Consider the following 41487-nt stretch of genomic DNA (forward strand, 5'->3'; position numbering starts at 1 on the left):
CGCCGCTGCCCGGCGGCCTCTTCGGCGTCGGCGGCGGGGCCAATGCGGCTCCCGCAGGCGTGCCTGCCTTCACCTCGCCGCGCTGACGCCAGGACCGCGCGCGGCCCGGCCCTGCTGCGGCGCAAAAGCCGCGTTGCCAGAAGCGCATTCATGGGTTACCCCTGCCAGGACTATTGCCTTGTTGGGAGATGCGCCATGGCTTCCGAGCCCCACGTCGACGGTACCGCGCCGATGGATTATGCCGAGCACGAAAAGACCTATGAGCTTTTCGTCGGCCTGACCAAATGGGGCAGCGTCGCCGTCGTCCTCGTGCTGATCCTGATGGCTTATTTCCTTCTGTGATGTCCTGAGAGCGTCCGTCTGAGGGGGGCATCGGCCGCGCTCCTACCGTTCCGCGCCCCCCGGCGCGCCCGCGCAAGACGGGTCACCGGAGGACTATTTGATGCGCATTGCAGTCCCTAAGGAGATCGATGCCGCGGAGCCGCGCGTCAGCGCGACACCCGACACGGTCAAACGGCTGATCGCGCTCGGGGCGGAGCTCGTCGTCGAGCCCGGGGCGGGCCTTGAATCGGGCATCACCGATGCCGACTACGAGGCCGCCGGCGCGAGGCTCGCCAAGGACGCGGTGCAAGGTGCCGATGTCGTGCTCAAGGTGCGCCGGCCGACCGCGGCCGAGCTCTCGGGCTACAAGTCCGGCGCGGTGGTGCTGGCCACCATGGACCCCCACGGCAACGACCAGGCGCTCGCCGACATGGCCAGGGCCGGCATCGCCAGCTTCGCCATGGAACTGATGCCGCGCATCACGCGCGCCCAGGTCATGGACGTTCTGTCGTCGCAGGCCAATCTTGCCGGCTACCGGGCCGTGATCGACGGCTCGGCCGAGTTCGGCCGGGCGCTGCCGATGATGATGACCGCCGCCGGCACGGTTCCGGCGGCACGCATCTTCGTCATGGGCGCCGGCGTCGCCGGCCTGCAGGCGATCGCGACCGCAAGGCGCCTCGGCGCGGTGGTCACCGCCACCGACGTGCGGCCGGCCGCCAAGGAGCAGGTCGAAAGCCTCGGCGCCAAATTCGTCGCGGTCATGGACGACGAGTTCAGGCAGGCCGAGACGGCGGCGGGCTATGCCAAGCCGATGTCGGCCGAATACCAGGCCAAGCAAGCCGCGCTCGTCGCCGAGCACATTGCCAAGCAGGACATCGTGATCACCACGGCGCTGATCCCGGGCCGGCCCGCGCCGCGCCTCGTCAGCGCGGCCATGGTCGCCTCGATGCGGCCGGGCTCGATCATCGTCGACCTTGCGGTCGAACGCGGCGGCAACGTCGAAGGCGCCAAGGCCGGGTCTGTCGTCACCACGGCGAACGGCGTCAAGATCGTCGGCCATCTCAACGTGCCGGGCCGGCTCGCGGCGACCTCGTCCGCGCTCTACGCGAAGAACCTCTTCGCGTTCCTTGAGATCATGATCGACAAGGAGACCAAGTCGCTGGTCGTGCCCTGGGAGGACGAACTGGTGAAGGCGACGCTGCTGACCCGCGACGGCGCCATCGTGCATCCGAGCTTCCAGGCCGCGGCCCCCGCGACGGGGGCAACGGCGCCGGCCGCGGCGCCCGCCGCCACGGCCGACGAGCCGACAAAAACCAGCAACGCCTGAGGGTGCATCAATGGCCAATCTTTCTCCGGATCAGGCCCTGGATAGGGCGCGCGCGGCAGCCGAGGTTGCCCGCACCGCAGCCGAGCAGGCGCGCATCGCGGCCGAACAGGCCACCGCCGTCGCCGACCAGTTCGCCACCGCCGCGGGCGCCGCGGCCCATGCGGCGAGCGGCGGGGCGATCGACCCGACCATGTTCCGCTTCGCCATCTTCGTGCTGGCGGTGTTCGTCGGCTACTACGTCGTCTGGTCGGTGACGCCGGCCCTGCACACTCCCCTGATGTCGGTCACCAACGCGATCTCGTCGGTCATCGTGGTCGGCGCATTGCTCGCCGTCGGCGTGTCCTGGATGGAGACCGGCTCATTCCTCGCGCGCCTCTTCGGCTTCTTCGGCCTGATCCTCGCGGCGATCAACATCTTCGGCGGCTTCCTCGTCACGCAGCGCATGCTCGCGATGTACAAGACGAAAGACAAGCCAGCGGCAAAGAAGGGCTGAGGGGGATCCAATGTCAGCCAATCTTGCAGCGCTTCTCTATCTCCTGTCCGGCGTCCTGTTCATCCTGAGCTTGCGCGGCCTGTCGAGCCCCGAGAGCTCGCGCCAGGGCAACATGTTCGGCATGACCGGCATGGCGATCGCGATCCTGACGACGCTCGCCTCGCATCCGCCGTCCAGCGTCGGCTCCTGGATCCTGGTCCTGCTCGGTCTCGGCATCGGCGGCGGCATCGGCGCGGTGATCGCCCGGCGCGTGCCGATGACCTCGATGCCGCAGCTCGTCGCCGCGTTCCACTCGGGCGTCGGCTTGGCCGCCGTCTTCGTCGCCGCGGCCGCGCTCTATGCGCCGACCGCCTTCGATCTCGGCCAGCGCGGTGCCATCAAGGGCGCCTCGCTGTTCGAGATGGTGCTCGGCGTCGCCATCGGCGCCATCACGCTGACCGGCTCGATCATCGCCTTCCTGAAGCTGGACGGGCGGATGAGCGGCAAGCCGATCATCCTGCCGCAGCGCCACCTGCTCAACATCGCGATCGCCGCGGCGATCGTGATCCTGATGGTCGTGTTCATCCGCACCGAGAGCCATTTCGCCTTCTGGCTCATCGTGCTCCTGTCCTTCGTCATCGGCGTGACCCTGATCATCCCGATCGGCGGCGCGGACATGCCGGTGGTCGTGTCCATGCTCAACTCCTATTCGGGCTGGGCGGCCGCGGGCATCGGCTTCACGCTGGGCAATACCGCGCTGATCATCACCGGTGCGCTGGTCGGCTCGTCCGGCGCGATCCTGTCCTACATCATGTGCAAGGCGATGAACCGCTCGTTCATCTCGGTCATTCTCGGCGGCTTCGGCGGCGAGACGGCCGCGGCGGGCGGCGCGGTCGAAACCCGCCCGGTCAAGCAGGGCTCGGCCGACGATGCGGCCTTCATCATGAAGAACGCCTCGAAGGTGATCATCGTGCCGGGCTATGGCATGGCGGTGGCCCAGGCGCAGCACGCCCTGCGCGAAATGGCCGACCTCCTGAAGCAGGCCGGGGTCGAGGTGAAATACGCCATCCATCCGGTCGCCGGCCGCATGCCCGGGCACATGAACGTGCTGCTGGCCGAGGCCAATGTGCCCTATGACGAGGTCTTCGAGCTCGAGGACATCAATTCGGAGTTCGCCCAGGCCGATGTCGCGTTCGTCATCGGCGCCAATGACGTGACCAATCCGGCCGCGAAGACCGACAAGACCTCGCCCATCTACGGCATGCCGATCCTCGACGTCGAAAAGGCCGGCACCGTGCTGTTCATCAAGCGCGGCATGGGATCGGGCTATGCGGGCGTCGAGAACGAGCTGTTCTTCAAGGACAACACCATGATGCTGTTCGCCGACGCCAAGAAGATGGTCGAGAACATCGTCAAGGCGCTCGCCCATTGAGGCAGGCGCGTCATTCCGGATAGAGTTGCGGACGGGGCCTTCGGGCCCCGTTTCGCTGTCTCCGGAGGCTGCCATGCTGTTCATGGTCATCGAGCGCTTCGCCGATCAGGACGCCGTGCCGGCCTATCGCCGGGCGCGCGATGCCGGCCGGTCGCTGCCGGAAGGGCTGACCTATGTCGACAGCTGGGTGGAGCCGAATTTCGGCCGCTGCTTCCAGCTCATGCGATGCGACGACCTGCGCCTCTTGCAGCAATGGGTGCTGAACTGGCGCGGCACGGGCGTCAGCTTCGAGATCGTGCCGGTGGTCGGCAGCAAGGAGACGGGCGCGGTGATCGCGCCGTTCCTCGACGCGCCGGCGCGGGAATGAGGGGTCTTTGATGAGCCTCATCCTGCGCCCCTATGAGCCGGGCGACCGGCGCGCCGCCATCGGGCTGATCCATCAGCTCAACGTGTTCGAGGATGCGATCTCGGGCGATCGCGCGAAGGACCATGCCGCGGCCGAGGCCTGCCTCGACCTCGACCTGCGCCGTGCGGCGGAGCAGGGCGGCGCTGTGGTCCTGGCGCTCGACTGCCGGGAGGCGGTCGGCATGATGGCCTTCTTCATCGATCGCAAGGAGCCCTATCTCAGCGCCGAGATCGGCAAGGTCGGACACATCGCCGAGCTCGTCGTCGACGAGCGCCATCGCGGCCAGGGCATCGGCACGGCCCTGCTGGAGGAGGCCGAGCGGCTTGCCCGGCTGCACGCGGTCAGCCGGCTCAGGATCGGCGTCATTGCCGGCAATGGGGTCGCCCGCCGCGCCTATGAGCGTTTCGGCTTCCGCGCCGCCGCGATCGAGCTGACCAAGGAGGTCGGGCGCTAGCTCGGAAGCGCCGGGATCCGGCCAGTGCGGCAAAAAAGTGCGTGCGACGACATGGTCCGGAAACAGCCGGCTCGCAGTCTCGGCGCATGAAGTGGCTCGGTATCGTCGCCGTCCTCGGCATCATCGGCTATCTCGTGCTTTGCGCCGCCATGTGGGGCCTGCAGCGACGGTTGCTCTATTTTCCCGACACGACCGGGGTCAGTCCGCGCGAGGTCGGGCTGGTCGCCGAGGTCGTCGAGGCGCGGGCCGAGGATGGCGCGCCGGTGCGCATGTGGTGGATGCCGCCGCAGGCCGGACGGCCGGTGGTCATCCACATGCATGGCAATGGCGGCAACCTGTCCTATTGGGCGCCGGTCTTCCGCGACCTGACGGCGGCGGGCTATGGCGTCATGGCCCTGTCCTATCGCGGCTATGCGGGCTCGCCGGGCCGGCCGAGCGAGGCTGGCCTGATCGCCGATGCCCGGGCGGCCTACGACGCGGTGCGCGAGCGTGCGCCGGAGGCGCGCATCGTGCTCCTCGGCGAGTCGCTCGGCTCGGGCGTGGCGACGGCGCTGGCCGCCGAGCGGCCGGTTGCCGGCCTCGTCCTGAGCGCCCCCTTCACCGCCATCGCGGACCGCGCCGCGGAGATCTTTCCGTTCCTGCCGGTGCGCCTCCTGATCGCCGACGGCTTCCTCTCGCGGGAGCGTATCGGCCGAGTGCGCGCGCCCGTGCTGATCGTGCACGGCAGCGCCGACATGACCGTGCCGATCGGCCATGGCGAGCGACTGTTCCAGCAGGCCGCCGAGCCGAAGCGCTTCGTCCGCATCGTCGGCGGCGGCCACAACGACCTCTGGTCGCGCGGCAGCCGGGAGGCGGTATTGGGTTTCGTCGGCGAGATCGCGCGATAAGGCGCGGGGCAGGCTGTGCGTGCCGGCGCGCGCCAGGGCCGGCACGCTGGCCGGCTTCAGGCCACCGGGCTTAGTTGAACAGGCGGTAGCTCTGTCCCGAACGGCCGCCGAGCCGGGCGAAGGCATCGCGGGCGGCGGGATTGTTCTCCTCGATGCTGAGCGCCTTGGTATAGGAGCCGAGCGCCCGCTCGGTGTCGCCGGCTGCCTCCAGCGCCTTGCCGCGGGCAACCCAGAGATCGGCGGAACGCGGATTGAACTGGACCGCCTCGTTGAAATCGTTGAGGGCGGCCTGGTTGTCGCCGAGCGCCTGGTAGCTCAGGCCGCGTCCGAAATAGGGTTCGGGGTTGTTCGGCGCGAGGCCGAGGGCGGTCGTGAAGTCCTCCACCGCCTGGCGGTGATTACCCTGGCTTGCATAGACGAGCGCGCGGTTGTGGTAGGCCTGCGGGTTCGAGCCCTGGATCTGGATTGCCCGGTTGTAGTCGGCGAGCGCCTCGGCCGAGCGGCCCTGGGCGCGGTAGATGTTGCCGCGGCCGACATAGGCGGCGGCATAGTTGCCGTCGGCCTGGATCGCCCTGTTGTAGTCGGCGAGGGCGAGGTCGGTGCGCCCGGTCTGGCGGTAGAGGAGGGCCCGGTTGGACAGGGCCTGGACATAGTTGCCGTCGAGCTGAATGGCGCGGGAAAAGTCGGAGAGCGCCTCGGACTGTCGGCCGGTGCGCGCGAGCACGGTGCCGCGCATGTTGTAGGCCTGCGGGTCATTGGGGTTGCGGGCCACCACGTCCGACAGGGAGGAGAGGTTGGCGGTCGAGCCGATATATTGCGAATCGGCATCGTCGCCGCCGGTCACCGAGCCCACGCCGCCGGTGGTTCCGCAGGCGGCGAGCGCCACGCTGCCGGCGACCAGGGCCGCGCACCTGATCATCCGGATGGTCGAGGTGGCGGAGCCTGTCATCCCTATCATCCCCTTCGAATCGCGGTCGGCACGCCCTTTATCAGGCTATGACCGGCGTGTTGTCTTGCCGCAACCCAGGTTCGGTTCCGGCGCCTGCGCCTGATGGCGGACCGCCGAGGTTGGAAACGAACCGGCATTCGCGATGCGGATCGAACTTCACGTCGCCGACAATCTACGCGTCCACATGCCACGGGAAGCGAAAGCCGTGCGCCCGAAATGAACACGGCCCGCACGAAGGTTTCGTTGCGGGCCTGTCAAAATTACGGCATCGGCTTGTAAAAGGTGTCAGCGGGCGCCGACCTTGGCCTTGACAGGCTTGGCCGGGATCAGGCCTTCACGCTGGGCGCGCTTGCGGGCCAGCTTGCGGGCGCGGCGCACGGCCTCGGCCTTCTCACGTGCCTTCTTCTCCGACGGCTTCTCGTAGTGGCCGCGCAGCTTCATTTCCCGGAAGATGCCTTCGCGCTGCATCTTCTTCTTCAAAGCCTTGAGCGCCTGATCGACATTGTTGTCGCGAACGAGAACCTGCACGCCGGTGTTCCTTCAAACCTGACTGATAGGGCGGTTGGCACGACAGGAATTGCCGCGCAACGTTGCCGCTGCTCGAGAGAGACAGGCCGATATCAGAATCAAGCGGCCTTGTCCATGTCAAAACCGCCTGATTTGCTGACTTCGCGGCGTCTTTTCCGCTGCGGGGGAGGGCGCGCGGAGGGGGCCTCGCTGACCCGTCGCGTCACGTCCCGGCCCAACTGCAGGTTTGCGTCCGGGCCGGGCAAGCGCTATATCGCGAAGTGATTTCCCGATCCTGCGATCGTTATGAGGCAGCCGCCTCGGCCCAGGCCCCCCGGCCAGGGCACGGGATCGGTCAGCCCGCGATCGACGAAGAACGAGGCTTGCCATGACCCAGTTGCTGATGCCCAAGGCCACCGCCGTGTGGCTCGTCGACAATACCGCCCTGTCCTTTGACCAGATTGCCGCCTTCTGCACGCTGCACCCGCTCGAGGTGAAGGCGATCGCCGACGGCGAGGCCGCCCAAGGCATCAAGGGCGCCGACCCGATCATTACCGGCCAGCTCACCCGCGAGGAGATCGCCAAGGCCGAGAAGGATCCGGCCTACCGGCTGAAGCTCGCGCCGCCGAAGGTCAAGCTGCCCGAGGTCAAGGGCAAGAAGGGGCCGCGCTATACCCCGGTGTCGCGCCGCCAGGACCGACCGAACGCCATCCTCTGGCTGGTGCGCAACCATCCGGAGCTGAAGGATGCCGCCGTGATGCGCCTCGTCGGCACCACCAAGCCGACGATCGCGGCGATCCGCGACCGCACGCACTGGAACTCTCAGACGCTGACGCCGATGGATCCGGTGACGCTCGGCCTGTGCTCGCAGATCGATCTCGATTTCGAGGTCAACCGCGCCGCCAAGGAGCGCGGGCCGGTCGAGACGGTCGCCGAGCAGACCCTGCTGCCGGCTGATCAGACCACCCAGGCGCCGCCCAAATACGATCCGTTCGAGCGTCCCGAAGCGCCGAAGCGCGAGGAGCGCTACGACGCCGCCAAGGTCTTCGCCAATCTGAAGCCGACGCGCGAGGAGGATGCCGACGAGGAGTGAGCCTGGTCCGGTGGAGGGCGGCAACCGCACCCTTCCCGCCGGGCTCGCGACGTTGTACGCCGGGGGCGCCCCGCGCCCGGCGGGGCCGTCCCGATTCGCCTTGCCGGAGATGAATGATGTCCGATACGCCCCGCTCGCCCGTCAGCCTCGACGGTCTCGACCTTGCCGCTCTCCTCGCGAGCCGCGTCTGCCATGACGTGATCTCGCCGGTCGGCGCCATCGTCAACGGGCTGGAGCTGATGGAGGATGGGGCCGACGAGGCGACGGCCGAGCTCGCGCTCGACCTGATCCGCAAGAGCGCCAAGACCGCCTCGGCGCGGCTGCAGTTCTGCCGCATCGCCTTCGGTGCGGCCGGGTCGGCCGGCTCGGCCATCGACACGCGCGACGCGCAGGCGGTGGCGGCCAATTTTTTCAATGACGACCGCACCAGCGTCGACTGGCAGGTGCCGGCGGCCTATCTGCCGAAGAACCGGGTGAAGCTGCTCCTGAACCTGTTGATGCTGGGCGCCGCAGCGATCCCGCGCGGCGGCGTGATCCGGGTCGAGACGATCGGCGAAGGCGACGGGACCGGCTTCCTCGTCACCGTCACCGGCCTCAATGCGCGCATCCCGCCGCATGCCGTCGAGCTCGTCGCGGGCATTCCCGGCAACGAGCAGGGCACGATCGACGCCCACGCCATCCAGCCCTATTATACCGGCCTGCTCGCCCGCGCCGCGGGCGTCTCGGTGACCATCGAGAAGGTCGACGACAAGGTCGTCCTACGCGGCGCCTGAGGCGGCCGGCCCGGCCGTTTTCCAGCGCCGGCAAGGCTTTCAAAAATAAGTTGTTTCGCTCGCAGAACGAGCAATCCGCAGGGGTTCAACTTCAACAAGATTTAACCCTTTTGCCCGACATTTGGTCACCGGGGGGATCGTGTCGTCGATCCGCTAGTTTCCTTTTGTTCGGGCGCGTCGACATGGATGACCTGCTGCGTGAATTCCTGACCGAGACTTCGGAAAGTCTCGATGTCGTCGATGTCGAGCTCGTCCGCTTCGAGCAGGACCCCAACAACGCCAGCATTCTCGGCAATATCTTCCGACTGGTTCACACCATCAAGGGCACCTGCGGCTTCCTCGGCCTGCCGCGCCTCGAGGCGCTGGCGCATGCCGCCGAGACGCTGATGGGCAAATATCGCGACGGCTCGCCGGTCACCGGCGACGGCGTCACGCTGATCCTGTTCACCATCGACCGGCTGAAGGAGATCCTTGCGGAACTCGAAGGCATCGGCAGCGAACCCGACGGCGACGACGGCGACCTGATCACCCAGCTCGAGGCGACCTCGGCTGCGGCAGGCGTCGCACCTGTCGTCGAGGAGACGCCGAAAGTGACCGTCGGCATGCTGGCGCCCCAGACCCTGGAGCGGCCACTGCGTCCGGGCGAAGTGTCGCTCGACGAGCTGGAGCGCGCGTTCCGCGAAACCGCGACCGAGGTCGTCGCCGCCCCGGTGCCGCCTCCGGCGCCGGCCGCCCCGGCCGCCGAGGCTCCGGCCAAGCCGGCCAAGGCCGACGGACGCAAGGCGGCTGCCCGCAATCCCAGCGCCGGCGGCGAGGACGAGGACAAGGCCGAGGCGCTCAAGGGCGGCCAGACTCTGCGGGTCAATGTCGACACCCTCGAACAGCTGATGACCATGGTCTCCGAGCTGGTGCTGACCCGCAACCAGCTGCTGGAGATCGTTCGCCGGCACGAGGATTCCGAATTCAAGGTGCCGCTGCAGCGCCTGTCCAACGTGACGGCCGAGCTGCAGGACGGCGTCATGAAGACGCGCATGCAGCCGATCGGCAATGCCTGGCAGAAGCTGCCGCGCATCGTCCGCGACCTCGGCAACGAGCTCAACAAGCAGATCGAGCTCGAAATGCACGGCGCCGAGACCGAGCTCGACCGGCAGGTCCTCGATCTGATCAAGGACCCGCTCACCCATATGGTGCGCAATTCGGCCGATCACGGCCTGGAGAGCACGGAGGAGCGACGCCTGGCCGGCAAGTCCGAAAAGGGCACGATCCGGCTTGCCGCCTATCATGAGGGCGGCCATATCGTCATTGCCATCGCCGATGACGGGCGCGGCCTCAACACCGAGCGGATCAAGAAGAAGGCGCTGTCGAGCGGCATCACCACCGAAGCCGAGCTGGACAAGCTCACCGAAGCGCAGATCCACAAATTCATCTTCGCGCCCGGCTTCTCCACCGCCGCCGCCGTCACCTCGGTTTCCGGCCGTGGCGTCGGCATGGACGTGGTGCGCACCAATATCGACCAGATCGGCGGCACGATCGATCTGAAGTCGGTCCAGGGCGAAGGCACCACCGTCACCATCAAGATCCCGCTGACGCTCGCCATCGTCTCGGCACTGATCGTGGAAAGCGCGGGCGACCGCTTCGCCATCCCGCAGCTCTCGGTGATCGAACTGGTGCGCGCGCAGCAGAATTCCGAGCATCGCATCGAGCGCATCAAGGACACGCCGGTGCTCCGGCTGCGCAACAAGCTCCTGCCGCTGATCCACCTCAAGCAGCTGCTCGGCATCCAGGACGGCCAGCCGCTCAACGAGGAGAACGGCTTCATCGTCGTCACCCAGGTCGGCAGCCAGACCTTCGGCATCGTCGTGGACCAGGTCTTCCACACCGAGGAGATCGTGGTGAAGCCGATGTCGACCAAGCTCCGGCATATCGGCATGTTCTCCGGCACGACCATCCTCGGCGACGGCTCGGTGATCATGATCATCGATCCGAACGGCATCGCCGCGGCGCTCGGCAGCGACGTCTCCGCCTCGGCCGATCAGGAGGAAGGCGACAGCCGCCGCGCCGGCGAGGCCAAGCTCATTTCCATGCTGGTGTTCCGGGCTGGCACGCCGGAGCCGAAGGCGGTGCCGCTGTCGCTGGTGACCCGGCTCGAGGAGGTCGGCGTCGACAAGATCGAAACCTCGCACGGCCGCCATCTCGTCCAGTATCGCGGCGCGCTGATGCCGCTGATCCCGGTCAACGGCACCGTCCAGGTGCGGGCGGAAGGCGCCCAGCCGCTGCTGGTCTTTTCCGATGCCGGACGCTCGATGGGCCTCGTGGTCGACGAGATCGTCGACATCGTCGAGGACGCGCTCGACATCCAGGTCGCCTCAGACGTGCCGGGCCTGCTCGGCTCGGCGGTCATCAAGGGGCAGGCGACCGAGATCCTCGATATCGGCCACTATCTGCCGCTCGCCTTCGAGGACTGGTTCAAGCGCAAGGAAATGCGCGTGGAGGCGCTGACCAAGCGCCTGCTGTTCGTCGACGACTCGCCGTTCTTCCGCAACATGCTCACTCCGGTGCTGAAGGCCGCCGGCTATGACGTCACCACCGCGGCGGCCGGCGCCGAGGCGCTGGAGCTGATGAAGCGCGGCCAGTACGACGTCGTCGTCTCGGATATCGAGATGCCCGAGATGAACGGCTTCGAGTTCGCCGAGGCGCTGCGCGCCGATCCGCGCTTCCGCGAGATCCCGATCATCGCGCTCTCGTCGATGACCAATCCGGCGTCGATCGAGCGCGCCCGGCTCGCCGGCTTCCACGACTATGTCGCCAAGTTCGACCGGCAGGGCCTGATCGCGGCCCTGAAGGAAACGGCTTTCGACTACGCCCACGCCGCCTGAAGGACCTGACCCGTGCAGACCACCACGACCGATGACGTCACCGAATATGTGACCGTGCTGATCGGCGGCCAGCTGTTCGGCCTGCCGATCTCGCGGGTGCAGGACGTGTTCATGCCCGACCGCATCACCCGCGTGCCGCTGGCGAGCCCGGAGATCGCCGGGGTCCTGAACCTGCGCGGCCGCATCGTCACGGCCATCGACATGCGCGTGCGCCTCGGCATGGCGCAGGTGGGCGAGGCCCGGCCGCCGATGGCGGTCGGCATCGAATCCAAGGGCGAAAGCTACGGTCTCCTGATCGACACGGTCGGCGAGGTGCTGAAGCTCTCGCCCGACAGCCGCGAGCAGAACCCGATCAATCTCGACGCGCGCTGGACGCGCGTTTCGGCCGGCGTGCACCGGCTCGACGGCCAGCTCATGGTCATTCTCGACGTCGACGCCGTGCTCGCCACGGGTGGCGAGGCCCTGGCGGCCTAACCTTCAACAGTCAGGATCCCGTGTGATGAAAACCTGTCTCGTGGTCGACGATAGCTCCGTCATCCGCAAGGTCGCCCGCCGCATCCTGGAGGGGCTCGGCTTCACCATCGAGGAGGCCGAGGACGGCCAGAAGGCACTTGAGGTCTGCCGGCGCGCCATGCCCGGCGCGATCCTGCTCGACTGGAACATGCCGGTCATGGACGGCTACGAGTTCCTGCGCGAGCTGCGCAAGCTGCCCGGCGGCGGCGAGCCGAAAGTGGTGTTCTGCACCACCGAGAACGACGTCGCCCACATTGCGCGCGCCATGCATGCGGGTGCCGACGAATACATCATGAAGCCGTTCGACAAGGACATCGTCGAGGCGAAGTTCGCCGAGGTCGGCCTGATCTGAGCCTCGCCCGGCGCGGCGATCGGCCTGCGTCCTCCAATTCCCTCCAGCGCGAGTGGCTGTGCATGAGTTTCGCGTCCACGACCGGCGCGCCGGCGGCAGGCGCCGCGGCCCAGGCCGAACCGATCAAGGTCATGCTGGTCGACGATGCCGTGGTCGTGCGCGGGCTGGTCGGGCGCTGGATATCGGACGAGCCGGACATGACGCTGGTCGCTGCCCATCGCTCGGCGCGCGAGGCGGTGGCCGACATCACGCGGCAGGATCCTGACGTGGTGGTGCTCGACATCGAGATGCCCGATATGGACGGCCTGACCGCGCTGCCGTTGATGATCGCGGCAAAGCGCGACCTGGTCGTCGTCATGGCCTCGACGCTGACCCGCCGCAGCGCCGAGATCTCGCTGAAATGCCTGTCGCTGGGCGCTGCCGACTATGTGCCGAAACCGGAATCGAATGCCGGCGTCACCACCTCGCCGGCCTTTCGGCGCGAGCTGATCGACAAGATCCGTGCGCTCGGTCGCCGGCACCGGCTGCCGGCGCGGGCGAGCGCGACGGCCGCGAGGGCGCAGACCGCGGCGGCGCCGGCGCGCGTCGCTGCGCCGTCGATCGTGCCTCACGCCCATGCGCCGCATGCGTTCAAGACGCGGGCCTTCCAGGCCATGCTGCCCAAGGTGCTGGTGATCGGCGCCTCGACCGGCGGCCCGCAGGCGCTGACCACGGTGCTGCGCGGCCTCCAGCCCATTCTCGAGCGCGTGCCGGTGCTGATCACCCAGCACATGCCGCCGACCTTCACCACCATCCTCGCCGAGCACACGGCCAAGGCCACCGGCCGGCCGGCGACCGAAGCGAAGGACGGTGAGCCGGTGCAGGCCGGCCACATCTACGTCGCTCCCGGCGGCCGCCACATGCTGGTCAAGCGTGTCGGCGCGACGCCGGCGATCCAGCTCGACGACGGGCCGCCGATCAATTTCTGCAAGCCGGCCGTCGACCCGCTGTTCAAGTCGGCGGCGCAGGTCTGGGGCGGCGCGGTGCTCGCCTGCGTGCTGACCGGCATGGGTTCGGACGGCTCGCACGGCGCCGGCGACGTCGTGGCGGCCGGCGGCAATGTGATCGCCCAGGACGAGGCCTCCTCCGTCGTCTGGGGCATGCCCGGGGCGGTCGCCATGGCCGGCCACGCCGCCGCCGTGCTGCCGGTCGACCAGATCGCAGCCAAGATTGTACGCCTGTTCTCAGGAGACCGGTCGTGACACCGCTCGACTACGACTATCTGCGCGGCTTCCTGAAAACCCGCTCCGGGCTCATGCTGTCCAACGACAAGCAATATCTGATCGAGAGCCGGCTGATGCCGATCGCGCGCAAGGAGGGTCTTGCCGGCATCAGCGAGATCGTCCTGAAGCTCAAGGCGCCGGGTTCCGAGCGGCTCGCCGCCAAGGTCACCGAGGCGATGACCACGAACGAGAGCTTCTTCTTCCGCGACAAGACACCGTTCGACCATTTCCGCGACGTGATGATGCCGGCGCTGCTCGCGGCACGCGCGGCGAAGCGGCATATCCGCATCTGGTGCGCGGCCGCCTCGACCGGGCAGGAGCCCTATTCGCTGGCCATGATGCTGAAGGAGATGGGGCCAGCGGTCGCCGGATGGCGCATCGAGATCATCGGCACCGACCTGTCGAACGAGGTCCTGGAGCGCGCCCGGGCCGGCGTCTACACCCAGTTCGAGGTGCAGCGCGGCCTGCCGATCCAGATGCTGCTCAAATATTTCACGCAGAACGGCGACCAATGGACCATCGCGCCGGAGATCCGCGCGATGGTGCAGTACCGGCCGCTCAACCTGCTCAACGATTTTTCCGCCCTCGGCCAGTTCGACATCATCTACTGCCGCAACGTGCTGATCTATTTCGACCAGCCGACCAAGGTCGGCGTGCTCAACCGGGCAGCCAGGCAGACGGCGCCGGACGGCTATCTCCTGCTCGGCGCGGCGGAAACGGTGGTCGGGCTGACCGACGCCTACAAGCCGGTCGCCGACCGGCGCGGGCTCTATGTCCCGGCCGGCGCCGCCTCGGCGCCGCGCCCGGCCGCGGCCGCGCCGGCACGGGTCATGGCGGTATCGGGCGCGCTCGCGCCGCGTACCGGGCTCGCCTGACGCCGCCCGCGCGCAGCCTGCGCTGCGCATGGCTCGTAAGCCTTGTCCGCAGCCGCAGCTCCGGCTACCGAACGGCGATGATCACCGACCCGACCTTCTATGCCGCGGCCGTGCCGGCCGTGACGCTCTACGGCTTGTCCAAGGGCGGCTTTTCCGGTGTCGCCATCCTGTCGATGCCGCTGCTGTCGCTGGTGATCGCGCCGACCACCGCGGCGGCCATCGTCCTGCCGGTGCTCATGGTTCAGGACGTCGTGACCGTCTGGAGCTATCGCAAGACCTGGGACGGCAAGGTCCTGGCCTATCTCGCGCCCGGCGCGCTGGCCGGAATCGCCACCGGCTATGCCTTCGCCTCGGTCGTCTCCGAGCCGGTCATCCGCATCATCGTCGGGCTGATCGCGGTGATCTTCTGCCTCGAGCGCTGGCTGCGGCCGGCCGCCATGATACCGGCCGTGCGGCCGAACAATGCGCTGTCGGCGACCGTGCTCGGCTGGATCTCCGGCTATACCAGCTTCGTGATCCATGTCGGCGGCCCGCCGTTCAACATGTATGCCATGCCGCGCGGGCTCAGCCGCGACGTCTTCGTCGGCACCGCGGCCCTGTTCTTCGCGGCGGTCAATCTCGTCAAGGTGGCGCCGTTCATTGCCCTCGGCCAGATGACGACGGCCAATCTCGGCACGGCGCTGGCGCTGTTTCCGGTGGCCATCCTCTCCAACATGGCCGGCATCTGGCTGGTCAGGCGCATGCCGACCGGGGCCTTCTACGCGCTGATCTACGCCCTGACCTTCGTCGTCGGGGCGGTGCTGCTCATCGGCGGCATCGGCGCGCTTCTTTAAACGAAACAGGCAAGGCAAGCGGGTGAGCTGGTCGCCGGCGCTGGCGCCCGGCTCCGCTCGGGCGACACGGCCGTCCGGGAGCTTCGCCCGGCCGCGCTGGCCCAGCCCGTGCCGCCCGAGGGGCGGGCAATAAAAAACGGGCCGCCCGAAGGCGGCCCGTTCGTCACGATCTTCGCGAGAAGATCGATGGCTTATCAGTAGCGAGCAACCACAGCGCCCGGGCCGGTCGAGAACAGGTAGTTCACGCCGATCTTGAAGAGGTGGGCGTTGTTCTGGGTGCGGAAGCGGTAGTTGAAGCCGTCCGAGCCCAGAGCGTTGACGGTCTGGTTGCCGAAGCTAACGTAGTTGTACTCAGCCTTGACGGTCCAGTTCTGGTAAGCGGCGTACTCGATACCACCACCGATGGTCCAGCCGACGTTCGACGAACGCGAACCCGAGAGGGTCAGCGGGCCGCACGGAGCAACCGAGCAGGTGTCGGTGACGCGGGCGCTGCCGCCGCCGAGGGCGAGACCGCCCTTGACGTAGAACAGGGTGCGGTCGACGGTGAAACCGGCGCGGGCCGTGATCAGGCCGTAGACGGCGTCGTTGATCTTGCCGACGGTGTCGAGGCCCGGCGAGGTCGGGTCAGCGCGGCGCGAACCGCCGAGATAGCCGACTTCACCTTCAACACCGACCAGGAAGTTCGGGGTGATCTGGTAGTTGTAGCCGAGGGTCAGACCGCCCAGGAAGTTGGTCTTGTTGACGCCCCAGGGGCCCGGCGTGTTGTAGCCGTCGAGGTCGTTGAAGCGGCCCTGGCGCGAGCTGACGCCGAGATAGCCACCGACGTAGAAGCCGGTCCACGAGAACACCGGGGAGACGATCGCGGCCGGGACTTCGACGCGACGAACGCCGAGGTCGGCGGCCTGGGCGCCGGAAGCGAGAGCGGCGAGGGCGGCACCCGCGAGAAGAAACTTCTTCATGAGGTTCATTTCCTTGGTTGACTTCGCCACCCCGCTTTGACGGTTCGGCGCATTTGACGATTTTCCAGGCACGCCCGGCCGGTGGGAGGACCAAGCCGATACATGTCTACTCATCACGGCCGACCTCTATCGGACGATCGTGAGAAATCAACTAACAAGAAGGACGGAGAGCCGCCTTCCCCATCTAGTTTGAATTGTTTGTAGGGTGCTGTGTCTGAAGCACAACACCTGTCATGAGGCCGTTAGAATATTGCTAACGATAATTGCGGTTCGTTTGAAATGTTGTTGCCTGGCTAACGGATTCGAAACCATCCCAGGACGGCTGAAATCCATGCGATTCCCGGCCGTGGCGGCCTTACTCCAGCGTGTTTTCGGAAGCTCTCCTCAGCCGGCGCGTGTAGGTCTTGCCAGGCGATCGCGATGGCCCGCCGGGCCTGCCGTCAGTAGCCCTGGAGATCACGCCGGGCTAGGCTTGGCCGGCAAAGGACGAGGGTTGAGAAGGGCCCGGTGGAATGAGCGTCTACGATACCGATCTGGAAAAGCGCGCGGCGAACTATCAGCCCCTGACGCCGCTGTCCTTCCTCGAACGCGCAGCGCGCGTCTTTCCCGATCATTGCGCGATCATCCACGGCGGCCTGCGGCGGAGCTATGCGGAATTCTACGCGCGCTCGCGCCGCCTCGCCTCGGCGCTCGCCAAGGCGGGTGTCGGCAAGGGCGACACCGTAGCCGTGCTGCTCGCCAATACGCCGGCCATGCTCGAATGCCACTACGGGGTGCCGATGGCGGGCGCGGTTCTGAACACGCTGAACACCCGGCTCGATGCGCCGATCATCGCCTTCTCGCTCGATCACGGCGAGGCCAAGGTCTTCATCGTCGACCGCGAATTTTCAGCGCTCGCCCGCGAGGCCCTCGCTCAGGCCAGCGTCAAGCCGCTGGTGATCGACTATGACGATCCCGAATATGACGGCGCCGGCGCGGCGGTCGGCACGACCGGCTACGAGGCCTTCCTCGCCGGCGGCGAGGAGGATTTCGACTGGACGCGGCCCGGCGACGAATGGGACGCGATCGCGCTCAACTATACATCCGGCACCACCGGCAATCCGAAGGGGGTCGTCTATCACCACCGCGGTGCCTACCTCCTGGCGCTGGGCAATGTCGTCACCTGCGGCATGGCCAAGCATCCCGTCTATCTGTGGACATTGCCCATGTTCCACTGCAACGGCTGGTGCTTTCCCTGGTCGATCTCGGCGGTGGCCGGCACGCATGTCTGCCTGCGCTGGGTGCGCGCCAAGGCCATGTACGATGCCATCGCCGATCACGGCGTCACCCATCTGTGCGGGGCGCCGATCGTCATGAGCCTGCTGCTCAATGCGCCCGAGGCCGAGAAGCGGGCCCTCGATCACGGCGTCTCGTTCTTCACGGCGGCCGCCCCGCCGCCGGAGGCGGTGCTGGCGGCCATGCAGGCCGCGGGCTTCGAGGTGACCCATCTCTACGGCCTGACCGAAACCTACGGGCCGGCGGTCATCAATGACTGGCATCGCGACTGGGACGGACTGGCCAGCGCCGAATATGCCGCGCTCAAGGCGCGCCAGGGCGTGCCCTATACGGTGCTCGACGACCTCACCGTGATGGATCCGGAGACCATGCAGCGCGTGCCCGCCGACGGGCAGACGCTGGGCGAGGTGATGTTCCGCGGCAATGTGGTGATGAAGGGCTACCTGAAGAACCGTGCCGCCTCGGACGAGGCCTTCGCCGGCGGCTGGTTTCATTCGGGCGATCTCGGCGTGCTCTATCCCGATGGCTACATCCAGCTGAAGGACCGGTCGAAGGACATCATCATTTCGGGCGGCGAAAACATTTCCTCGATCGAGGTCGAGGATGCGCTGTTCAAGCATCCGGCAGTGCAGGCGGCGGCGGTGGTGGCGAGGCCCGACGCCAAATGGGGCGAGACGCCCTGTGCCTTCGTCGAGCTGAAGCCTGGCAGGAGCGCCACCGAAGCCGACATCATCGCCTGGTGCCGGCAACATCTCGCCGCCTTCAAGTGCCCGCGCACGGTCGTCTTTGCGGAGCTGCCGAAGACCTCGACCGGCAAGATCCAGAAGTTCCGCCTGCGCGAGATGGCGCGGGCGCTCTGAGCCCAGGCGTCCTGTCACTCCACTCTTGCGTCGGGCCGGGGCTCGGCCACAATGCGGGCCGGCGAGAGCGCCGGCGCGAGACCGGCAGGGCAGGGGAGAGCGGCATGGATGCCGATGTGATCGTCGTCGGCGCGGGGCTTGCCGGCCTCGTCGCGACGGCCGAGCTGGCGGCGGCCGGCCGCAAGGTGATCCTGATCGACCAGGAGGGCGAGCAGAATCTCGGCGGCCAGGCCTTCTGGTCGTTCGGCGGCCTGTTCTTCGTCGACAGCCCCGAGCAGCGGCGCATGGGCATCAGGGACACGTTCGACCTTGCCTGGCAGGACTGGCAGGGCTCGGCGGGCTTCGACCGGCCGGAGGACGACTGGGCCCGGCGCTGGGCCGAGGCCTATGTGCATTTCGCCCACGAGGAGAAGCGCGCCTGGCTGCACGCCCAGGGCATGCGCTGGTTTCCGCTGGTCGGCTGGGCCGAGCGCGGCGGCGGGCTCGCCACCGGCCACGGCAATTCCGTGCCGCGCTTCCATGTCACCTGGGGGACCGGTCCGGGCGTGCTCGCGCCGTTCATCGCCAAGGTCCGGGCCGCGGCGGCGAGCGGCCAGGTGCAGCTGAAGTTCCGCCACCGGGTCGACGGGCTGACCCGGTCGGGTGGCGTCATCGACGGGGTCGAAGGCGAGATCCTGGAGCCGAGCACGGTTGCCCGCGGCGAAGCGAGCTCGCGCGTCGCCACCGGCACGTTCGCGCTGAAGGCGCAGGCCGTGCTGGTCGCTTCGGGCGGCATCGGCGGCAATTTCGACCTGGTGCGGCAGAACTGGCCGGCGCGGCTCGGCACGCCGCCGGATTTCCTGGTCTCGGGCGTGCCGGCCCATGTCGACGGCCGCATGCAGCTGATCACCGAAGGCGCCGGCGGCCGGATCGTGAACCGCGACCGCATGTGGCACTATGTCGAGGGGGTGCGGAACTGGAACCCGATCTGGCCGAGCCACGGCATCCGCATCCTGCCCGGCCCGTCCTCGATCTGGCTCGATGCGACCGGACGGCGCCTGCCGGCACCGAACTTCCCCGGCTTCGACACGCTGGCAAGCCTCGAGCACATCATGAAGACGGGCCACGGCTACAGCTGGTTCGTGCTGTCGCGCGCGATCATCAAGAAGGAATTCGCGCTGTCGGGCTCCGAGCAGAATCCCGACCTCACCAACAAGAGCATCACCGGCATCCTCTCGCGGCTCGGCAAGGGTCTGCCGCCGCCGGTCCAGGCCTTCATGGACAAAGGCGCCGACTTCATCGTCGACACCGACGTCAAGGCGCTCGGCCGGCGCATGAACGCGCTGGTCGGCACCTCGCTGATCGACCCGGAGGCGCTGGAGCGGGAGATCGTCGCGCGTGACCGGGAGATCGAAAATCCGTTCTCCAAGGACGCCCAGGTGATCGCCATCCGCGGCGCGCGCAACTATCGCGGCGACAAGCTGATGCGCACCGCGCCGCCGCACCGCATCCTCGATCCGGCCAAGGGCCCGCTGATCGCGGTGAAGCTGAACATTCTCACGCGCAAGACGCTGGGCGGCTTGCAGACCGATCTCGACGGCCGCGTGCTCGGCGCCGGCGGCGCGCCGCTCGGCAATGTCTATTCGGCCGGCGAGGTCGCGGGCTTCGGCGGCGGCGGCGTGCACGGCTACCGGTCGCTGGAGGGCACCTTCCTCGGCGGCTGCATCTTTTCCGGTCGGACCGCGGGCCGCGCCATGGCCAAGGCCGTGGCCTGAGGGAGGCGACGATGCCCGGCATACACGACTTCTGGCTGTTCGTTCTGGCCGGCCTGATGCTCAACATCACGCCCGGGCCGGACATGGCGCTGGTGATGGGCCGCAGCATCGGCCACGGCCGGCGGGCGGGCGCGGCGGCCGCGCTCGGGGTCGGCGCCGGCGCGCTCGTTCATATCGCGGCGGCGGCCCTCGGCCTCTCGGTCGTGCTTTCGACCTCGGCGCTCGCCTTTGCCATCGTCAAATGGGTGGGCGTCGCCTATCTCGTCTTCGTCGGCCTGAAGCTCCTGCTGTCGCGGCGGGCTGCGCCGCTGGCGGTCGCCGATGCGCCCGCCGCCCTGCCACTGCGCCAGGTCTTCATGCAGGGCTTCTGGACCAATGTCCTCAACCCGAAGGTCGCGCTGTTCTTCCTCGCCTTCCTGCCGCAGTTCATCGACCAGGACGCGCCGGCCAGGCCGCTCGCCTTCCTGGCGCTGGGCCTGGTTTTCAATGTGACGGGGACGGCCTGGAACCTGATCGTCGCCTGGGCCGCCGGCGCCATGGCGCGCTCGCGCCACATCAGCGCGGTCAAGGCCTGGCTCGACCGCGCGCTCGGCGCGTTGTTCCTGGCGCTGGGGGCCAGGCTGGCCGTCACCAGCCAGCCGTGAGCCGGATCAGGGCCGGTGGCCCCGCGGCGGCCGCTCAGAGGCCGTCGAAGAGAGCCGTCGACAGGTAGCGTTCGGCAAAGCTCGGAATGACCACGACAATGGTCTTGCCGGCGCTGTCCGGGCGCTTGCCGATCTCCACGGCCGCCTGCAGCGCGGCGCCCGAGGAAATGCCGACCGGTATGCCCTCGGTGCGCGCGAGCTCGCGGGCGAGCGCGAAGGCCTGGTCGTTGCTGACGGTCACCACCTCGTCGATGACGCTGCGGTCGAGAATGTCGGGAACGAAGCCTGCGCCAATGCCCTGGATCTTGTGCGGGCCGGGATTGCCGCCGGAGAGGACCGGCGAATCCGTCGGCTCGACCGCGACGATCCGGACGCTCGGCTTGCGCGATTTCAGCACCTGGCCGACGCCGGTGATGGTGCCGCCGGTGCCGACGCCCGACACGAAGATATCGACGGCGCCCTCGGTATCGTTCCAGACCTCCTCGGCGGTGGTGCGGCGATGGATGTCGGGATTGGCCGGGTTCTTGAACTGCTGCGGAATGATCGCGTGCGGGTTCTCGGCGGCGAGCTCCTCGGCCTTGGCGATGGCGCCCTTCATGCCCTTCGGGCCCTCGGTCAGGACGAGCTCGGCGCCCAGCAGGGCGAGCATCTTGCGCCGCTCGATCGACATGGTCTCCGGCATGACGAGGATCAGCTTGATGCCGCGCGCGGCGGCGGCAAAGGCGAGCGCGATGCCGGTATTGCCGGAGGTCGGCTCGATCAGCACCGTCTGCGGCGTGAGCTTGCCGGAGGCGGCGAGCGCATCGAGCATGGCGACGCCGATGCGGTCCTTGACGCTGGCGATCGGGTTGAAGAATTCGAGCTTGGCGAGCAGCGTCGCGTTGACGCCATGGGCCTTGGCGAACCGGTCGATGCGCACCAGCGGGGTATCGCCGATCGTGTCGGTGATCGAGGCATAGACACGGCCGCGGCCGGGCTTGCGGGTCTTGGCGGAGGAGGCGTGATCGGACATGACGGCACCCAAGCTGAAACGGGAGCGCGGATCATGCCGACGGCGACAGGAATTTTCTACCGCAAAGCGCGACGCGTCCCGAAATAAGAGAAGATCTTTCTCGTCTCGCAAGGGAAGGGGAAAACCCTTCTCAAGCACGGTCGCGACGGAGAACGCGGCGACCGCCCGGTCTCCGAGGCCGCTACAGGATCATCTGTGTTTGTGTCACCAGCGCGACCAGCTTGCCGTCCTCGCGCTCGATGCGGGTCTGCCAGACCTGTGTCCGGTTGCCGCGGTGGACGGCCGAGGTGGTGCCGGTCACGGTGGTGCCGGCCTTGGCCGCGGAGACGAAATTGGTCTTGCTTTCGAGCGTGGTCGTGCCCTTGGCCCCCTCGGGCAGATTGAGCACGGTGGAAGCGGCTCCCAGCGTGTCCGCGAAGGCCATGATCGCGCCGCCGTGGATGGCATTGCCGGCGGTGCACAGGTCCTCGCGGATGAAGAGTCTGGCGACGACGCGTTCAGGGCCGGCCTCGACATAGTCGATGCCGAGCAGATGGGCGAAGGGCAGCGGAAAGGCTCTGAGCTTGTCGAGGGCGGTCATCGCATGATCCTGCCAGCGTCGGGGATCTGGCGAGAGTGGCGGGCGCGCGGCGCTCCGGTCAAGACCAGGCTTTGGAGCGTGGCTCCACGTGCCGGCGGCCGTTCGCGGCCGCGTAGACGAGGATTTTGCGGACGCGGCCTATTTCGGGGCGAAGACGACCTCGACCGGGCTGTTCGGCATGCGGCTGGCGCTGCGCGGCCCGCCGCTCGGCGCGAAGGCCGGGTGCCATGCCCTCAGCCGTGCATTGGACATCCATTCCAGCTCAAGCTGGCTTTCGGGCGCATAGACCGTGAACCGCACGAGCGCGTTGGCGGTCGAAAGGCAGGTTCCCGCCCTGCCGGCCTCGAGAACGGTGGCCTGCGTTTCCTTGGACCAGCCGTAGGCACCGCCTTGCGGGCATTCCCGCACCTCCACGTGATGCCGGCCGTCCGGGGATGGGAGATCCACGAGGACACGGTTCGGTCCGCCACCGAACGCGGTCAACATCAGGACAACGGGCAGACACCACAGCGAAGCTGTCGTTCTCGGCCGGGCCGGGGCGCCAGGTTCCGTGTTCATCGTCGGAAGTCTCCTGTGTCGTGCGGGCGGTCGCGGGACATGGCTGGTCGCAGGCGTCGACGGCGGTCGTCCTCGTCGGGTGCGGTGGCGAAAAACAAAGAACCCCGCTCGGTTTCCCGGCGGGGCCTCCGTCACCTGGCGGCATTTCATCCGTGCTCGCTCGGTGGATGTCGATGGTATGGCAGAAGGGGATGACGGCGGTGTGACGCGGCGCGGGCCTGGGCCGCGCCGGCGGGTCAGGCCGGAATGCGCTCTTCCATGTCCGAGGGCTCGCGCAGCACATAGCCGCGGCCCCAGACCGTCTCGATGTAGTTCTTGCCGTCCGACGCATTGGCAAGCTTCTTGCGCAGCTTGCAGATGAACACGTCGATGATCTTCAGCTCCGGCTCGTCCATGCCGCCATAGAGATGGTTGAGGAACATCTCCTTGGTCAGCGTCGTGCCCTTGCGCAGCGAGAGGAGCTCCAGCATCTGGTACTCCTTGCCGGTCAGATGCACCCGCTGGCCGCTGACCTCGACCGTCTTCTGGTCGAGGTTGACCAGGAGGTCGCCGGTCGTGATGACCGACTGGGCGTGGCCCTTCGAGCGGCGCACGATGGCGTGGATGCGGGCGACCAGCTCGTCCTTGTGGAACGGCTTGGTCAGGTAGTCGTCGGCGCCGAAACCGAGGCCGCGCACCTTGTCCTCGATGCCGGCGAGGCCGGAGAGGATCAGGATCGGCGTCTTGACCTTGGCGACACGCAGCGACTTCAGAACCTCGTAGCCCGACATGTCGGGCAAGTTGAGGTCGAGAAGAATGATGTCGTAGTCGTACAACTTGCCGAGATCGATGCCCTCTTCACCGAGATCGGTCGTGTAAACGTTGAAACTCTCGGACTTGAGCATCAATTCGATGCTCTTCGCAGTGGCGCTGTCATCTTCGATCAACAGAACGCGCATGCTTATCCCCTTCCGCTGGCCCCTGACCGTCCGTTTCGTCGTGTCCGACGAAACAGCCGTTCGGCATAGCGATCCCGATCCTCCACCGCCGCGCGGAGGGCTGGAGGGATCCGTCCCCGTTCACTGATTCGACGCTACGTCTCAATGGTTAACAAACTGTGATTCGCCGGGGCAAGAGTCCTCGCAAAAGATTTTTGCGACTCACTCCAACCCACTGCCGAATCGACCATTTCCGTCGCGTCGTCGGTGTCCTGGACCTGCCGTGCCGCGACCTGGGTCCGTGCGGGGGCGATCCGCCCGGACCGTTAACGGCCGCGGTTGCCATTAATTGGCTGACAACGATCATTAACGGGCCGGGTTAAGGAAGGGTTACGCCGGCGGGCGGAATCCGGGCGTGATCTGGCTTTACTTGGGAATACGATCCGCCGCTGCGGGTAAACGCAGCAGCGGAAAGCCAAGGCGGGCGCGGCGGCGACCCGGTTCGGGCGGCCGGGGCCGGGGAAGGGGCCGGTTGTGCCGCGCTGGGCAATTTCTACCGATGATATGGTTAAGGCATGGTAAACGCCGCCATCTGCCGTGGCGGGGAACGGCGGGCGGCGAGCGGTTTCGCCCGGCGCACCCAGGCAAAATCTGCCGGGTTCCGTTAACGGTCCGTTCAAATTAACGCTTCGTTGACCAATTCGCCGCAAGGCTCGGGATTAGTCCTAATGCCATGGGTTTTGATCGCGCTCGCGCGCGACAGGCGACCGGCGGCGGACGCTTCCATGCCTGAACGGACATGCCGACATGCGCGCGCTCGCCGACCAGATCTCCGACATCGACGGGGTCGCCATCTATGGCCGGGTGTCCGGCGTGCGCGGCCTCATGGTGGAGGTGGCGGGTCCCGTCCACGTCATGTCGGTCGGCGCGCGCGTGACGATCGAGACCGGCGGCCGGCCGATCCCCTGCGAGGTCGTCGGGTTCAACGGCGACCAGGCCCTGCTCATGCCCTTTGCCGGCCTGGAGGGCGTCAGGCGCGGCTGCAAGGCGCAGGTCTCGCTGGCGCCGGCGGCGACCCGGCCGAGCGCCGGCTGGCTCGGACGCGTGGTGAATGCGCTCGGCGAGCCGATCGACGGCAAGGGGCCGCTGCCCCAAGGCGGCGATCCCATGCCGTTCCGCGCCAATCCGCCGGCCGCCCATGCGCGGAGGCGCGTCGGCAAGCCGCTCGATCTCGGCATTCGCGCGCTGAACACGTTCCTGACCTGCTGCCGCGGCCAGCGCATGGGCATCTTCGCCGGATCGGGCGTCGGCAAGTCTGTGCTGCTGTCGATGATCGCCCGCAATGTCGACGCCGACGTCTCGGTGATCGGCCTCATCGGCGAGCGCGGCCGCGAGGTGCAGGAATTCCTGCAGGAGGATCTCGGTGAGGAGGGGCTGGCGCGCTCGGTCGTGGTGGTCGCGACCTCGGACGAGCCGGCCCTGATGCGCAAGCAGGCGGCCTATCTCACCCTGTCGATCGCCGAATATTTCCGCGACCTCGACCAGCAGGTCATGCTGATGATGGATTCGGTGACGCGCTTTGCCATGGCGCAGCGCGAGATCGGCCTGTCCGCCGGCGAGCCGCCGACCGCCAAGGGCTATACGCCGACGGTCTTCTCGGAACTGCCGCGGCTGCTGGAACGGGCCGGCCCGGGGGCGGGCGAGGGCGCGATCACCGCGATCTTCACGGTGCTGGTCGACGGCGACGATCACAACGAGCCGGTGGCCGACGCGGTGCGCGGCATTCTGGACGGCCATATCGTCATGGAGCGGGCCATCGCCGAACGCGGCCGCTATCCGGCGATCAACGTGCTGAAGAGCGTCTCGCGCACCATGCCGCGCTCGGCCGACCCGGCCTACTGGCCGGTGATCCAGCGGGCCAAGCGGATCCTGTCGACCTATGGCGACATGGAGGAGCTGATCCGGCTCGGCGCCTACCGGCAGGGCTCGTCGGCGGAGGTGGACGAGGCGATCCGCCTGCAGCCGGCGCTCGAGGCTTTCCTCGCCCAGGGCAAGGACGAGGTGAGCGGCCTGGCCCGCGGCTATGCCGAGCTTGCCGCGATCCTCGAGGAACCGGCGGCCGATGCCGGCTGAGCCCGCAAACCTTGCGAAGGCGGATCATCGGCGCCGGCTATCCGCCTCTGCATCAATACATTTTCAAGTTTTGCGGAAACGGAATCTCAACCTCAACGATGCTAGACAGAGTGTGATGAGGACGTGGGCATTCCCTCCGAGAATGCCGATTGCGCCTGCATTTCGTGTGGTTGAGATGCGGGCGGTGAAGACTTCTGGGAGTGTGTGTCGATGAAGTCGCGAGATACTCTGATCCGCCTGAAGCGCTTTCAGGTTGATGAGAAACGTCGGCAGGTCGCGCAGATCGAAATGATGATTGCCGAGTTCGAGCGGATGGCCGGCGAACTCGATCGCGAGATCCTGACGGAACAGAACCGGGCGAACATCCATGATCCCGCCCATTACGCCTACCCGACCTATGCCAAGGCCGCGAGCCAGCGCCGCGACAACCTGCTGGGCTCGGCCAACGAGCTGAGGGGCCAGCTCGACGATGCCAAGGGCCAGCTCGCCGAAGCCTTCGAGGACCTGAAGAAGGTCGAGATCCTCGACGAGCGCGAAAGCGCGCGCGACCGGGCGGCGGAGGCCGCGCGCGAACAGGCCGAGATGGATCGGATCGGGTTGTCCCGTCGGGGATCCTATATCGGCGCCTGAGCCGCACCTTTCGTTCCGACGCCTGAAAGGCGCATGGTCGATGCCATGCGCCTTTTTGCATGGCAAGGGCCGCTCAGTCCGGTGGACGGCGCCGGGTCACCCCGATGCGCCAGGCGCCGGGACCGCCGTCGACGGTGACAAGGTTCCAGGCGGCCGGTTCCATCCGCCCGGCCGCCACCGCCGCCGAGGCCGACGGGACGCCGTGGACCGGGATCGGTCCGTCGGGTCCGTCGAGCGTCACCGCCGAACCGATATGGGTATGGCCGTGCAGGACGAGTTCGGCACCGCTCGCCTTCAGCACGGCGGCGAGGGCCCGGTGGTCGGTGAGCTGCTTCTGCCAGCCGGCGGCGAAGGGCGGGTGGTGGATCATCAGGACGCGGGCGAGGCCCTCCTCGCGCAGGGCGTCGAGCGTCTCGGCGAGATCGGCGAGCTGGCGACGGCCGAGCGTGCCGGTGGCCAGGAACGGCGGCTTGGGCACGCCGCTGTTGACGCCGACCAGCGCGACGCGGCCGCGCCGGCGCACGAAGGGAAAGGCCTCGTCCAGCGAGCGCGGCGGCGGCTCGTGGTCGCCGGCGAACCAGGGCGCCCAGAACCGGGTGATCAGGGGCAGCGTCGCCCGCATATAGGCGTCGTGATTGCCGGGCACGAAGCTCACCCGGTCGGGCGGTCCGAGCCGTTCGAGGAGCGCACGGGCCTGCGGATATTCGCCGGCGAGGCCGAGATTGATGAGATCGCCGGTCACGGCGACATGGTCGCAGGCGCTCGCCGCTATATCGGCGATCAGCCGTTCGAGCACGGCGGGACGGTGATGCGCGGCCCGGCCGCGCCGCCAGTTGAGATAGCCGGTGATCCGCTTGCCGGCGAGCTCGCGCATGGCGGGCTGCGGCAGCGGGCCGATATGCAGGTCGGACAGGTGGGCGAGGCGGAACATCCGCCCGGCTTAGCCCAGAAGCGCCCGCGGCGCGAATGCGACCCGTTCGTCAGCGGGCGCCGCCTGCGCGCCCCCCGCGGCGTCAAGCATTGCCGAGCAGGATGCCGGTGATCAGCACCAGCGTGCCGCCGAGGACGATTTGGAACACCGCCTTCAGGAATGGCGTATCCATGTAGCGCCAGCGGATCCAGGCAATCGCCCAGAGCTCGACCAGCACGATGGCGACGGCGATCGAGGTGGCGATCCAGAAGGCGTTCGGCCAGCCGTTCGGGATGAGATAGGGGAGGGCGTGGCCGAGGCCGCCGACCGCGGTCATGATGCCGCAGGCCCAGCCGCGAATGATCGGCGAGCCGCGGCCGGTGATCTTGCCGTCATCCGACAGGGCTTCGGTCAGCCCCATGGAAATGCCGGCGCCGACCGCTGCGGCGAGCGCGACCAGGAAGGTCGCGGCATTGTTGTGGGTGGCGAAGGCGGCGGCGAAGACTGGTGCAAGCGTCGAGACCGAACCGTCCATCAAGCCAGCCAGGCCCGGCTGGACATAGGTCATGACGAAGCGCTTGTGGGCGGTCTCGTCCTCGCTGCGGCGCGCGTCGGGCGTCAGATGCGTCTCGACCAGCCGGTGCGCGAGGCCCTGATGGCTCGTCTCCTCGTCGGCCAGCTCGGTCAGGAGCTGGCGGATCGAGACGTCGCGAGCGTTCGAGGCCGCCTGGCGGTAGAAGGCCGACGCTTCGGCCTCCATGCTCTCGGCCTCCGCGCGGATCCGCTCGATGCCGCGGTTGCAGATCAGCCAGAGCGGCTTGCGCTTGAGGAAGCCGGTCACGTCCTGGCGCCGCACCAGCGTCAGATGCTCGCCGAATTTCGCGCGATGGAGGGCATAGAGCCGGTCGCGATGGCCGGCCTCCTCGGCGGCCATGTCCCGGAACACCTTGGCCGTCGCGGGATAGTCGGCCTCCAGATGTCGGGCGAAGTCGCGATAGATCCGCCCGTCCTCTTCCTCATTGGCGATGGCCAGCGCCAGGACCTGCGCCTCGGTCAGATCGGACAGCGGAACCATGAAATCCTCGCATGCGTCGTGAGCGGCATCAGATTAGAATAATTCTAATTTGATTGCCAGTGCGCTGACGCGGCGAAGGGCAAAGAAAAGGGCGCCCGCGAGCTTGAACTCAGCGGGCGCCCGGCCACAACCTTAGCCAGAGGGGAGGTTGGCTTCAGTCGCGGGAATAGATGCCGAGTGCGGCGGCGGTCTGACCGTCACGGATCTCGATGGACGGCTGCCAGCGGAACCCGTTGCGGCGCGAGAACAGCGTCGAGAGCAGAGCGATCAGCATGGGAAACTCCCAAAGGTTCGAGGTTGGCCGCAGTTCCTGCCGGGCAGGTTCGTTTTGCAGCGCAACATGGCCGTTAGATAGGAGTGTCCCGGCGGCTTTGTTACCCTTTGTATTAGCTATCAGCCATGCATTTCTGATTAGCCTCGTTCATGTTTCCGCAACATCCAATCGGTTTCGTTGATGAGATGGGCATTCCATGATTCTGGCCGACCCGAAGCGGCGCTCGCCGCTGACACCGCTCCTGCATCTCTACTGGCGTTTTGCCCGCGGCATGACGCTCGGGGTGCGCGCCTGCGTCATCGACGGCGAGCGGCGCGTGCTGCTCGTCAGGCATTCCTACATGCCCGGCTGGTATTTTCCCGGCGGCGGCGTCGAGGTCGGCCAGACCATGACGGACGCGCTGGCGATGGAGCTGCGCGAGGAGGCCAATGTCGAGCTGACCGGCCCGGCCGTCCTGTTCGGCGTCTACCTCAATGCCCGCATTTCCAAGCGTGATCATGTCGCGCTCTACAAGGTCGAGGCCTGGCGGCAACCGAGCCCGCCGGTACCGAATGCCGAGATCGTCGCGCACGGCTTCTTCGCGCTCGACGCGCTGCCCGAGGACACGACGCGCGGCACGCGCGAAAGGCTCGCCGAGATCTTCGACGGCCAGGCGGCGACGGCGACCTGGTAGCGGCAGCAGGCCGCCGCGACATCCGCAAGATTTGTCAAAAACGCCCGTGATAGCGTCCCGCACACACTGAAACGGGGACGCGGCGATGCGCGCGGATCGAAACTGGACGGCCTATGGCGATCGGCTCACGCGGGTCATCGACCATATCCACGCCCATCTCGACGACGAGATCGATCTCGACAGACTGGCCGAGGTCGCCTGCCTGTCGCCGCATCACTGGCACCGGATCTATCACGCGGTGCACGGCGAGACGATCGCCCAGACCGTCAAGCGGCTGCGCCTGCACCGGGCCGCGGGCCTGCTCGCCAACAGCAGCCTGCCGGTCGCGACCGTCGCGGAGCGCTCCGGCTATCCCAACCTGCAGTCCTTCACGCGCATCTTCGGCGCCGCCTACGGCATGCCGCCGGCACAATACCGCCGGCAGGGCGCGCACACCCATTTCGTCCGATCCATCACCGAGGTTACCGCCATGTACGACGTCACCATCACCACCGTGCAGCCGCTCGAGGCCGTCTCGGTCAGCCATACCGGGTCCTACATGGCGATCGGCCAGGCCTTCGACCGGCTTTACGGCTGGCTCGGCATGCGCCATCTCATCGGTCCGAGGATGCGCATGCTGGCCGTCTATTTCGACGACCCCTCCGCGGTCCCCGAGGCGAAGCTGCGGTCGAAGGCCTGCATCGTCCTGGGGCGCGCGGTGACGGTGGAGCCGCCGGTCGAGCTTACCGAGATCGCCGGCGGTACCTATGCGGTGCTGCGTCACAAGGGGCCCTATGCCACCATGAAGGCGGCCTATCAGTGGCTCTATGGCGACTGGCTGCTGACCTCCGGCCGCGAGCCTGCGGATGCGCCCTGTTTCGAGGACTATCTCAACAATCCCCGCGACACCGCGCCTGCCGAACTGATGACCGACATCTATCTTCCGCTGAAAGGCGCGCCGTGACGCGACCGGCGAAAGGGCGCCGGCGCCTTGCCCGTGCCGTCGCCGGCGCGCCGCCGGAGGACGCGGCGGACCGCCGGCGCGGCGGCCGATCAAGCCCTTGAGTCCCTGCGGCCTTTTGGATGCGTGGCCACTGTCCGGGCGGGGCGGATGTCGGGATCACGATCCTAGTGACGACCCGCGCGCATCATGCTATGCGCGCCCTATGACATGTCAGGCAAAGGTTCTTGTGTCGCGACGACGACGGTCGGTGTGAAGCCCGCCGCCGAAACCTTTTGTTCGTCCTCGCGCCCACGAGCCTGAGCTGATGCCCGACTTGTCCCTCGATCTCCATCCGGAAACCCTTGCCGACGCGCCCGCCATCGAGCGGCTGCACGAGCGCGCCTTCGGACCCGGCCGTTTCGCCCGCACCGCGTTCCGCCTGCGGGAAGGCGTGCCGCCGCTCTCCGAACTCTGCTTCACCGCGCGTGTCGGCACGCTGCTGGTCGGCTCCATCCGCCTGTCGCCCATCATCATCGGCCGCGACGTCGCGGCCGTGCTGCTCGGCCCGATCACCATCGACCCGGCCTTCCAGAGCCGCGGCATCGGCGCGGCGCTGATGACGCGTTCGCTCGACACCGCGGCCGCGAAAGGGCACCGGCTGGTCGTGCTGGTCGGCGACGCACCCTACTACAAGCGCTTCGGCTTCTCGGTGGTGCCACCGGGCCGCCTCACGCTGCCGGGTCCGGTCGATCCCGGCCGGCTGCTGTTCCGGGAACTGGCGGCTGGCGCCTTCGAGGGCGTCCGGGGTCCGGTCCGAGGCCTGCAGTCCGCGGCGCCCTGAGCGGGCGCTGCGCCCGCACCTTCAGCCTCGTGCGCCAGGCGATCCTCGACCCAGGTCTAGCGCCCCTCGCGGGCCCAGACGAGAGTCAGCGCGCCGAGCAGCAGAATGAGACCGAGCACGCCGGCAAAGGCCGGGAGGATGCCGATGCCGCGCACGACCGAGGCGTCGCGCTGGCGGATGCCGAGCCAGTCCTCGCCGCGCAGCGCATTGGCCGAGCGGGTCGGGACGATGCGCGGCATGGTGAGGCTGCCGTTCTCCGAAATGCGCCACAGGCCGCCGCCGGTCGCCCGCACCAGCGGCTCGAGCACCTGCAGGGTCGAGGTGACATCGGTGAATTCCCGCGGATTGGCCGGCCCGACATTGACGAGACGCGTCAGCGTGCCGGCCTGGGCGCGCCAGAGGCCGAGCTCGGTCACCTCCACCTGGCCGCGCCAGAGACCGGGCTCGGCCGCCTGCATGGCAACCGTCTGGCTGCGTCCGGACGGCGTCGTCAGCGTCACCTCGGCCGGGGCTTCGGCCATGGTCTGCAGCTCGACGGCCAACTGGCGGCCGCGCACGGCGAGCCTGAGGCTCTCCTCTTCCAGTTCCGGCTCGCGCATCAGCCAGTGCGACAGCCGGCGCAGCAGCTCCAGATGCGGCCCGCCGCCCTCGTAGCCGCGCGCCCACAACCAGATGTGGTCGGAGAGGAGTAGCGCGACGCGGCCCTCGCCCTGGCGCTGCAGCATGAGGACCGGCCGGTTGTCGGGGCCGTCCATGACGGTGGTCGAGCCCTGGCCGGGCGTGCGGCTCTCGATCAGCCGGAACCAGCGGCTCCATTGCGGCGTGCCTTCGGTGGTCGAGCCGGGCAGGGCCCGGGTCACCGGGTGGCGCCGGCCGAGCTCGGAGACGCGGGCGTGGAACGGGCGCTCCATGACGTCGCCGGTCGGTGCCGCCGGCAGAATGGTCTCCAGCGGCGTGTCGTTGATCGAGGCGGAGGTCGCGTGCTCGGGGCCGGCGGCCACCAGCAGCGCGCCGCCATTGCGCACGTAGCGCGCGATGTTCTCGAAATAGATCAGCGGCAGCACGCCCTGCTGGGCGTAGCGGTCGAAGATGATCAGGTCGAATTCGCGGATCTTGATCTGGAACAGCTCGCGCGTCGGGAACGCGATCAGCGACAGCTCGTTGATCGGCGTGCCGTCCTGCTTTTCCGGCGGACGGAGAATGGTGAAATGGACGAGGTCGACGCCGGCGTCCGATTTCAGGAGATTGCGCCATGTGCGCTCGCCCGCATGCGGCTCGCCGGAGACCAGCAGCACGCGCAGCTTTTCGCGGATGCCGTCGATGATGACGACGGCGCGGTTGTTGATGGCGGTCAGCTCGTTGTCGAGTCCGTCCACCTCGATCTCCACGATATTGGCGCCGGCATGGGTGACCGGCACCTGAACCATGGTGGTGGCGCCGGTCGTCACCGTGCGCCGCTCGATGGTTTCGCCGTCGCGCTTGACGGTGACGGCCGCCTCCGCCGCCCGCCCGCCGGTGCCGTTGTCCTCGATGCGGAAGCCGACCGTCTGCGTCTGGCCGACAATGCCGAAGCGCGGCGTCTGGGTCAGCACGACGCGGCGGTCGCGGTCGGTCGAGCGGCCGGTGATCAGGGCATGGACGGGTGCCTGGAAGCCGATCGCCGCGGCCTGTCCGGGAACGTCGTGTACCTGGCCGTCGGTGATCAGGATGGCACCGCCGATCCGCTCGGCGGGCACGTCGGAGACGAGGCCGCGCAGGGCCTCGAACAGGTGCGTGCCGTCGGTCTGCCCGTCCGAGGCTCCGGCATCGACATAGCGCACCTCGAAACCAGGAGACCGGCCGAAGCTGCGCTCGATCGCCGCCTTGGCTTCGTCGGTCATGCGCGTGCGGTCGGCGAGCGACTGGCTGGCCGACCGGTCGAGCACGACGGCGACGACCGTCTTCAGGGGATCGCGGTCTTCCTGCGTGAAGACCGGATTGGCAAGCGCGAGCAGGGCCAGCGCCATGGCGCCGATGCGCCACCAGGCGCCGCGGGTGCGCGAGACGAGGAGCAGCAGCGACAGCACGACCACGGCGATGGCGGCGGCCGCGAGGGCGAGGAGCGGGACGAGCGGCGACCAGACGAGACCGAAGCTCATGGCTCAGTTCCCCAGCCGCTCGAGCAGCGCGGGCACATGGACCTGGTCGGTCTTGTAGTTGCCGGTCAGCGCATACATGACGAGGTTGACGCCGAAGCGATAGGCGAGCTCGCGCTGGCGCGCCTCGCCCTGGATCGGCAGCAGGGGATTGCCCTGCCGGTCGACCGCCCAGGCTGACGCGAGATCGTTGGCGGTGATGATGATCGGCGAGACCGAGTCGGAGGCGCGGGCCGGGCGGGCGGTCTCGTCGTCGCCCACCGGCGGGATCGCCTCGACCCAGGTCGCGCCGTCGGTATGGCGGCCGGGAAACTCGCGCAGGATGAAGAAGGCGCGCGCCAGCACATGGTCGCGCGGCACCTGTTCCAGCTCGGGAATGTCGAGACCGGCCAGGATGCGCCGCAGCGTCGCCTGGGCCGGGCTGGTCTGGCCCGGCCGGGCGGTCGAGGCGTCGCGGGTGTCGAACACCACCATGCCGCCCTGCTTCATATAGGCGTCCAGCTTCAGCAGAGCCTGCGGGGTCGGCTCGTCGGCGCCGGCGACCACCGGCCAGTACAGGATCGGAAAGAAGGCGAGTTCGTCGCGGTTGATGTCGACCCCTTGCGGCGCGGCCGGCTCGAGCGCGGTCCGCGCCGAGAGGAAGCGGGTCAGGCCCTCGAGGCCGGCGCGGCTGACCTCGTCGACCTCGCGCGAGCCGGTGACGATATAGGCAAGGCGCGTCGCCTGGGTGGCGCGCACGGCGGCGTCGTCGGCGGCGTTGCCGGTGGCCGCGGGCGGCCGGTTCTGCATCCTGCGCGTCTGGGCGTCGGCCGGACCGCCGGCCAGGAGCAGCCCCAGCAGCGGCATCAGCGCCAGGGCGAAAACGGCGCCCGTCGTGCGCGCCGTGCGCAGGCCGGTGAGCCGCGCAAGGCCGCCGGCAATGACGAAGACGGCCAGGCCGTCGACGAGGAGGAGGAACAGGGCGGCGATCACGAGCGGCGATCTCAAATCCACGGGTTCTCCAAGGCGATAGCGTTCGATCGCGGCGCCGAGAGGGCGGAGATCGAGCGGCTTCAGCCGCTCGTCGGGACCAAGAGCATTGACCGCGACGGTCGCGTCCGGCGGCCCGTAGAAGCCGGGCGGATAGTCCAGCGTCGCGGGCTCGCGCCAGTCGGCCGGGATCGGCTTGGCGGTCGCCGGCGGCCGGACGAAGGCGCCGAAACCGTCGAGCACTCGGTTCGGCGCGACACGCTCGGCCGCGCGCGGCTGTCCCGGCAGGCCGGCAAGGCCTTCGGCGGCGGGGCGCCCGGCGGCCGACAGCGCGGCAATGCGCTTCAGCATCTCGACGAAGGCGCCCGACAGCGGCAGGTCGGACCAGGCGGTGTCGGCGGTGACATGGAACAGCACGATGAGGCCACGGCCCCGCCGTTCGGCGGTCACGAGCGGCGTGCCGTCCTGCAGCTGGGCCCAGGTCTTGTCGGCGAGCAGGCCGTCGGGCTCGGCCAGCACCTGCCGGCGCACGCGCACGTCGGGCGGCACGGGGATATCGGCGAAGGGGCTCTCGCGGGTGAAGGCGGCCAGCGGCTGGGGCGTCTCCCAGGACAGCGCGCCGCCGAGCTGGCGACCGCCGCGCCTCAGGCGTACCGGCACGAGATCGTCGTTCTGCGCCCCGGCGAGCCGGGTGCCGGCAAAGCGCAGGAGAATGCCGCCATTGTCGATGAAGCGGTTGAGCGCCTCGCGGGCTTCCGGCGTGACCGTGCCGACATCGGTCAGGACGATCATCGGCACCCTGCCTTCGACGAAGCGGATCGCCGCCTCGGAGGGCGAAGCGCCCTCGACGGTGCGGATATCGGCGAAGGGTTCCAGCGCGCGGCCGAGATAATAGGTTGGCGACAGCAGGGGCTGCGCCGTATCGGTGGTGGCGCCGGAGACGACGCCGATCGTGCGGCGCTGCCAGCGCGCATCGATGAGCTGCACGGCGCCGGCCGAGCGCTCGCCCGCTATGTCGAGCCGGGTAATGTCGTTGCGGATCTCGACCGGCAGGTCGAAGCGGGCTTCGGTTTCGGTCTTGCCGGGCTCGAAGGCGAAGGTCGCCTCGCCGATCGGCAGGCTGCGTGTGTCGAGGGCGCGCACGCGGCCGGCCTGGGCCGGGCCTGGCTCGGCGCGGATGACCTGGACCGAGAAGCCGCCGCTGGCATTGCTCGCGCCGGTCAGCGCCAGCACCGGCGGCGTGCCGCCGGCATAGACGGTCAGCGCGTGGCTGCCGATCGTCTCCTTGAGCTGGCCGAGGAAGGCCTCGGACCGGCCGGTATCGACGCCGTCGGCGAGCCAGACGATCTCGGCCTGCTGCTGGGCGGCGAGGAAACGCCCGAGCGCCGGCAGGACGCCGGCGCGGTCCGGCGTATGCGGCGAGGGGTCGAGCGAGCGCAGGCGCTCGCGCACCGAGGCCGGCGTTTCGATGCCGATGGCGATGACCGGCTTGGCGGTGGTGGCGAAGGCCACCGGGCGTCCGGCACTTTCGGCTGCGGCGACGATCTGGTTGGCGACGCGGATGCGCTGGTCGAAGGCGGCGGCGGATGGCCAGCCGTCGTCGATCAGCACCAGGACCGGGCCGCGGGCGCCGCTGGTGGCGGCCGGCGGGTTCCACATCGGGCCGGCCATGGCGAGGATGATGATGAGCGCCATGAGCAGGCGGAGCGCCGTCAGCCACCAGGGACTGCGCGCGGGTGTCTCCTCCTTCGGCGCGATGTCGACGAGGATGCGGGTCGGGGGGAAGGCGATGCGCCGCGGGCGTGGCGGCACCAGCCGGAGCAGCCACCAGAGCGCGGGCAGCGCGGCGAGAGCGAAAAGGACGAGGGGGGAGGCGAAGGCGAGGGGCAGGCCCAGCATCAGCGCCTCGCAGTCCCGCGGGCCGGCGCCGCGGCGGCAAGGTCAAGCGGACCGGGTCCCATGCGCTGGTGCAGCGCCAGAAGGGCGCCCGCCGGGGCCTGGTCGGTGCGGTGCAGGCCGAAGCTCCAGCCGCGCGTCTCGCATTCGCGGCGCAGGGCGGCGCGATGGTCGGCGAGCCGGGCGACATAGTCGTCGCGCCAGGTTTCGGCACGGCCGGCGGTGATGGTCAGGCCCTCCTCGAGCTCCTCGAATTCGACCCTGCCGCGATAGGGAAAGGTCTCCTCGACCGGATCGTTGATCATCAGGACATGGCCGCGCGAGCCGCCTGCTGCAAGGTTCTTGACTGTTTCGGCGAAGGTTTCCGGCCGCACCAGGCAGTCGGAGAGGATCACGGCCTCCGACAGGCGCGACACCGGGGTGCGGGGCGGCAGGTTCGTGGCCTTGCCCGCCGCGTCGGCGAGAATGGCGTCGGCCATGCGCTCGATGACCGCCCGGCTGGCCGTCGGGCGCATCAGGCCGGGAATGCCGACCCGCTCGCCGCCGCGCACCAGGATTTCGGCCAAGGCGAAGGCGATGACCAGGGTGCGGTCATGCTTGCTGACCTTGGCCAGGTCGGAGGCAAAGCGCATCGAGGCTGAACGGTCGGGCCAGATCCAGACGGTATGGGCCGCCTCCCATTCCTGCTCGCGCACGTAAAGGTGCTGGTCGCGCGCCGAGCGGCGCCAGTCGACGCGGTTCGCCGGCTCGCCGTCGGTGAAGCGGCGGAACTGCCAGAAATTCTCGCCGGTGCCGGCGCGCCTGCGCCCGTGCAGGCCGTGAATGATGGTGGAAGCGACGCGCCGGGCTTCGAGGACGAGACGCGGCAGGCTGGCGGCGAGCGCGGCCGCGTCGTGCGGCACGCGCGCGCCCGCGGCATCCCCGCCTTGGCCGCGGCGCAGCGTGTCGGCCAGGCCGAACATGGAACGGGTCACCTGAGCGGCTTGACCAGCGAGGCGATGGTGGCCTCGACGGTCAGGCCGTCGGCGCGCGCGCCATAGGACAGCGCCATCCGATGCTTCAGCACCGGCTCGGCCAGCGCCACGACGTCGTCGATCGAGGGGGCAAGCCGGCCGTCGAGCAGCGCCCGGGCGCGCACCGCCAGCATCAGCGCCTGGGAAGCGCGCGGGCCGGGCCCCCAGGCTATGGCATTGGCAAGCTCGCCCTTGGCGGCATCGGGGCGGGCCGAACGGACGAGCTGCAGGATGGCGTCGACCACCGTCTCGCCGACCGGCAGGCGCCGCACCAGCCGCTGCGCGGCCTGCAGGTCGTCACCCGAGAGCACCTGCTTCGGCCGGCTCTCCTCGGCGCCGGTCGTGTCGAACAGGATCTTCCGCTCGGCTTCGAGATCGGGATAGTCGACGTCCACCTGCATCAGGAAGCGGTCGAGCTGGGCCTCGGGCAGGGGATAGGTGCCCTCCTGCTCCAGGGGGTTCTGCGTCGCCAGCACGTGGAAGGGCTTCGGCAGGTCGTGGCGCTCGCCGGCAACCGTGACGTGATATTCCTGCATGGCTTGCAGGAGCGCCGACTGGGTGCGGGGGGACGCGCGGTTGATCTCGTCCGCCATCAGGAGCTGGGCGAAGACCGGTCCCTTCAGGAAGCGGAAGGCGCGCCGGCCGCCAGCCGATTCCTCCAGCACTTCCGAGCCGAGAATGTCGGAAGGCATCAGGTCGGGGGTGAACTGCACGCGGCGGGCGTCGAGGCCGAGCACGACGCCCATGGTCTCGACCAGCTTGGTCTTGGCAAGGCCGGGCAGGCCGACCAGCAGCGCGTGGCCGCCGGAGAGAACGGTGACGAGCGCCTGGTCGATGACCGGCTGCTGGCCGAAGATCACCTCCGAAATATTGGCCCGGGCCTGGCGGACCTGGGCGACGGTGGTTTCTGCGGCTCGGACGATGGCGTCTTCCATGCGTTCAGCGGTCTCCGCGGTCATGCAAGCTCCTGTCGGGGCTACGTGCTTCGTGCGCTGCATCATCGCGCATGCATTGCGATAGCGATAGCTCAGTCTTACGTTCGCTTCATGGCCGGGCCAACGTTGGGCGCCGGAATGTTCATGATTTTCACTCAAACGTGAGGCTTTCGGCATGGCCAGCGGTTCATCGTCGTCAGGTGGGCTGGAGGGCATCGCGACGCAGGTGAAGGCGGTCAAAGGGCCGCCGCCGGTGCATTTGTGGAACCCGCCCTTCTGCGGCGACCTCGACATGCGCATCGCCGCCGACGGCACCTGGTTCTACATGAAGACGCCGATCGGCCGGCCGGCGCTGGTCAAGCTGTTCTCCTCGGTGCTGAAACGCGAGAATGGCCGCTATTTCCTGGTCACGCCGGTGGAAAAGGTCGGCATCACCGTCGACGACGCGCCGTTCGCCGCCGTGGAAATGCGGGTTTCCGGCTCCGGACGGGCGCGTGGCATCGCCCTGCGCACCCAGACCGAGGAATGGGTGGAGGTTGGCCCCGATCATTCGCTGCGCTTCGAAAAGGAGGCCGGAACCGACGGGTTGAAGCCCTATATCCACGTCCGACGCGACCTCTGGGCGCGGGTCTCGCGCGCCCTGTTCCAGGATCTTGCCGCGCTCGGCGAGATCGCTTCGGTCGAAGATTCCGCGGGCGACCGCCGCGACTGGTTCGGCCTCTATGCGGCGGGGACCTTTTATCCCATGGTGCCGGCCGCCGAGATCGAGGGCCTCATGTGATTCCCGTTTCGCCCGACCAGTTCAGCGCCGCGGTCACGCAGCGCCTGAGCCTCGACCTTCCGACCTTCGTGCAGGATGTGCATCCCGGCGGCGGCCAGCCGGCCGACGACAGCGATCCGACCATCAACGAGGGGCCGCCGGCACGGCCGGCCGCCGTGCTGATCCCGGTGGTCGCCCGGCCCGAGGCGACCGTGCTCTTGACCCAGCGCTCGTCGGATCTGGCCAGCCATTCCGGCCAGATCGCCTTTCCGGGCGGCCGGATCGACCCTGGCGACGCCGATCCGCTGGCGGCCGCCCTGCGCGAGGCGGAAGAGGAGATCGGCCTCGACCGCAGCCATGTGCGCCCGCTCGGCTATCTCGCGCCGTTCCAGTCACGCACCGGCTACCTGATCACCCCGGTGGTCGGCCTGGTCCGGCCCGGCTTCGATCTGACGCTCAATCCGAGCGAGGTGACGGACGTCTTCGAAGTGCCGCTCGCCTTCCTGATGAATCCGGCCAATCACCAGCGCCAGTCGCGCGTCTGGAACGGCCAGCGGCGCTATTTCTACGCCATGCCCTATGGCGAGCGCTACATCTGGGGCATCACCGCCGGCATCCTGCGCGATCTCTGGCAGCGCCTGTCCGAGCCGGCGGAGGCTGCCGGCGTGAGGGCGTGATGCGAGCTGTCGTCAACCTGCTGCTGTTCGCGCTGCCCTTCGTGTTCTATGTCGGCTGGCTGCACCTCAAGGAGCGCAATCCCTGGCTGAAGGAGCATTGGGACAGGCGGCCGGTGGTCTGGATCGGCCTGTGCGGCCTTCTGCTGTCGGGATCCTATTTCCTCTACCATCTGGCCGGCCAGAGCCGCGATCCGACCGCCGTCTACGTGCCGGCCCGGGTCGAAAACGGCGTGTTCCATCCGGCCGAACTCAAGCCGCGCGAGGCGGAGCCACGGCGATGAGCATGGATCCTGCGACACGACACATACCGGTGCCCGACTGGCTCGCCGCGGGACCCGCCGCGCGGCTCGTCGGACTGATCGCCAGGGCGGGCGAGGAGGTGCGGGTGGTCGGCGGCGCGGTGCGCAACATCCTGATCGGCGAGCCTCCCGGCGACATCGACATGGCCACCACCGCGCTGCCCGAAGCGGTGATGAGGCTCGCCGAGGCCGAGGGGCTGAAGGCGGTGCCGACCGGCATCGCCCACGGCACCGTCACGATCGTCGTCGAGGGACGGGGATTTGAGGTGACGACGCTCCGGCAGGATGTCGAGACCGACGGCCGCCACGCGCTGGTCCGGTTCGGGCGCGACTGGCAGGCCGATGCCGCCCGGCGGGATTTCACGGTCAATGCCATGAGCCTTCGCGCCGACGGCGCGCTCTACGACTATTTCGGCGGCGCGGACGATCTCGCCGCAGGCCGGGTCCGGTTCATCGGCAATGCCGTGGCGCGCATCCGCGAGGACCGGCTGCGGATCCTCCGCTTCTTCCGCTTCCAGGCGACCGTCGGCTCCGGCGCGCCCGATGCGGACGCGCTGGCCGCCTGCATTGCCGAGCGCGCGGGGCTCGCCGCGCTCTCGCGCGAGCGGCTGCGCATGGAAATGCTGAAGCTGGTAATCGCGCCGCGCGCCGGCGAGACTCTCGAGGTGATGGCCGATGCCGGCCTGCTCGGCATGGTGCTCGGCGGCGTGCCGCTCTATCGCGATCTCGGCCGTCTGGCGGCGATCGAGCGGGCGCTGGGCCTCGCGCCGGACGCCGCGCGCCGGCTCGCGGCGCTCGCCGTGCTGGTCCGCGAGGATGCCGAGCGGCTGCGCGAGCGGCTGGCCCTATCCAATGCCGACTACCGGCGCATCGACGGCATCGGGCACGGCTGGCGCGCGCTCGATCCCGCCCATGGGACCGCCGCCGCCAAGGCGGTTCTGTTCGCCGCCGGCCCGCGCGGCTACCGCGACCGGGCGCTGGTCGCCTTCGCGCGCTCGGCGGCGCCCATCGAGGATGCCGGCTGGCAGGCGCTCGCGACCCTGGCCGAGCGCTGGCAGGCGCCCGCCTTCCCGATCTCGGGACATGATCTCGCCGCGCGGGGCTTTGCCGACGGGCCGGCCGTCGGCGCGGCGCTGGCCCGGCTGAAGGCGGCCTGGATCGCGGCGGATTTTCCCGTGTCGCGCGAGGCGATCGAGCGGCTCATTTCGGACTTGACGACCGGACGTTGAAGCAAAAACCTGATACCTGCCGCGGACATTTGTCCGCTGCGGCGGGCCGTCGTCCGCCAATTAATTGATGCGCAAGGTTTTTTTGGTTGATTACGATCGGCCGCCTTCATGCGAAGCCGGCCCGCGGGTCTGTGCAACGATCGTATCCATGAACATTCGGGCCGAAACGGACGATGCAAAGCGCGAAATTCCTGCGGAGCTCTATGTTTCGCTGGTGGACGCGCT

At 68.5% G+C, this 41487-nt stretch carries 39 protein-coding genes and 1 pseudogene; 27 read left to right on the forward strand and 13 right to left on the reverse strand.

The annotated features are described in order from the left end of the window. Window positions 1–195: 195 nt before the first annotated feature. The 7 genes and pseudogenes from OZ671_RS26235 to OZ671_RS26265 all read left to right on the forward strand — a co-directional run. A pseudogene (locus OZ671_RS26235) lies at window positions 196–330 on the forward strand (aa3-type cytochrome c oxidase subunit IV); the annotation flags it as partial. Between the two features lie 112 nt (window positions 331–442). Then, on the forward strand, window positions 443–1648 hold the full coding sequence (locus OZ671_RS26240) for a Re/Si-specific NAD(P)(+) transhydrogenase subunit alpha (RefSeq protein ID WP_268863448.1): 1206 nt from the start codon (window positions 443–445) through the stop codon (window positions 1646–1648). 10 nt (window positions 1649–1658) lie between these two features. Next, complete coding sequence (locus tag OZ671_RS26245; protein ID WP_268863449.1) at window positions 1659–2141, forward strand: proton-translocating transhydrogenase family protein; 483 nt, start codon at window positions 1659–1661, stop codon at window positions 2139–2141. Between the two features lie 10 nt (window positions 2142–2151). Further along, window positions 2152–3552: an NAD(P)(+) transhydrogenase (Re/Si-specific) subunit beta gene (locus OZ671_RS26250; protein ID WP_268863450.1), complete on the forward strand. Its 1401-nt coding sequence runs from the start codon at window positions 2152–2154 to the stop codon at window positions 3550–3552. Between the two features lie 73 nt (window positions 3553–3625). Continuing rightward, window positions 3626–3919 (forward strand): DUF3303 domain-containing protein, encoded by a 294-nt coding sequence (locus OZ671_RS26255; protein WP_268863451.1) that lies wholly within the window; start codon window positions 3626–3628, stop codon window positions 3917–3919. Between the two features lie 10 nt (window positions 3920–3929). Further along, a complete protein-coding gene (locus tag OZ671_RS26260; protein ID WP_268863452.1) occupies window positions 3930–4412 on the forward strand; it encodes a GNAT family N-acetyltransferase in 483 nt (160 codons plus the stop codon). An 86-nt stretch (window positions 4413–4498) separates the two neighbouring features. After that, window positions 4499–5299 carry an alpha/beta hydrolase gene (locus OZ671_RS26265; RefSeq protein ID WP_268863453.1) on the forward strand — a complete coding sequence of 267 codons (801 nt, stop codon included), beginning with the start codon at window positions 4499–4501 and terminating at the stop codon, window positions 5297–5299. A gap of 70 nt (window positions 5300–5369) precedes the next feature. Here the strand turns inward: OZ671_RS26265 and OZ671_RS26270 are convergent, their stop codons facing one another. Together OZ671_RS26270 and rpsU are read right to left on the reverse strand one after the other, a co-directional pair. Then, window positions 5370–6248 carry a tetratricopeptide repeat protein gene (locus OZ671_RS26270; protein ID WP_268863454.1) on the reverse strand — a complete coding sequence of 293 codons (879 nt, stop codon included), beginning with the start codon at window positions 6246–6248 and terminating at the stop codon, window positions 5370–5372. Between the two features lie 285 nt (window positions 6249–6533). Next, a complete protein-coding gene (gene rpsU, locus OZ671_RS26275) occupies window positions 6534–6776 on the reverse strand; it encodes a 30S ribosomal protein S21 (protein ID WP_038307235.1) in 243 nt (80 codons plus the stop codon). Window positions 6777–7143: 367 nt separating this feature from the next. On the opposite strand from rpsU, the gene OZ671_RS26280 reads away from it, so the two are divergent. From OZ671_RS26280 to OZ671_RS26315, 8 genes are all read left to right on the forward strand, one after another. After that, entirely contained in the window at window positions 7144–7848 is a 705-nt protein-coding gene (locus OZ671_RS26280) for a DUF1013 domain-containing protein (RefSeq protein ID WP_268863455.1), read from the forward strand. A 116-nt stretch (window positions 7849–7964) separates the two neighbouring features. Continuing rightward, window positions 7965–8621 (forward strand): histidine phosphotransferase ChpT, encoded by a 657-nt coding sequence (chpT, locus tag OZ671_RS26285; RefSeq protein ID WP_268863456.1) that lies wholly within the window; start codon window positions 7965–7967, stop codon window positions 8619–8621. A gap of 182 nt (window positions 8622–8803) precedes the next feature. Further along, on the forward strand, window positions 8804–11497 hold the full coding sequence (locus OZ671_RS26290) for a hybrid sensor histidine kinase/response regulator (protein WP_268863457.1): 2694 nt from the start codon (window positions 8804–8806) through the stop codon (window positions 11495–11497). Window positions 11498–11509: 12 nt separating this feature from the next. Next, the gene (locus OZ671_RS26295; protein WP_038307230.1) at window positions 11510–11971 is read left to right on the forward strand and encodes a chemotaxis protein CheW; all 462 of its coding nucleotides are present in this window, start codon (window positions 11510–11512) and stop codon (window positions 11969–11971) included. 25 nt (window positions 11972–11996) lie between these two features. Further along, window positions 11997–12362 (forward strand): response regulator, encoded by a 366-nt coding sequence (locus OZ671_RS26300; protein WP_038307228.1) that lies wholly within the window; start codon window positions 11997–11999, stop codon window positions 12360–12362. 62 nt (window positions 12363–12424) lie between these two features. After that, window positions 12425–13603: a protein-glutamate methylesterase/protein-glutamine glutaminase gene (locus OZ671_RS26305; protein ID WP_268863458.1), complete on the forward strand. Its 1179-nt coding sequence runs from the start codon at window positions 12425–12427 to the stop codon at window positions 13601–13603. Further along, window positions 13600–14499, forward strand: coding sequence for a CheR family methyltransferase (locus OZ671_RS26310; RefSeq protein WP_268863459.1), 900 nt, complete (start codon window positions 13600–13602; stop codon window positions 14497–14499). Before OZ671_RS26305 ends, OZ671_RS26310 begins: the two co-directional genes overlap by 4 nt. A 77-nt stretch (window positions 14500–14576) precedes the next feature. Continuing rightward, on the forward strand, window positions 14577–15332 hold the full coding sequence (locus tag OZ671_RS26315) for a sulfite exporter TauE/SafE family protein (RefSeq protein ID WP_268863460.1): 756 nt from the start codon (window positions 14577–14579) through the stop codon (window positions 15330–15332). 194 nt (window positions 15333–15526) lie between these two features. Here OZ671_RS26315 and OZ671_RS26320 read toward each other — a convergent pair whose 3' ends face one another. Continuing rightward, a complete protein-coding gene (locus OZ671_RS26320) occupies window positions 15527–16291 on the reverse strand; it encodes an outer membrane protein (protein ID WP_268863461.1) in 765 nt (254 codons plus the stop codon). A 512-nt stretch (window positions 16292–16803) separates the two neighbouring features. Between OZ671_RS26320 and OZ671_RS26325 the strand changes: the two genes are divergently transcribed. The 3 genes from OZ671_RS26325 to OZ671_RS26335 all read left to right on the forward strand — a co-directional run bounded on the left by OZ671_RS26325 (window position 16804) and on the right by OZ671_RS26335 (window position 20824). After that, a complete protein-coding gene (locus OZ671_RS26325) occupies window positions 16804–18426 on the forward strand; it encodes an acyl-CoA synthetase (RefSeq protein ID WP_268863462.1) in 1623 nt (540 codons plus the stop codon). A gap of 104 nt (window positions 18427–18530) precedes the next feature. Beyond that, a complete protein-coding gene (locus tag OZ671_RS26330) occupies window positions 18531–20180 on the forward strand; it encodes an FAD-binding dehydrogenase (protein WP_268863463.1) in 1650 nt (549 codons plus the stop codon). An 11-nt stretch (window positions 20181–20191) separates the two neighbouring features. Further along, window positions 20192–20824 (forward strand): LysE family translocator, encoded by a 633-nt coding sequence (locus OZ671_RS26335; protein ID WP_268863464.1) that lies wholly within the window; start codon window positions 20192–20194, stop codon window positions 20822–20824. 34 nt (window positions 20825–20858) lie between these two features. Here the strand turns inward: OZ671_RS26335 and cysK are convergent, their stop codons facing one another. From cysK to ctrA, 4 genes are all read right to left on the reverse strand, one after another. Next, window positions 20859–21836, reverse strand: coding sequence for a cysteine synthase A (gene cysK / locus OZ671_RS26340; protein WP_268863465.1), 978 nt, complete (start codon window positions 21834–21836; stop codon window positions 20859–20861). A 181-nt stretch (window positions 21837–22017) separates the two neighbouring features. Then, window positions 22018–22416, reverse strand: coding sequence for a PaaI family thioesterase (locus OZ671_RS26345; RefSeq protein WP_268863466.1), 399 nt, complete (start codon window positions 22414–22416; stop codon window positions 22018–22020). A gap of 138 nt (window positions 22417–22554) precedes the next feature. Further along, a complete protein-coding gene (locus tag OZ671_RS26350) occupies window positions 22555–22863 on the reverse strand; it encodes a hypothetical protein (protein ID WP_268863467.1) in 309 nt (102 codons plus the stop codon). Between the two features lie 347 nt (window positions 22864–23210). Then, entirely contained in the window at window positions 23211–23912 is a 702-nt protein-coding gene (gene ctrA / locus OZ671_RS26355) for a response regulator transcription factor CtrA (protein WP_038307188.1), read from the reverse strand. Window positions 23913–24698: 786 nt separating this feature from the next. Here ctrA and fliI point away from each other — a divergent pair. Both fliI and fliJ read left to right on the forward strand, forming a co-directional pair. Continuing rightward, a complete protein-coding gene (gene fliI, locus OZ671_RS26360; RefSeq protein WP_268863468.1) occupies window positions 24699–26024 on the forward strand; it encodes a flagellar protein export ATPase FliI in 1326 nt (441 codons plus the stop codon). Window positions 26025–26234: 210 nt separating this feature from the next. Further along, window positions 26235–26654 carry a flagellar export protein FliJ gene (gene fliJ, locus OZ671_RS26365; protein WP_268863469.1) on the forward strand — a complete coding sequence of 140 codons (420 nt, stop codon included), beginning with the start codon at window positions 26235–26237 and terminating at the stop codon, window positions 26652–26654. Window positions 26655–26727: 73 nt separating this feature from the next. Here the strand turns inward: fliJ and OZ671_RS26370 are convergent, their stop codons facing one another. Both OZ671_RS26370 and mbfA read right to left on the reverse strand, forming a co-directional pair. Then, window positions 26728–27585: a metallophosphoesterase family protein gene (locus OZ671_RS26370; protein ID WP_268863470.1), complete on the reverse strand. Its 858-nt coding sequence runs from the start codon at window positions 27583–27585 to the stop codon at window positions 26728–26730. A gap of 82 nt (window positions 27586–27667) precedes the next feature. Further along, entirely contained in the window at window positions 27668–28639 is a 972-nt protein-coding gene (mbfA, locus tag OZ671_RS26375; protein WP_268863471.1) for an iron exporter MbfA, read from the reverse strand. A 470-nt stretch (window positions 28640–29109) separates the two neighbouring features. Between mbfA and OZ671_RS26380 the strand changes: the two genes are divergently transcribed. From OZ671_RS26380 to OZ671_RS26390, 3 genes are all read left to right on the forward strand, one after another. Further along, a complete protein-coding gene (locus OZ671_RS26380) occupies window positions 29110–29586 on the forward strand; it encodes an NUDIX domain-containing protein (RefSeq protein ID WP_442957128.1) in 477 nt (158 codons plus the stop codon). 85 nt (window positions 29587–29671) lie between these two features. After that, entirely contained in the window at window positions 29672–30529 is an 858-nt protein-coding gene (locus OZ671_RS26385) for an AraC family transcriptional regulator (RefSeq protein ID WP_268863472.1), read from the forward strand. 304 nt (window positions 30530–30833) lie between these two features. Beyond that, window positions 30834–31349 (forward strand): GNAT family N-acetyltransferase, encoded by a 516-nt coding sequence (locus OZ671_RS26390; protein WP_268863473.1) that lies wholly within the window; start codon window positions 30834–30836, stop codon window positions 31347–31349. A gap of 56 nt (window positions 31350–31405) precedes the next feature. Here the strand turns inward: OZ671_RS26390 and OZ671_RS26395 are convergent, their stop codons facing one another. Genes OZ671_RS26395 through OZ671_RS26410 form a run of 4 tightly spaced genes read right to left on the reverse strand, consistent with a single transcriptional unit; the run spans window position 31406 to window position 38321 of the window. After that, entirely contained in the window at window positions 31406–33487 is a 2082-nt protein-coding gene (locus tag OZ671_RS26395) for a hypothetical protein (RefSeq protein ID WP_268863474.1), read from the reverse strand. A gap of 3 nt (window positions 33488–33490) precedes the next feature. Further along, window positions 33491–36352 carry a DUF4159 domain-containing protein gene (locus OZ671_RS26400; protein ID WP_268863475.1) on the reverse strand — a complete coding sequence of 954 codons (2862 nt, stop codon included), beginning with the start codon at window positions 36350–36352 and terminating at the stop codon, window positions 33491–33493. Next, window positions 36352–37311: a DUF58 domain-containing protein gene (locus tag OZ671_RS26405; RefSeq protein WP_442957129.1), complete on the reverse strand. Its 960-nt coding sequence runs from the start codon at window positions 37309–37311 to the stop codon at window positions 36352–36354. Before OZ671_RS26405 ends, OZ671_RS26400 begins: the two co-directional genes overlap by 1 nt. A gap of 8 nt (window positions 37312–37319) precedes the next feature. Beyond that, window positions 37320–38321 carry an AAA family ATPase gene (locus OZ671_RS26410; protein ID WP_038307165.1) on the reverse strand — a complete coding sequence of 334 codons (1002 nt, stop codon included), beginning with the start codon at window positions 38319–38321 and terminating at the stop codon, window positions 37320–37322. A gap of 151 nt (window positions 38322–38472) precedes the next feature. On the opposite strand from OZ671_RS26410, the gene OZ671_RS26415 reads away from it, so the two are divergent. From OZ671_RS26415 to OZ671_RS26430, 4 genes are read left to right on the forward strand one after another with little or no spacing between them, the layout of a single operon-like run. Further along, on the forward strand, window positions 38473–39078 hold the full coding sequence (locus OZ671_RS26415) for a DUF1285 domain-containing protein (protein ID WP_268863477.1): 606 nt from the start codon (window positions 38473–38475) through the stop codon (window positions 39076–39078). Then, the gene (locus OZ671_RS26420; protein ID WP_268863478.1) at window positions 39075–39734 is read left to right on the forward strand and encodes a CoA pyrophosphatase; all 660 of its coding nucleotides are present in this window, start codon (window positions 39075–39077) and stop codon (window positions 39732–39734) included. The genes OZ671_RS26415 and OZ671_RS26420 overlap by 4 nt, the downstream gene beginning before the upstream one ends. Continuing rightward, entirely contained in the window at window positions 39734–40015 is a 282-nt protein-coding gene (locus OZ671_RS26425; protein WP_268863479.1) for a DUF6111 family protein, read from the forward strand. The genes OZ671_RS26420 and OZ671_RS26425 overlap by 1 nt, the downstream gene beginning before the upstream one ends. Continuing rightward, window positions 40012–41262, forward strand: a complete 1251-nt coding sequence (locus OZ671_RS26430) for a CCA tRNA nucleotidyltransferase (protein WP_268863480.1) — start codon at window positions 40012–40014, stop codon at window positions 41260–41262. Before OZ671_RS26425 ends, OZ671_RS26430 begins: the two co-directional genes overlap by 4 nt. Window positions 41263–41487: the final 225 nt, after the last annotated feature.

Origin of the sequence: Phreatobacter sp. AB_2022a (genome assembly GCF_026847585.1) — a bacterium.
Classification (GTDB): Bacteria; Pseudomonadota; Alphaproteobacteria; order Rhizobiales; family Phreatobacteraceae; genus Phreatobacter.

Coding starts and splice junctions, on each gene's coding strand:
- OZ671_RS26240 (WP_268863448.1), top strand. CDS start 443: ATGCGCATTGCAGTCCCTAAGGAGATCGATGCCGCGGAGCCGCGCGTC.
- OZ671_RS26245 (WP_268863449.1), top strand. CDS start 1,659: ATGGCCAATCTTTCTCCGGATCAGGCCCTGGATAGGGCGCGCGCGGCA.
- OZ671_RS26250 (WP_268863450.1), top strand. CDS start 2,152: ATGTCAGCCAATCTTGCAGCGCTTCTCTATCTCCTGTCCGGCGTCCTG.
- OZ671_RS26255 (WP_268863451.1), top strand. CDS start 3,626: ATGCTGTTCATGGTCATCGAGCGCTTCGCCGATCAGGACGCCGTGCCG.
- OZ671_RS26260 (WP_268863452.1), top strand. CDS start 3,930: ATGAGCCTCATCCTGCGCCCCTATGAGCCGGGCGACCGGCGCGCCGCC.
- OZ671_RS26265 (WP_268863453.1), top strand. CDS start 4,499: ATGAAGTGGCTCGGTATCGTCGCCGTCCTCGGCATCATCGGCTATCTC.
- OZ671_RS26270 (WP_268863454.1), bottom strand. CDS start 6,248: ATGACAGGCTCCGCCACCTCGACCATCCGGATGATCAGGTGCGCGGCC.
- OZ671_RS26280 (WP_268863455.1), top strand. CDS start 7,144: ATGACCCAGTTGCTGATGCCCAAGGCCACCGCCGTGTGGCTCGTCGAC.
- chpT (WP_268863456.1), top strand. CDS start 7,965: ATGTCCGATACGCCCCGCTCGCCCGTCAGCCTCGACGGTCTCGACCTT.
- OZ671_RS26290 (WP_268863457.1), top strand. CDS start 8,804: ATGGATGACCTGCTGCGTGAATTCCTGACCGAGACTTCGGAAAGTCTC.
- OZ671_RS26300 (WP_038307228.1), top strand. CDS start 11,997: ATGAAAACCTGTCTCGTGGTCGACGATAGCTCCGTCATCCGCAAGGTC.
- OZ671_RS26305 (WP_268863458.1), top strand. CDS start 12,425: ATGAGTTTCGCGTCCACGACCGGCGCGCCGGCGGCAGGCGCCGCGGCC.
- OZ671_RS26315 (WP_268863460.1), top strand. CDS start 14,577: ATGATCACCGACCCGACCTTCTATGCCGCGGCCGTGCCGGCCGTGACG.
- OZ671_RS26320 (WP_268863461.1), bottom strand. CDS start 16,291: ATGAAGAAGTTTCTTCTCGCGGGTGCCGCCCTCGCCGCTCTCGCTTCC.
- OZ671_RS26325 (WP_268863462.1), top strand. CDS start 16,804: ATGAGCGTCTACGATACCGATCTGGAAAAGCGCGCGGCGAACTATCAG.
- OZ671_RS26330 (WP_268863463.1), top strand. CDS start 18,531: ATGGATGCCGATGTGATCGTCGTCGGCGCGGGGCTTGCCGGCCTCGTC.
- OZ671_RS26335 (WP_268863464.1), top strand. CDS start 20,192: ATGCCCGGCATACACGACTTCTGGCTGTTCGTTCTGGCCGGCCTGATG.
- cysK (WP_268863465.1), bottom strand. CDS start 21,836: ATGTCCGATCACGCCTCCTCCGCCAAGACCCGCAAGCCCGGCCGCGGC.
- OZ671_RS26345 (WP_268863466.1), bottom strand. CDS start 22,416: ATGACCGCCCTCGACAAGCTCAGAGCCTTTCCGCTGCCCTTCGCCCAT.
- ctrA (WP_038307188.1), bottom strand. CDS start 23,912: ATGCGCGTTCTGTTGATCGAAGATGACAGCGCCACTGCGAAGAGCATC.
- fliI (WP_268863468.1), top strand. CDS start 24,699: ATGCGCGCGCTCGCCGACCAGATCTCCGACATCGACGGGGTCGCCATC.
- fliJ (WP_268863469.1), top strand. CDS start 26,235: ATGAAGTCGCGAGATACTCTGATCCGCCTGAAGCGCTTTCAGGTTGAT.
- OZ671_RS26370 (WP_268863470.1), bottom strand. CDS start 27,585: ATGTTCCGCCTCGCCCACCTGTCCGACCTGCATATCGGCCCGCTGCCG.
- mbfA (WP_268863471.1), bottom strand. CDS start 28,639: ATGGTTCCGCTGTCCGATCTGACCGAGGCGCAGGTCCTGGCGCTGGCC.
- OZ671_RS26380 (WP_442957128.1), top strand. CDS start 29,110: ATGATTCTGGCCGACCCGAAGCGGCGCTCGCCGCTGACACCGCTCCTG.
- OZ671_RS26385 (WP_268863472.1), top strand. CDS start 29,672: ATGCGCGCGGATCGAAACTGGACGGCCTATGGCGATCGGCTCACGCGG.
- OZ671_RS26390 (WP_268863473.1), top strand. CDS start 30,834: ATGCCCGACTTGTCCCTCGATCTCCATCCGGAAACCCTTGCCGACGCG.
- OZ671_RS26395 (WP_268863474.1), bottom strand. CDS start 33,487: ATGAGCTTCGGTCTCGTCTGGTCGCCGCTCGTCCCGCTCCTCGCCCTC.
- OZ671_RS26400 (WP_268863475.1), bottom strand. CDS start 36,352: ATGCTGGGCCTGCCCCTCGCCTTCGCCTCCCCCCTCGTCCTTTTCGCT.
- OZ671_RS26405 (WP_442957129.1), bottom strand. CDS start 37,311: ATGTTCGGCCTGGCCGACACGCTGCGCCGCGGCCAAGGCGGGGATGCC.
- OZ671_RS26410 (WP_038307165.1), bottom strand. CDS start 38,321: ATGACCGCGGAGACCGCTGAACGCATGGAAGACGCCATCGTCCGAGCC.
- OZ671_RS26415 (WP_268863477.1), top strand. CDS start 38,473: ATGGCCAGCGGTTCATCGTCGTCAGGTGGGCTGGAGGGCATCGCGACG.
- OZ671_RS26425 (WP_268863479.1), top strand. CDS start 39,734: ATGCGAGCTGTCGTCAACCTGCTGCTGTTCGCGCTGCCCTTCGTGTTC.
- OZ671_RS26430 (WP_268863480.1), top strand. CDS start 40,012: ATGAGCATGGATCCTGCGACACGACACATACCGGTGCCCGACTGGCTC.